The following is a 57,671-nucleotide window of genomic DNA, read 5'->3' as shown; positions in this document are numbered from 1 at the left end:
AGGCACGGGGCTAATCCCCCGGCCGCCGGTTGCGTGCCTTCGGCGGGCGTAAAGGCGAGATCCTGCGAGCCAACGAACTCATCATTGCGCCAGATATCGACCCGATACACCCCAGCGGGTTGCTTGTTACCTTTCTCGAAGCGCGACAAATCCGCCACGCTCGCCGCATCGTCGGACAGGAATGAAGGGTTAAAGTAGCTTTCCGCCTGCACGCCGGACGCAAACGACACGCCGGACAAGGCAAGGGTCAGCAGTTTCAGACGCGGCCAGCGTCTGGAAAGTTCGGCGTGAGGAAAGGCATTCATTACAGATTCACGCGACGAGCCGGAGTAATTGCCCCGTAGTCATTCACGCTCTGCCAGCTCAGCGTGCCCTGCGCACCCTCTGGCAGCGTGACCGTGGCGCGGCTTTTTGGCGTAATCATTACGTTCTCAAGCTTCTTGCCACCCATCTGTAAATTAACCAGAGTGATAAAATACGGCGAAGGGTTGTTGATGCTGATGGCTGAACCGCTGCGGGTAAACACCAGCGTGTCGAGGGCCTGCAACGGCTGCGTCTCGAGTTTGTTTGGTCGAACGAACAGCTTGATACGCGACAGGATAGCCAGCTGTAAAACATTGTTGTTTTCGCCGTTCTTTTTATCCATCGACGGGATCGCTTTAACATTCAGATAAAACAGTGATTCCCGATCCGAGGCCAGGGCTGGCCCGGCATAAATAATACGCAACGTATTTTCGCTGTTGGGCTCGCTAACGAACAGCGGCGGCGTAATGACGAAGGTTTTTTCTTTCTGACCGGTGGCATTTTCAATCCACGCGTTAATCAGATAGCGCTCCTGCTTGTTGCTGTTGCTCAGCGCCAGCGAGGTTTGTTTGGCGTCAGCAGGGTAAATCACTCGAGTCGCACCCAGCGCGATGCCCCCGGCCGCCTGCGCCGGGAGCGCATTCATTAACATCAGAATCGACAAAAAAAATGTTTTTTTAATTAAGTGGATCATAACCCAGTTACCTGTTTTCTTATTTTCTGACAGCGTCTGATTTTTAGGGATAAACGAGAGTAAACCAGACGTCAGTGAGTAAATTCCCTGGTACGAGCGGTAATGAAATAACGCGATAACGCGCGCTAAAATGGAAAGTCATTTCCTCAGCGGTTATCGGTAAATAATTATCGGGCGGTGCGTTTGGAATAATAAGCTGTTGTTGGTTATCAAAGAGCGCCAGCCCTAAGCCGCTTTCTCCTGGCCTGCCGCTGGCCTTTGATGAGGCGACAAAAACCTGCGGATCTTCCGCCGGGCTCAACCCCTGAAAACTAATGCCTACCAGGCTTGCGACATCGCGGCGACACTCCACGAGGCGTAGCGTGAACGGTACAGTAACGGTGGAATAGCGACCCACGTCGCCGAAGGTATTACTGCGGTATTGCCCCATTTCCACGCGCAAATCCTGGCTCTCAGGGGCCACAACGCAGGCGCTGTTCACCAGTTCGCCGCGTAGCTGAACGCGCCCGCCATCGACCACCACCGTGTGCGCGAAGGCCGGAGAAGCCGCGACGAATATCAGTGCCAGCAGTGGCAACGTCCGTATCATGATAGATTCCCGGGAGGTCTGAAAGGGTCCTCATCCTTGAGGCAAGGCTCATCCTGAGCGTGACTGAGGCTTACTCGTATTTCATTACGAAGGTAGCGTCAGCGTTAGCCTGGCCCGGCGCGGTGGTGTCAGCCGTTGCTTTGTAGCGCGCGGTGAAGCGCAGAGTGTTGGTGCCTTCTACCAGGTTCTGCGCGGTAGAGAACGTAGCGCCGTTTGGAGCCAGCGTCGCGGATGCAGTATCCAGGATTTCAATGCCGACACCGGTTGCAGTATCGGAGTTGTCACTGGAGGCTACTGCCAGCAGGGTGTTGTCTTTCGCATCAACCTGACCGGTAAAGGCTACGGCCGCAGTTGCCGCAACGGTTGGGTCGCAATCATTCAGCACGATGCTGAATGGGATTTTGGCAGAGGTATCGCCAGTTTTAGTGAAAGACGCAGTGCGGTACTGGCCCAGTTTCACTTCCTGGTTGGAAGAGTCGGTGCTGACCGCACACGCCGCGTTGACCAGATCACCTTTAAAATGCACGTTACCGCCGTTAACGGTGGTGGTATCGGCATTGGCCGCGCCAACAAACAGACCCAGCGATGCCACCAGAGACGCAGCAATCTTGCTAACTTTCATGATTTTTCCTTGATGATTTATCTAATTATTTACGGCGAAGAAACCATCCGAAAATATGTTTCGTCGTTCCTTCAACACTGACCGGAAATAAGGTTTCCGGCAGTAGTCATAAATTAAACAATTCACCTGATGCAAAATACGTATAAAAGCTGCGATCGCCTTCAGTTACGTCCTATTATTATTTAGGAAATAACCCGGTAAGTAGTGATGCACAAGAAAAGGCCTAAAAACAACAGGGCTTTTGGTCCGCCGGGCATTGAGTACGCCAGAAAAACGCAAACGGTGACTGACATACCGCCCGGCTTCTGACAAAATATGTGTATCCCCCTTGTGACACTGACAGACGGAATCTTCTCTCTGATGGCAGCAAAGATTATTGACGGTAAAACGATTGCGCAGCAGGTACGCTCTGAGGTCGCGGAAAAAGTGAAGGCGAGGATTTCCGCCGGAAAACGCGCCCCTGGATTAGCCGTAGTGCTGGTCGGCAGCAATCCTGCGTCGCAAATTTACGTCGGCAGCAAACGCAAAGCGTGCGAAGAAGTGGGCTTCATTTCCCGCTCTTACGACCTGCCGGAAACCACCCTCGAAGCCGAGCTGCTGGAGCTTATTGATACCCTGAACGCTGACGACTCCATCGACGGCATTCTGGTACAGCTTCCGCTGCCTGCGGGCATTGATAACGTGAAGGTGCTGGAACGCATTGCGCCGGACAAAGACGTGGACGGCTTCCATCCGTATAACGTCGGTCGTCTGTGCCAGCGTGCGCCGTGTCTGCGGCCGTGCACACCACGCGGGATCGTGACGATGCTTGAGCGTTACAATATCGATACCTACGGGCTGAACGCAGTGATCGTGGGCGCATCGAACATTGTGGGTCGTCCAATGAGTATGGAATTACTGCTCGCGGGCTGTACCACTACCGTCACCCACCGCTTTACCAAAAATCTGCGTCAGCACGTTGAGAACGCCGATTTGCTGGTCGTCGCGGTCGGTAAACCGGGCTTTATTCCTGGCGAGTGGATCAAAGAAGGCGCGATTGTGGTCGACGTCGGCATCAACCGTCTGGAAAGCGGAAAAGTGGTCGGTGATGTGATTTTTGACGATGCCGCCGCGCGCGCGTCGTATATCACCCCCGTACCGGGTGGCGTTGGCCCAATGACCGTGGCAACGCTTATCCAGAACACGCTGCAAGCGTGTGAAGAATATCATGATGTAAAGGAAATATAAGAATGGCGACTTTTTCTCTGGGTAAACACCCACATGTTGAATTATGCGACCTGCTGAAACTTGAAGGCTGGTGCGAAAGTGGCGCCCGGGCGAAAGCGGTGATTGCGGAAGGCGTGGTTAAAGTAGACGGTGTTGTTGAAACCCGTAAACGCTGCAAAATTGTTGCTGGCCAGACGGTTGTCTTTGAAGGTCAGAGTATTACTGTTCAAGCGTAATCAGCGTCCATGCGGCCCTACTTGGGCCGTTTTAGACGACTGAATTAGCGTTCTACCAACGTTCCCTCTATTTCTTTGCAAGACTTCTGCAGAATCGAATCACGTAGCACAAACTCCGCGGGCAAAATGCAATTGGCTGGCCGGTTTTCCTGTGTTGCAACCAGCACTCTGGCCACCGCTTCTTTACCTTGCGCGTCCAAATCCAGCCGAACGGTGGTAAGGGATGGGATGAAAAACGCACTTTCATAACTATCATCGTAACCAATCACCGACACCTGCGCCGGCACAGCGATATTTGCTTGATTTAATGCACTCAGTGCACCCAGTGCCATCTGATCGTTACCGGCTAAAATCGCGCTAAACTCGACTTTATTTTCAATAAGTTGCCTTACATCGTCGTAACCACTTTGTGCATCCCACGAACCAAAAATAATCGCCGCAGGCGTCAGACCTAATTCGGCCAGGCTGGTTACCCAACTCGCCAGGCGTAGTTGTGCAGAAATCGAGTGCTGTGGACCAGGCATCAGCGCGACAGAGTGGTGCCCGAGTTCATGCAAGCGCTTAACGCTCTCTTGGGTTCCATTTGCCGGGTCGAAGATGACATGGAACACCCCACTGTCTGGAGCAACGTCGAGAAAAAGGCACATCACATCGTTATTTTGGGCAGCTAAAGCCTGAGCAACGGGTGTTTCCAGCGGGACGTTGATAAGGATTTTGTCGACAAATTGAGATTTAAATTCGTTGATGGATTGCTGGATAGCCAAGGGGTCATGTTCATCAATCATCGAAATCAGCACCTGATAATGGGCTTCACGTGCGTGTTTTTTGACAGAAGCAGCAATTTGCGAAGGAGCATGCAGCGCAAGGGATGTGGTAATCAGCCCTAATGTCAGGGCTCTTTTCCCGACAAGTTGTTGCGCCAGGCGATTGGGTACGTAGCGTAGTTCTTCAATAGCCTGCTCAACGCGAATTCGCGTTTTATCGGCAACATTCACCGATTTATTAAGCACTCTGGACACCGTCTGATAGGAGACACCAGCCCGTTGAGCAACATCTTCAAGCGTCGCATTTCTATTTTTATTCACCCTCAATCCTTTCATTTGCGCGTGGCTAAAGTAGTCCGTTTCATCCTGGCTGCAGCGGTTACTATATCAAAATGTCATACGTTCACATGATCGCATTTTGGGATCTTGTTCACCCTTTATCACTTTTAACCCTGGATTCTGTGATGTTCATTGCAGTTTGACTTACCGACAGTTGTTTGAACTATTTGCTGGGTATTGTATGTAACCCACTGATGTGAACGTCGTACATTTTGTGATTACGTAAATACTCCCGACCCAGACGCGTGAATCTATCCCTAAAAATAGCGCGACTCACTGAGTCTTCAGCGAAGCACCAACTCTGTTCCTTGATGAGGAAGAAAAAATGGTTACCGGTAAAAGGAACTACATTCTTTTAAGCATTTTCGATTTTCTCTACCTGTTTGCCTGGTCGTCGACGATGGCCTTTTTTGTTATCTGGACGACCCAGCATTTAGGGATCAGTGCAACCAAAACGGGTTGGCTTTACGCCATTAACGCGTTTATTGCGCTGACAATGCAGCCGTTCTTTGGCTTTATCTCAGATAAATTTGGTACGAAGAAATCCTTAATCTTTCTGATCATTGCTTTGCTGCTGCCTATCGGGCCATTCTTTATTTATATTTATGCCCCATTATTGGTGAGTTCATTCTGGTTGGGTGCCATATTGGGTGGGGTTTATCTGGGGATTATCTTTAACTCTGGTTGCGGGGTTATCGATTCTTATATCGACAAGATATCCCGCCGTTATTCCTTCGAATATGGTCGCGTGAGAATGTGGGGGTCTTTGGGCTGGGCGGCTGCCGCCTATATTGTCGGGCGTAATATTAATGACAACCCTAACCTTTCTTTTTGGCTGGCCAGCATCGCGATTGTTCTGGCGGCTATCTGCTTTATGTTGACTAAAATTGAAGTCACCATTGAAGAAGAGAAAATGACGTCATCACTAAAAGGCGCACATGTTTTTGAACTAGCGAAAAACAAACAGTTTTGGATGCTGATCATATTCACCCTTTTCGTCTCGCAAATTTATGACACTTACGATCAACAATTTGCACAGTATTTCTCTCTTCAGTTCTCAAGTGTTGATATCGGGAATAAATGGTACGGCACGCTGGCGTCTGTACAGGTCTGTTTTGAAACCCTATTCCTTGGCCTGATGCCCTGGTTTGTCAATCGTGTGGGTGCAAAGCGGGCAATGATTATCGCTGGTACCATTATGTCTATACGCATTCTGGGTTCTGCCGTACCACTTGGGCCTGTGTGGATTGCGGCAGTAAAAATGATGCATGCGATTGAAAAACCCTTAATTCTCATCTCCATCTTTAAATTTATCGCGCAGAATTTTGAGCAGAAATTGTCATCGACTATCTACTTGTTAGTCCTGTTTTCCGCATCCATCGCGACGACGATTTACTCCCCAACGGTTGGATATTTGTACGACACGATTGGTTTTGCTAACACCTATATCATTCTTGGCATTATTTCAGGGATCTTTACGCTGTTCTCAGTGTTCTCTCTAAGTAATAAAAAAGACAACGTCATACCCCTTTCTCAGGAGAGAGAGTCTTTAGCATAACGGAGGTAGTGATGAGTAAATTATTCCCGACATTACATTTTTTACACGGTGCAGATTATAACCCTGACCAGTGGCTAAATCAGCCCGAGATCCTTGCACAAGATATTGCGATGATGAAAGAAACAAAGTGCAATGTGATGTCTGTCGGTATTTTTAGCTGGTCTACGCTGGAACCTGAAGAGGGAAATTTCCAGTTCACCTGGCTGGATAATGTGTTAGATACACTCTATGCCAATGGGATTTATGTTTTCCTGGCAACGCCGAGTGGTGCAAGACCCGCCTGGGTATCTGAAAAATATCCGCAGGTATTACGTACTCATAAAAATCTCACTAAAAGCCTGCATGGTGAACGGCACAACCACTGCTATTCGTCACCCGATTACTTACGTTTAACCGGGACCATTAACCAACAATTGGCAAAACGTTATGCGCACCATCCCGCTGTACTGGCCTGGCATATTTCGAATGAATACGGCGGTGAGTGCCATTGCGATAATTGCCAACAAGCATTTCGAAAATGGCTGAAGAATAAATACCAGACACTGGAAAATTTAAACCAGCGCTGGTGGAGTTCATTCTGGAGCCACGAGTATTCCAGCTGGGAACAACTTCACTCACCAGGGCCATTGGGCGAAGAATCAGTACATGCGTTGAATGTTGACTGGCGGCGTTTTGTGAGCGAACAAGTGGCGCTGTTTTGTCGCCATGAAATCCAGGCGGTTAAACCGTACAACCCGGCACTACCCGCCACGACCAACTTCCACGGCGTGTTTAACGATTACGATTATTGGCGACTCGCACAGGAAGTCGATTTCATTTCTTGGGACAGTTACCCGGAATGGCACCAGACGCGGGATCAGCTGCAATTGGCTTCGTACACAGCCTTCACGTTTGACCTGATGCGTAGTCTGAAACCGGGCCTGCCGTTCTTACTAATGGAATCCACGCCAGGAACCACAAGTTGGCAAGGAGTCAGTAAGCTTAAGAAACCGGGCATGCATATGCTTTCGTCATTACAGGCAGTAGCGCATGGTTCTGATTCGGTTCAGTATTTTCAGTGGCGTAAAAGCCGTGGCTCAATTGAAAAATTCCACGGTGCAGTAGTTGATCACGTCGGGCATATCGGCACGCGTGTCGGGCAGGATGTAAAGCAGGTTGGCATGTCGCTGGAGAAACTGGCAGGTGCTGCGGGCGCGGATTATCACGCGGACGTTGCGCTGATTTATGACTGGGATAACCGCTGGGCAGTGAACGATTCAGCGGGACCACGCAACTGTGGCATTAAATTTGAAGAAACGGTACAGCAGCATTATCAGGCGCTGTGGCAGCAGAATATTGCTGTAGACATCGTCTCACGACACTCTGAACTGAGCGCTTATCGCGTGCTTATTGCCCCCATGCTCTATATGGTGGATGACGCATTTGCCGCGCGTGTAAATCAATTTGTGGCCGCAGGGGGTGTCTTTATTGCTACGTACTGGTCGGGCATCGTCAACCCGGACGATCTCTGTTTTACCAACGGGTTCCCGGGTCCGTTACGCGACGTTTTGGGTATCTGGTCAGAAGAAATTGACAGCCTTTACGATGGCGAAACAAATCAAATCAGCATCACCTCGCCAGGCTGGAATGGTGCGGTAGGTGAATATACGTGCATTGAACTTTGCGATTTAATTCATGCGGAAACGGCAGACGTATTGGCTGTTTATCAACATGATTTCTATCAGGGGAGACCCGCAGTAACCTGTAACCTCTATGGCAAAGGGCAGGCATATTACCTGGCTGCCAGAACCGGCGTTGATTTCTTGTATGACTTTTACCAGACCATTACCGATACACATGGCATTTGCGCCTGCACCGCATTACGCCTGCCAAAAGGTGTGGTTGCAACGAGCCGGCAGCAGGATGACGAGGAATATCTGTTTGTGCAGAACTACAGCGACCAGAACGTCACCCTTGAACTGGCAGAAGAAAGCCGGGCTCTTGAGCCTTTGCTTCATCCCGACTTGCTGAACGGCCACCAATACTCACTTCCGGCCTTTGGAATCGACGTTTTTTTATCTAAAGCTTAACCAGTCAGGCATATTTCTCCCCCCCCCAGGCGAATAGCTCTGGGGGGAATTCACTTCACGCTATTTCCGCAAATCATCCATTAGCCCCTCAAACCATCAGGTTAAAACCTGCGCAACTTCAAATATTCGATAACCGTATGGCAACAATCCAGATTTTTGTTGCCGGGTAAAATAGGTTTTGCCACTATGAGTAGAACGTTCTACTAGAACGTTCTACTCACAAAAAAACAGCACGTAATCGGTGCATCTCAGGGTCTCAGGTCGGGGGAAAGCAGCATGAGTCTGTTCTCAGGGTTTGTTAAATCGTTGTCAAAATTATCAATGATTGGTCGTGCGCTGATGCTGCCAATCTCACTGCTGCCTGCGGCCGGTTTGCTGCTGGCGTTCGGTGATAAATTCCATATGCCGTTAATGATGAACGCCGGTGGGGTTATTTTCGATAACCTGCCAATGCTGTTCGCCATCGGTTCTGCGGTCGGTCTGGCATCCGAATCGGGGATTGCAGCGTTATCCGCGGCGGTATCGGTGTTTGTCACCAACATCACCATCGGCACCGTGCTGAGCATCACCCCAGAAATGGCCTCACAGGGCGGGAAATATGCAATGGTCGTCGGCATTCCGACGCTGCAAATGGGCGTCTTTGGCGGCCTGATTTGCGGCGTGCTGGCGGCGTGGTGCTACAACCGCTTCCACAAGATGCAGCTGCCGGAATTCCTCGGTTTCTTCTCCGGCAAACGCTTCGTGGCAATCGCGACGGCGTTTCTGTCGTTCATCATGGGCCTGCTGCTGCCGTATATCTGGTCGCACATTCAGTCGGGCATCGACGCCCTGTCGGTGGTGGTCAACGGTGATAACCAGGCAGCATCGACCTTTATCTTTGGTTTGGTTGAACGCGCACTGATCCCGCTCGGCCTGCATCACATCTGGTATCCATCGTTCTGGTACTCCTTTGGCGATTACACCACCCAGGCAGGCCAGGTGATTCACGGCGACCAGACCATCTGGTTCAAAATGCTGGAAGAAGGCGTGAAATCCTTCAGCAGCGACAGCTACCAGAATGCCGGTAAATTCATGCAGGGTGAGTTCCCGCTGATGCTTTTCGCACTGCCTGCAGCGTGTCTGGCGATGTACCACGAAGCGCATACCGCCAACAAAAAAATCGCAGCGGGGATCTTGTTCTCTGCGGCCCTGACCTGTTTCCTGACCGGCATCACCGAGCCGGTTGAATTTACCTTCATCTTTGTGGCGCCAATTCTGTACGTCTTTAACGCCATCATGGCCGGTCTGGCCTACATGACGATGTACCTGATGCACGCCCACATCGCCAAATCGTTCTCCGCCGGCTTCATCGACTATCTGTCGTTCGGTATTCTGCCGTCGTTTAACGGCTATCAGACCAACTTCCTCAGCGCTGTGATCATCGGCATCCCGATGGGGCTGATTTACTACTTCACCTTCCGTTTCGTGATTCGTCGCTTTGATGTCAAAACGCCGGGCCGTACCAGCGTGACCGCCAATGCGAACGACAAAACCGATACTGAAATCGCGACTGAAATTATCGGCCTGCTGGGCGGCGCGCAGAACATTGACTCCGTCGGTTCCTGCATCACCCGTCTGCGTCTTGAAGTGGCGAAGAGCGATATCGTGGACAAAGATGGCCTCAACGCCGTCGGCGCTCGCGGAGTGGTCTTCATCGGGGACAATGGTATCCAGGTGATTTTTGGTGCCAGAGCGCAATTTATCGCACAAACCATGTCGACGATGATTGGCAAATAAGCGGAAGATGGTACGCTGTCCACGTCTCCTGCCCGTGCGGGAGACGTTTTTTATCTGTTTGATTGCGGCGAGTTTTTCAGGGAGCAGGTTTGAAAAAAGTCAGCATTATCGATGTGGCGAAACAGTCGGGCGTCTCCGTCTCCACCGTCTCTTTGGTTCTGCGTCAGAAAGGTAAAATTTCCGACGCCACCATTGAGAAAGTTCAGGCCGCCATCGCCCAACTCGGTTACGTGCATAACGTTGCTGCCGCCAACCTGCGTTCCAATACGTCCAATCTGATAGGCCTTATCCTGCGCGATTTCAGCGACAGTTTTTCCATCAAGGTGATGGCCAGCGTGGTTCAGGAACTGGAGAAGCAAGGTTATATGGTGTTTCTCGGTCAGCCGCAGGACGACCACGCCAGCCTCGAGCGTTGCCTGCTATCGTTCAAACAACAGGGCGTAGCGGGCGTGATTTATCTGGCTTCCGACACCAAACGCCCTCACCTGCCGGAGCAAATTCGCGCGTGTCCTTTACCGTTAGTGGTGGTTTCCCAGTCGCTGATGGAAGAGAACTGCAATCTGGTGATGCGCGATAACCGCCAGGCGGCGAGCCTTGCGACCCGCTATCTGATTGAGCGTGGACACCGCAGCATTGGCTATATCGGCGGTCAGGACGAGTGTCTGATTCGCCAGCAACGGCTGCAGGGTTTTCGCAGTGCGCTGGTGCAAAATGGCATGGTATACAAAGAGGATTCAGCCCCGGCATGCAGCGATGATACGCATGCGGCCAGCATCGCCACCCGGCATCTGCTGGAGAAAAACAACACCCTCACCGCCCTGCTGTGCCACTCTCCGGACGCGATGATCGGCTGTATCAACGGTATTCATCAGGTCGGGCGTACTATCGGGAAAGATGTGTTCCTGACCCAGCAAGTAGCGCTGATCGGCTTTGAAGATATGCTGCACATCAATCTCACCTCCCCGTCATTCACTTTTGTCTCCTCCGCCAGTGAAGAAACGGGCCGACAGGCGGCAAGTCTTATCATCCGTAAACTCAAAGAACCCGAGTTACAGACGCAGAAAGTCACGCTGTCAGGCCAGCTGATCGCCCGCGAATCAGCATAAAAAAGCCCGGTGGCGCTACGCTTACACGGGCCTACGTTTTTCATTGTAGGACCGGTCAGCACAGCGCCACCGGGCAGTTAATCCAAATGACGTGTTACTTACGACGCCAGGTTGTCCCCTGTGCACCGTCTTCCAGCACGATACCCATTTCGTTCAAACGGTCACGCGCCGCATCCGCCGCCGCCCAGTCTTTTGACTGACGCGCGTCCAGACGCTGTTTGATCAACGCTTCTATTTCAGCCACTTCGCCGTCATCTGCCTGCGCGCCGCCCTGTAGGAACTCTTCCGGATCCTGCGCCAACAGGCCCAGCACGGCAGAAAGTTTACGCAAATGTGCCGCCATGGCGTTCGCCGCAGCCACATCTTCGCCCTTCAGACGGTTCACTTCACGTGCCATATCAAACAGCACGGAGTAGGCTTCAGGGGTGTTGAAATCGTCATCCATCGCATCACGGAAGCGCGTTTCAAACGCGTCACCGCCCGCCGCCTCTACGCTGGCATCAGTACCGCGCAGCGCGGTATACAGACGTTCAAGCGCAGAACGTGCCTGCTTGAGGTTATCTTCGCTGTAATTTAGCTGGCTGCGATAGTGGCCGGACATCAGGAAATAACGCACGGTTTCCGCGTCGTAATATTTCAGCACCTCACGCACGGAGAAGAAGTTGCCCAGTGATTTGGACATTTTTTCGCGGTCAACCATCACCATCCCGGAGTGCATCCAGGTGTTGACGTACTCACCCTCGTGCGCACAGGTGGACTGCGCGATTTCATTCTCATGGTGCGGGAACATCAGGTCCGAACCACCGCCGTGAATATCGAAATGGGAACCGAGCTGTTTGCAGTTCATGGCGGAACATTCGATGTGCCAGCCTGGACGCCCGTCACCCCACGGTGATGGCCAGCTTGGTTCGTCGGCTTTGGACATTTTCCACAACACGAAGTCCATTGGATTACGCTTCACGTCAACCACCTCAACGCGGGCACCGGCCTGAAGATTGTCGAGATCCTGACGCGACAGCAGGCCGTAGTTTGGATCGCTCGGCACCGAGAACATCACGTCGCCGTTGGCTGCCACGTAGGCATGACCTCGTTCTATCAGGCGTTCGGTTATTTCGACTATTTCATGAATATGGTGCGTAGCACGCGGTTCGTTGTCCGGGCGCAGGATATTCAATGCATCAAAATCGTTGTGCATTTCGACGATCATGCGATCAACCAATGCCACAAAATCCTCACCGTTTTCATTAGCACGCTTGATGATTTTGTCGTCAATATCGGTGATATTACGCACGTATTTCAGCTGGTAGCCAAGAAAACGCAGGTAGCGCGCTACCACGTCAAAGGCCACAAACGTACGGCCGTGGCCGATATGACAGAGATCGTAAACGGTAATACCACACACGTACATGCCGACAACTCCTGCATGAATAGGTTTGAATTCCTCTTTTTGGCGCGTCAGTGTATTAAAGATTTTTAACATTGAAGATTCCATGTAAACGAGTGTGATCGTAAAGCGAATATTCTACCTGTAATTCGATCCGGAAGCAGCACGCAATGCAAGGTGATCGAACCCGGCGGTTATGCTATAACAACCCCCTATACGTGACCCGCCAGCGGGTATTCGCACCACAATATCGGAACAGGATGCAAAAATGGTTACTTTCCACACTAATCACGGCGATATCGTAATCAAAACGTTTGATGATAAAGCGCCTGAAACAGTTAAAAACTTCCTGGACTACTGCCGCGAAGGTTTCTACGACAACACCATTTTCCACCGTGTTATCAACGGTTTTATGATCCAGGGCGGCGGCTTTGAGCCGGGCATGAATCAGAAAGAAACCAAAGATCAGATCAAAAACGAAGCGAACAACGGCCTGAAAAACACCCGTGGTACGCTGGCAATGGCCCGTACTCAGGCGCCACACTCCGCTACCGCACAGTTCTTCATCAACATCGTTGATAACGATTTCCTGAACTTCTCCGGCGAAAACCTGCAAGGCTGGGGTTACTGCGTATTCGCAGAAGTGGCTGAAGGCATGGACGTTGTTGATAAGATTAAAGCCGTGGCAACTGGCCGCAGCGGCATGCACCAGGACGTTCCTAAAGAAGACGTTATTGTGACAAGCGTGACCGTTAGCGAGTAATTCGTGGCGACACTCTTTATTGCAGATTTGCATCTGCACACAGAAGAACCGGCGATCACCGCCGGTTTTCTGCGTTTTTTACGAGGTGTTGCCCGCAGCGCGGACGCGCTGTACATTCTCGGCGATCTATTTGAAGCCTGGATTGGCGATGACAGCCCTGAACCGCTTCATCGTGAGATAGCACAAGAAATCAAAGCACTGGTCGATTCTGGTGTGCCCTGTTTCTTCATCCACGGCAACCGTGACTTTCTGCTTGGCAAGCGTTTTGCCCGTGAGAGTGGCATGACGTTACTGCCCGAAGAGCAGTGTCTGGATCTGTATGGCCGAAAGGTGTTGGTCATACACGGCGACACGCTATGTACAGACGATCCTGGGTATCTGGCCTTCCGCGCCAAAGTTCATCAGCCCTGGCTGCAAAGGCTGTTTCTGGCCCTGCCGCTATTCGTTCGCCGCCGCATCGCCGCCAAAATGCGCGATGACAGCAAGAACGCCAACAGCCATAAATCGATGGAAATCATGGACGTCAACGCCCACGCTGTGGTCGATGTGATGGAAAAGCATCAGGTGCAATGGCTCATTCATGGGCATACCCATCGCCCGGCGATTCACGAGCTCACCGCAAACGGGAAACCCGCTTTTCGTGTGGTGTTAGGCGCGTGGCACAGCGAAGGATCGATGGTCAAAGTGACCACCGATAACGTCGAATTAATCGCCTTCCCTTTCTGAACTGCCTTTCTTAAGCAAAAAACTTAACCGCGATCGTCTTTCGGACCGAGGAAATAGAAGCCAAACGGCAGTGAGCCAATGATGGTGAACATAATGCTGTAGATAGTGGCCCATGCGCCCTGAATGAAGTACATCGACACGCTCCACTGATCCATCGGCAGATTGTATTGATCTTCAACCCCCTGGAACGTGACTTTAGACACCACCGTTACCGCAATAATGAAAACGATAGCAACGGCGGTCAGAAATTTTTTCCCCTCCGGGGTGCGAAGTATTGCCAGCATACCTTCTCCTCATGAAATGCTGCGCTGCGTAATATGTCTGATGACGACGCAGTCGATATTTTCCTACAGGTAAGTCCATGCGTGACTTTACCGTATTTCTCCTCCTTATGGGTCAGATTTACAGGAACAGAAAAACAGGCACCGCATTCACCGCTTTCATGACCGCGCAACCGTTTTCCTTGGCGTTTTTCCGTGCTATTCTCTGTGGCCTTCAAAGCAGTGTGTTCCACACCCACAGGAGTTTTAAGACGCATGTCTTCCCGCAACAATCCGGCGCGAGTCGCCATCGTGATGGGGTCCAAAAGCGACTGGGCTACCATGCAGTTTGCCGCCGAAATCTTTGATTCCCTGAATGTTCCACACCACGTGGAAATCGTCTCTGCCCATCGCACGCCCGATAAACTGTTCAGCTTTGCCGAAACGGCAGAAGACAACGGTTATCAGGTGATTATTGCGGGCGCAGGCGGTGCAGCGCATTTACCAGGTATGATTGCAGCGAAAACTCTGGTTCCCGTGCTCGGCGTACCCGTTCAGAGCGCAGCCCTGAGCGGTGTGGATAGCCTCTACTCTATCGTCCAGATGCCGCGCGGTATTCCGGTGGGAACGCTGGCGATTGGCAAAGCAGGAGCCGCCAACGCCGCCCTGCTGGCCGCACAAATCCTTGCTACACACGACAGCGAATTGCATCAGCGCCTGGCCGACTGGCGTAAAGCGCAAACCGACGAGGTTCTGGAGAATCCGGACCCGCGGGGTGGTGCATGAAACAGGTTTGCGTCCTCGGCAACGGTCAGTTAGGCCGCATGCTGCGCCAGGCCGGTGAACCGTTGGGGATCGACGTCTGGCCGGTCGGCCTCGAAGCTGATCCGGAAGCCGTGCCATTTCAGCAAAGCGTCATTACGGCTGAAATTGAGCGCTGGCCAGAAACCGCGTTAACCCGCGAACTGGCGCGTCATCCGGCGTTCGTTAACCGCGACGTCTTTCCGATAATCGCTGACCGCCTGACGCAAAAACAGTTGTTCGACAAGCTGAGTCTCGCCACCGCGCCGTGGCAGCTGCTGGCAGAGAAAACCGAATGGCCCGGCGTGTTTGATGATCTCGGCGAACTGGCCATCGTTAAGCGCCGCACCGGCGGTTATGACGGGCGTGGTCAGTGGCGCTTGCGCAGCCACGAAACCGAACAACTGCCGGACGACTGCTATGGCGAATGCATCGTTGAGAAAGGCATTAATTTCAGCGGTGAAGTGTCGCTGGTCGGTGCCAGAGCGCATGACGGTACGACGGTGTTCTATCCGCTGACCCACAACCTGCATCAGGATGGTATTCTGCGCGTCAGCGTCGCCTTCCCGCAGGCTAATGCAGAGCAGCAGGCGCAGGCCGAAACCATGCTCACGTCCATTATGAATGAGCTGAACTACGTCGGCGTGATGGCGATGGAGTGCTTTATCACCCCTGCCGGGCTACTGATTAATGAACTGGCCCCACGCGTGCACAACAGCGGGCACTGGACGCAAAACGGTGCGTCCATCAGCCAGTTCGAACTGCATCTGCGCGCTATCACTCAACTACCGCTGCCGCCACCGGTCATCAACAGTCCATCAGTAATGGTCAACCTGATTGGTACAGACCTGAATACGGACTGGCTGAAGCTGCCACTGGTGCATTTGCACTGGTATGCGAAAGAGGTGCGTGCAGGCCGGAAGGTCGGCCATTTAAACCTCAATGACAGCGACACCGATCGTTTAAGCGCCACTCTTGAAGCACTGGTTCCACTGCTGCCGCCGGAATATACCAGCGGAATTACCTGGGCACAGTCTCAGTTGCCGTAGTCCTCTTGCCCGGTGGCGTTGCGCTGCCGGGCACGTTAACGACTGTCTCACTCCAGACTGATACAGGTTCCCGCCTGCCCGGCCAGAGTCTCCTCAATGCGCGACAGGGCGCCAATCCACGCAGGTTTCCCGAGACGGGTCACGTACCCACTAACAGCGGCAACTTTTGGCCCCATCGCACCATCGGCTTTGGCAAACGGGGCCAGCTCCTGCGGCGTCGCCCGGCGTATCGCCCGTTGCTGCGGCGTGCCCCAATGTTGATACACCGCATCCGCATCGGTCAGGATAACCAGCCCGTCGGCCTGAATATGTTCAGCCAACAGCGCCGCCGCCAGGTCTTTGTCAATCACAGCTTCCACCCCTGCCCCGCTTTTCAGCACCGGCACACCGCCACCGCCGCCACAAATCACCACATGTCCGGCCTGTAACAGCAGTTCGATGGCGTTGATATCCATGATCTGCTGCGGGACCGGCGACGGCACCACGCGGCGTATATGCTTGCCATCGCGCTTCATAGTCCAGCCGTGACAGGCTTCCAGCTGCGTTTGCTGCTCAGGCGCATACACCGGGCCGATAAATTTCTCCGGAGCGCTGAATGCTGGGTCATCTTTCGCCACCGCTATGCGTGTCATCACATTGGTCACCGGCGGCATGTCTGCCTCAGTGCTCAGGCGCTGGGCCAGCATATAGCCAATCATGCCCTGACTTTCCGCCACCAGCACATCGAGCGGGTAAGGCGTGACGCTCTCCTGATAGGCGAGATTTTGCAGAGCCAACAACCCAACCTGCGGGCCATTACCGTGCACAATCGCCAGTCGATAATGCTTTGCCAGCCGTGCCAGTGCAGGCACTGCGCTGGCGATATTGCGATACTGATTTTCTACGGTCAGCGCTTCTCCGCGCTGAAGTAATGCGTTGCCGCCGAGGGCAACCACCAGAGTTTTCATTGTGTTCCCTTGATAATCTGTTGTGCAGCCCAGAACCCCAGCAGCGTATCCGCCCCGGAGGTATGGCCGAGCGCCAGCACGGCGTCAATGGCTTCATCCAGGCGTCGTTGATGGCTCAGGGCATGGGCGAAATGCAGCAACGGTGAGGAAAAACAGCCCATCGCCGCATAGTGCAAATAATTGACGCTCACGGCTGTCGTCACCTCGGTCAGTGCACTGGACGCGGCAAAAAATGGCGCGGCGCGTGAAAGGTTCAGCGCGCCAAAGTACCAGGCCGCCAGCAACATCCCGGTCAGCGTATCGTCATGGCTTGGTGTGAGGCCGGGGCCTTTGCCAAGCCACTCCCGCCAGTCAACCGCCTGCCCGTTCAGTGCCACGCCAAAGGCATGCGCAAACTGGCGTAACTCATTGGGCAACGGCAGCATTGACGCCTTCCATAACGGACCAAACAGCCCGGTTTCTGCCGCACGCTGCATCTCGCTGGCCGCTAAACGATACGGTGTAGAGGGTGGCACGAGGCGCAGCGAACAACGCCGTTGCGGCGCGCAAATGGTATAACCGCCCAGCGTCAGCGAATGCGCATCTGACCCCACCCGGCTAGTCGGGCCGAGAGCCTGACGCAGCTGATCAAAATCATGGCCGCGTAGCACCCATCCGGCAGGGCTAATCCCGCTCCCGATGCGATGCAGCGTCAGCATCGCATCGGCGCCACTCTGCAGATTGATACTGCGCCGCCAGATGCCTGCCAGCTGCCAGCGCTGATCGGAGTGCGTGGCCTGCAGGCTACCGATCAACGGCGCAATAAGGCGCATTTAGTTCACGCCCAGCTCATCGGCCAGCGCCAGCAGCGCCTGTTCGAAGCAGCCCAGCGGCGCCCTGACCGTACCCGCACCAATCTGGCCAATCCCGGCCTCCTGGTGAGCAATCCCGGTATTGATCAACGGTGTGATCCCGGTTTCCACCACTCTCCGGATGTCCAGCCCCAGACAGGCGCCCTGGAAATCCCAGCCGGGGATTTGCAACTGCATGTTGCGCTCGACGAAGATTTCCGCCATTTCCTCAGAAACCGATTTCGCCGCTTCCATGCCCCCGGCCCCGACAAAACGGGTCACCCCCGGGGCCGCAATCATCGCCGCGCCGCCGATACCAAAAGTTTCGGTAATGGCGCTGTCCCCCATATCTGGGTTGGCCTGCTGCTGGCTGAAACCGGTGAAGAACAATCCCTGCGGCGTGTTGACCGGCGCGGTAAACCAACGCTCACCCAGACCGCTAACGCGAATGCCGAACTGATTACCGTTGCGGGTCATGGCGGTCACGATGCTGCCTGCCCGCACCTGCGCCCCGGCGTCCATCGCCGCTTTGCAGTAAGCCATCGCCACGTTGAGGAAGAACTGATCGGTGAGGCTAAGGAAATCGAGGACTTCGGCAATCTGCTGCTTATCATGATTCAGACGGGCAATCTGTGGGGCCAGCACGCGCATCAACAGCGCTGAGGTGGCGATATTGCGCTGATGGAATTCATCTCCCATGGTGATGCCCTGCGCCATCATAGCGGTCAGATCGATGCCACGATCAAAGGTGTCCAGCGCCGCACTCAGCACCGGCCCCAGCACGTCACGCATCCAACGCAGCCGCTGTTGAACGTCTTCGCCATACGCGCCAAAGCGCATCACTTTGCCGATCCCTTCATTTAGATTGCAAAAAGCGCGGTTGCCGTCAGTAATGTTCTCCACCACCAGCATCGGCATACTGGCGGAGGTAATACCGCCCATCGGCCCCACTGCGTTAACGTGATGACAAGGAATAAACGTGACCTGCCCGCTTTCAAGCAACGCCAGCGCACTGTGCTCATTGGCAGCCCAACCTTCAAACAGGCAGGCCCCAATGCAGGCCCCTTTCATCGGGCCGGTCATCTCCTGCCAGCGCATTGGCGGCCCGGCGTGCAGCAACGTTTTTCCCTGATTAAGCACAGAGATAAGCGAGGCGGCGGGTTTGACATCTAGCCAGTGAGGACGCGCCTGACGAATACGTTCGATTACTGCGACATTGGCTTGCGCCACGGATGTAAACATTGGAACCCCTTATTGCAAACGTTCTAATAAACGCGCCAGTTGTTGATTGCCGCCCGCCACGGGCATCCATGAGTAATGCACCACTGGGGTGTCGACAGCCTGTAAATCCAGAGCAAAACTGCGCAACCCGGCATTGATCACCGCCACACCTTCCAGCAGCGCCGCTGTGCTTTTTGCGATGTGAACCGGACGTGGGTGCAGTAATTCCACCGCCAGCAGGGTCGCTTCTGGCAGAGAATTGACTACCGCTATCCCGGCATCTTCCAGAATGGCAATTTGCATCGAACGCACCTGCGGATCGCGCTCAGTACCGGTGACAGTGGCGATAACCTGAAGTGGATGTGTCGTGCTTCGTCCCGCCTGTGCTTTGGCGATGGCCTCCACCAGAGGCCCGGCAGGATCGTCGGTCGCGCCATAGCCGAGTACCACATCGAGCAGCAGAACGCTGACGTCAGGCTGCTGCGCCAGCCCGGCAACCAGCTGGTTGCGCAGGGACGGGTCGATCATCGGATGTGGGCGGCCCACGGTGTAAAAATCATCGCCCAGATCGATAACCTGATGTCCTTGCGCATCCAGCATTATGCCGTGATGATGCTGTGGGTCAGGTTCGATCCCGAGGTGGCTGGCCAGCAGCATCGAGGCTTCTGCCGCCAGGGTGCCGCCAGTGTACAGCCCGCGCAAAACACCTCCGGCAGCCGGCGCGCAGGTATCTACCCGGCTCGCGACTCGACTCGCAACGCGTGAAAGCAAGCAGGCCAGCCGGGCTGCCTCATCCAGGGTGGCGGCAAACCAGACGTTTTCATCGTGGGTAACCGGAGAGACATAGCCGAGGAACAGCGCCACCACAGGTTTCCCGCTGGCTTTCATCGCCTGAATGACCCGATGGCGTACAGTTTCTGCGGGAGGTTTGGACACAAAGACCAGTACCTGGCTTGGCGCATCGCTCGCCAGCATCTCCAGCGCGGTCAGCGCGCTGATGCCTCCCACTTGCTCGCTAAGATCACGCCCACCCAGCCCAATGGCGTGAGTTATCCCTTCTCCGGCGAGGGCGATTTGTGAAGTGAGCTCCTGGATACCGGTCCCGGAGGCGCCGATAACGCCGATATTTCCCTTGGGCATGACGTTGGCGAAAGCCAGCGGCGTCCCGGCCAAAATCGAGGTGCCACAGTCTGGCCCCATTACGAGCAGACCGCATTCACGGGCACGAGTTTTGAGTGCAATTTCATCATCGAGCGTGACGTTATCGGAAAATATCATCACGTTTTTGCCGCTTTCCAGCGCCTGATGCGCCAGCCCGGCGGCATACTCTCCGGCAATGGAGATCAGCAGTAAATTGGCTTGGGGCAGCTTTTGACAGGCGCTTTCCCAGCGTTTCACCTGGACCAGCGACTGACCGTTACCCGTCCCCTGTGCCAGGGCTACCAACGCGGCATCGAGTTGCTCAACAATCTGCTGAGTAACCGTTGCGTCATCAGCCAGAGTGCGAATCGCCACGCAGATATCATTCGGCGTCGCCTGCTGAAAATCGTCATGCCAAAAACCGGTGGTTTCCAGCAAGGCTTTATTGGCGGGCGTGCCCATCATTACCGACACGTCCTCTACGCTTTCAGATTCGCTTAATTTACGAGAAATAATCATTAAGCTGACCGAGTCCTGAAAGCATCCTTTTTTTATAAAGGCATGGTTCATAACCCCTCCCCAATAATTACACCGTGCATAAATACACTGGCGCTGTTAATTTGGCTCAAGGCTATACAGCAAAAGCGTGATTAAGGGTGACAGGCATCACACCCCATTTATTACACGAATTATTCGAACAGTCCCTTTGGCATTACTCGTATAATTTTAAATACCCGACTCATTAAAAGCTTCTACAAAAATAAACTGGATTATCAAATTAATTCTAACTATCTGACTTTATCAATCCGGATCACATATTCAATTTATTTTCACGGTATGTTGACGCTCATTCAGCTCTCCACCGTTGTAAAAAGGAAGACCGATGAAAGTCAGCCGGGAAACACTCTTTCAACTTATTCAGAAGAAGTTGACCAAAGCAGGGCTTAATAGCGACCACGCCGCCACCGTTGCCGAAGTACTGGTGTTTGCGGATGCGCGGGGTATCCATTCTCATGGCGCCGTCCGCGTGGAGTATTACGCAGAGCGCATTTCCAAAGGCGGTACTAACCGCAAACCGGTCTTCCAGATGGAACAAACCGGCCCCTGTTCTGCCGTGCTTCATGCGGATAACGCTGCCGGTCAGGTTGCAGCCAAACGGGGAATGATGCACGCCATTGAACTGGCCCAGGAAAAAGGTGTGGCGGTGGTCGGCATCAGCCGGATGGGTCACAGCGGCGCTATCTCCTATTTCGTGCAGCAGGCTGCCCGGGCGGGTCTGATCGGCATTTCACTGTGCCAGTCCGATCCAATGGTAGTACCGTTTGGTGGGGCAGAGATTTACTATGGTACCAACCCGCTGGCCTTCGCCGCGCCGGGTGAAAACGGCGATATCATGACCTTTGACATGGCGACCACCGTGCAGGCATGGGGCAAAATTCTTGATGCCCGCTCGCGTCAGGAACCCATCCCCGCGACCTGGGCCGTCGATAGCCATGGCGCCCCAACCACCGATCCGTTTGCCGTCCACGCGCTGCTGCCCGCCGCTGGGCCAAAAGGTTACGGACTGATGATGATGATTGACGTACTGTCCGGTATTTTGCTCGGATTACCGTTCGGCAAACAAGTTAGTTCAATGTATGACGACTTAAGCCACGGACGTAATCTCGGCCAATTGCATATTGTCATAAACCCGGCCTTTTTCTCTTCCAGCGAAGTGTTCCGCCAGCATTTAAGTCAAACCATGCGTGAATTAAATGGCATTCAGCCTGCACCAGGATTTAACCAGGTGTATTACCCTGGTCAAAATTTAGATCTTTATGAAAAGGAATCAACAACCCATGGCATAGAGATTGTTGATGATATTTATGACTATCTGGTTTCAGACGCGATATACACCCGTTCGTATGAGACGAAAAATCCGTTTGCCCAGTAATAACAGGTTTTAATATATGGATAATGTATTTCGCAAAGCGATAGAAGACACACTGCCATGGCTTTCAACTTTCGGTGCCGACCCGAGTGGCGGAATAACCCGCTTGCTTTATTCGCCGCAGTGGCTGGAGACCCAGCAACAATTCCAGCAGCGGATGGCCGACGACGGCCTGGAAACCCGGTTTGACGCAGTCGGAAATCTTTTCGCCCGCCTGCCTGGCACCCGCTATCCCGATGAGGTGATCCTCAGCGGGTCGCATATCGACAGCGTGGTCAACGGCGGCAATCTCGATGGTCAGTTTGGCGCGCTGGCCGCCTGGCTGGCTATTATCTGGTTGAAAGAGACCTACGGTCCACCGCTACGCAGCCTGGAAATGGTGGCGATGGCAGAGGAAGAAGGCAGCCGTTTCCCGTATGTGTTCTGGGGCAGCAAAAACATCATGGGCGAGGCCAACCCTGCCGACGTGCGTGATATCAGCGACGCGCAAGGCATTGGCTTTGTCGAGGCAATGCACGCCTGTGGTTTTACCCTGCCTGCCACAACTCTCCCGGCACGCAAGGACATCAAAGCCTTTGTCGAGCTGCATATCGAGCAGGGGCGAGTCCTCGAAACGCACCAGCAGGCGATTGGCGTAGTACATGCGATTGTCGGCCAGCGCCGTTATACGGTCACGCTCAGCGGTGAGTCTAACCATGCGGGCAGCACGCCGATGAGCTATCGCCGCGATACGGTGCACGCCTTTAGCCGCATTTGCAGTGAATCTGTCGCCAAAGCGCGGGCGGAGGGCGATCCGCTGGTACTGACCTTCGGCAAGGTCGAGCCGCAGCCCAATACCGTGAACGTCGTGCCGGGTAAAACGCTGTTTACCATCGACTGTCGCCACACCGACGCCCAGGCCCTACAGCAATTTACCGAGCGCCTTGAAGTGGATATGCGCCAGATTTGCCTGCAGGAAAATGTCGACATCGATATCGACTTGTGGATGGACGAAGCCCCGGTACCGATGGACGCCGACCTGGTAGCGCAGCTTACCACCCAGTGTAAATCGGAAAACCTCAACTACCGCGTCATGCACAGCGGTGCAGGCCATGATGCGCAAATTTTTGCCCCGCATGTCCCGACCTGCATGATTTTTATCCCCAGCATCGGAGGCATCAGCCATAACCCGGCAGAACGTACTCACATGACCGATCTGGCGGAGGGCGTCAAAACGTTGGCGCTGATGCTTTATCAATTGGCTTATAAGGAACTGTAACTATGGGATATCTGAATAACGTTATCGGCTACCGGGATGATTTACTGGCCAGCCGTTCCATCGTCCGCCATGGTAACTATGCCCTGCTGACGCCAGATGGTCTGGTGAAAAACATCATTCCTGGCTTTGAAGGTTGTGACGTCACGATCCTTTCTACGCCAAAGCTGGGGGCAACCTTCGTTGATTACCTTGTCACCCTGCATCAGGACGGCGGCAACACGACAGGCTTTGGTGGCGAAGGTATCGAAACGTTCCTCTACGTTATCGGCGGCAGAATTAGCGTCGAAGCCGGTGGCGAGCGTTTTGCGCTGACAGAGGGTGGCTATCTGTACTGCCCGCCAGATATGCTGATGACCTTTAAGAATCAGCAGGCTGCCGACAGTCAGTTATTCCTCTATAAGCGCCGCTATATACCGGCTGCGGGTCACGCGCCGTATCGGGTATGCGGCCATGCCAGCCAGCTGGAGCAAATCCATTACGAAGGTATGGATGACGTCATCCTGCTCGATTTCCTGCCCAAAGAGCTGGGTTTTGACATGAACATGCACATTCTTTCGTTTGCGCCAGGTGCCAGCCACGGCTATATCGAAACGCACGTGCAGGAGCACGGAGCCTATATTCTTTCCGGCCAGGGGGTTTATAACCTCGATAACAACTGGGTGCCGGTGAAAAAAGGCGATTACATCTTTATGGGCGCGTACTCGCTGCAGGCAGGCTATGGCGTTGGACGCGGGGAAGCCTTCAGCTATATCTATTCGAAGGACTGCAACCGCGACGTGGAAATTTAGTTTAGCTATGTTGGCTTGAGTTTGTTCTGTTTAGCCACGGCAACCGCCGTGGCTTTTTTTTACGCCATCAACTGACCGATCCTGATGGCACAGGCAATGTTTCGCGCACAGTGATACAAATTGTTTTGGCCCTCGGCCAATACCTCAGGCAGCGGTGCAAGGCGCGGCAAAATGCTGAACACTGCGTCGATACCGTGCTGATGAACCACTTCCACTCCCTCACCTAACACGCCCGCAATGCCGATCACCGGCACGTTAAACTGCTTCGCCACCCGGGCCACCCCCATCGGGGCTTTACCGCCGATGGTTTGTGAGTCGATACGCCCTTCCCCGGTTACCACCAGCGTCGCCCCATCAATCGCCTGCGCCAGACCTACCGCCTCAATCACGATATCAATCCCCGGTTTGAGCTGCGCATTAAGGAACACCACGGCCGCAATGCCCATCCCACCCGCGGCACCGCCGCCCGGGAGCGTGCTTACCTCGATATCGGTCAACGTTTGCAGCACCCCGGCATAGCGGGTTAAACCGCTCTCAAGCGCCTCAACCATACCCGGTGTTGCACCTTTTTGTGGGCCAAACACCGTTGCCGCGCCGCGCGGGCCAATCAGCGGATTATCCACATCGCAGGCCACCTCTATCCGACACTTTTTCAGCAGCGGATCTACCCCCTGCAGATCGATCCGCACCACGTGCAACAGGGTTCCGCCGCTGGCTGCCAGTTCCTCGCCCTGAGCGTCAAGAAAACGTGCACCCAGCGCCTGCGCCATGCCCATGCCGCCGTCTATGGTGGCGCTGCCGCCGATACCCAAAATGATATGCCCGATCCCGGCCCGCAACGCGTGGCGGATAAGCTCTCCGGTGCCATAGCTGGTCGCCCGCAGCGGGTTTCGCGCATCAGGCGCCACCAGCATCAACCCACTGGCCGCGGCCATCTCAATCACCGCCGTTGCACCATCCCCGGTCACGCCGTAGAACGCCTCAACCGGCGTTCCCTGTGGACCAGTCACCGTCACCGGGACAATCTGTCCCGAGGTGGCAGCGACCATCGCCTCAACGGTGCCTTCGCCGCCATCAGCAATCGGTAAACACAGATATTCCGCGTCGGGAAAAATAGCGGAGAAACCCGCCTGGATTGCCTGTGCGCATTTTTGCGCACTGAGGCTCTCTTTGAATGAATCAGGGGCAATCACAATTTTCATGCTACATCCTTACGATAGGGAGATTATTTCAGCCGTTGCCACGGAATGAGGTTGTCCATCGCCAGAGCCATCAAAATACCGACCAGCAAACCGTTACTCAGTAACGGCCGCACGATCAGCGGTACCGCCTGTAAATAGAGCGGCGGCAAGCCCATCAGGAAAATACCGGCGAACAGCGGCAGCGCCAGACGGTAGCAATTGCGCGGGGTCAGGGTCAGTTGTTGACTGAAAGCCAAACTTGAATAGAGCAGCGGCAGATAGGACACCAGCATGACCGCACTGCTGACCGCCAGAGGTAAAGTGCAAAACAGTCGCGTCAGCGGGGGAAACACTGCAACCGCCAGACAACACAGGCTACCGATGACAAAAGCGCGCCGCGTGCTGTCTCCGGTCTGGGTAATCAGCCCAATGGAAGAAACAAACGGAGAGAACGGCACCACGCCAAGCGGAACGGTGAACACGGTCATCACCCCAGAAACGATAAAACTGCGGGAATACGGCGAAGTGCCTGCTGTTTTCTGCGGATAAAAAACGTCCGTACCGCGTAACGCCCCGTAGGTATTAGAGACGTTAACGATGCCAGCCAACAGCGCGGTCAGGATAATGCCGGGCTTCAATTCACCGCCATGGCCCAGCGGGAAGAACTGCCAGTGTGCGCCCGGGTCGCTGATTGACGGCGCGGGATAGCACAAACGCCAGGCGAGCCAGCCTACCAGCGTTCCCACCAACAGTGCGTAGCGGGACACCCGAGTCGGCAGCAAAATAATCATCCCGATCACCAGCAACATCACCGCCAGCGCCAGCAGAAAAGGCAGCATCTGCACGCCCTGTGCCACGTGGGCTGCGCCGAACGGCAGGCCAAGCATGCCTTTGAAAAAGATACTGGTGAGCTGCGCACCGAGCAGCAGCATAAACACAACCATCACCGCCGGGCTGAACCAGCCTGCCAGCCGTTGGCCAAGCCCACTTGCGCCCAACAGCAGCGTGAGGATCCCGGAGCAGCCAATCCCCACCGCCAGGCTCCAGGCAATGCTGTCGACCGGTGTGCCGCGTGCGGTTTCCGCGAGGGTGACGGTTAAAATAGTGCCCCACCACAACCCGGTTGGCCCTTCCATGATTGCCCGTCGATGCCCCAAAAAAGCCTGTGCCAGGCAGGCCAGCGCGGTGCTGAGAAAAGCGAACTGGATCAGGGTAAACAGGGCGGCATCGGGAAGCTGAAAGGCCGATTGCAGCGTCGGTGGAACCACGACGGTATTGCAGAAAATAAAGAAAAACCACTGGAAACCGGACAGCGCGCTATCGCGGCTTAAAGACACATTCATCATCACATTACCCAGAAAAAAGCATGCCCATCCGAGGATGGGCATGCATGACCGCGTTATTGCTGGTGTTTAAGAATGAACTGGCCTTTCGGCGCGATTGGGAAGCCCGCTTCGATGTCGTAAATCACATCGCCGCGCAGCAGCGTTTTGGTAATGCGCGCCCCGATGGTACGACCCACGTATGGGCTGACTTTATGACGGTATTCCAGGTCCTCGTTTTTCAGCACGTAGCTGCTGTTCGGCTGGATAAAGACCAGATCGGCATCTTTGCCTGGGGCAATTCGGCCTTTGTTCTGCAAGCCGAAAATGTCAGCCGCGTTGGTGGCCATCAGCTTGCCGAACATCGCCAGCGACATGCCGCGCTTTTGCACCGCTTCGTCAAACATCACGTCCATACAGCTTTGCAGACCGGCGATGCCGCCCCACGCCTGCATGATGTTGCCTGCTTTCATATCCGGTGGGCACGGCGAGTGGTCAGAAACCAGGCAGTCGATTTCACCCTTGAACAGTTTGTCCCACATCCCTTTCTGGTTTTCCGCATCGCGGATCGGCGGCGAGCATTTTGCCAGAGTACCAATGGCTTCAAACTGATCGGTATCCAGCACGAAGTAATGCGGGCACGATTCGCAGGTCACGTCTTGTCCTTCCTGACGGGCACGCGTGACTTCTGCCACACCTTCCGGGCTGCTGACGTGGCACACATGCAGGCGACAACCGGCAGATTTCGCCAGATACAGCACGCGACGAATGGCTTCCACTTCGGTAAACACCGGACGCGATGCCACATAATCATGGGCGGTCACGCGGCCTTCTTTTTTGGCTTCGTCACCCAACTCGTCACAAATCAGGGCGTTTTCGCAATGCACCAGCACCGGCTGGCCGAGCTTCGCCAGCGTCTGCGCGCCTTTATAAAATTGCCAGTCGTTCACATCACGGAAATCGTTGTCGATACCACGATCGCCGCAGGTGGCGACAAAGCATTTGAAGCCAACCACGCCGACTTCATCGAGTTCGTGCAGACGGTCGAGGTTGTAGGACACCAGTCCACCAAGCTGCGCGGCATCAATGGTGAGCTTGCCTGCAGCGGCGTCGAATTTCAGTTCAATACTGGCGCGATCGACGGTGGCTGGCAGCTGGTTGAGGGGCATTTCAATCATGGTAGTGATCCCGCCCTTCGCCGCCGCACGCGTTCCGGTGGCATAGCCTTCCCAGTGGGAGCGACCCGGCTCAGAAATGTGGGTATGGGCATCCACCATTCCGGGTGAAACCACTAATCCACTGGCGTCCATCACCTCTTTGGCCTCGCCCAGATCTTCGCCCAGAGCAACGATTTTGCCGTCTCGGACAGCGATATCAATCACTCGGGCTTCATTTTCCAGAATAACAGTGCCGTTCTTAATAATCAGATCGTAAGACATAATATTCTCCGTGTAGGTACAGTTGTTTTTATTTACGCATTACCTGGTGCTAGCTTGCTACATGTTGTTTAGGAGCCGGTTCATTCACCGCACGTTTTTTCAATAAGGCGTAAGCGACAAACGCAAATATGACGCCGACAAACCACGAAACGCGGGATAACGGTTCCAGCAGAGGGATAAATTTTCCACCGAGGGATAAAATAACGGCGGCAACGGTGACGGAAAACGCCGTCAGGTTAAAACCGTTATCGTAATATTGATAATCACCTGCGGCGGTATACAGTTCATCAAGATTAATATTCCCACGCATGACCACAAAATAATGGGCCATCATGACACCAATCACCGGACCTAACATGCCGCCGATAATATCGAGGAATAAATAGATGCTGTTCTGATTTTCCATAAGCTTCCACGGGCAAATCAGCAGACTAATAATACTGGCAATCAGTACGCCGTTTTTATACGTCAGTTTGGTCGGGGCAATCGCGGCAATTTGATAGCCTGCCGGAATAATATTCCCGGTGGCGTTAGTCGAAATAGTCGTCATCAGAATAACCAGCACCGCAAAGAATGAGGCAAACAGGCTGTCCCATTTCTGCACAATGTCCAGCACGTTCCAGGTGTCCATACCGTAATGGATACTGGCTCCGGCAATAATGCACACGCCCGCCACCGCAAACAGCACATAGGCCACAATCAACCCCAGCGTTTGTCCCAGCGCATGGGCGCGAAACGAGGACGCATTTTGCGTAAAATCAGAGGCGCTAACCGCAGGTGCCGCCCAAACCGCCACTACCGCGTTGATCACCACCAGAAACAGGAAGCCGCTGTGCTCAGCTTTTTGCACCCCGGCCGGTAAATAGTCCAGAATCGGGCCGATACCGGTTAATGAAATTGCCCAGATAGCCATGCCGCCAAACACGATATAGATGCAGGGATTAAGGATCGCGGTGAACTTATTCAGCACTTTCCCGCCACCAAAACCGATGCCAACGTTAACCAGCCAGAAAAGCAGGAACGCAATCAGCCCCGGTAGAGACAGCCCCAGCAATGTAAAATCGCCGCCCAGCGTCAGGAAAGCGGGCCAGATTTTGCCGAGCAGAATAAGAAATGCCAGCGACCCGGCGTAGCACTGCAAACCGAACCACATAATGGCCGCGATACCACCTCTTAAAATGCCAGGAAATAACGCACCACGAATGCCGTAAGACGCACGCAGGATCATCGCAAACGGCACGCCGTATTTACTGCCTGCGGCACCGTTCATTACCATTACTGCAGCAATAAAAAAGGCGCTAATAATAATTGCCAGCATAATATTCAGCGTCGACAAACCGAGAATAAAAAACCCACCGACCATTACATAATTAGGGACGTTATGAACCGACCCCATCCATAAGGTAAAATAATTAAAGCTTTTCCAGTTGCGTTGACTTTCTAGTTTGGGTAAGAGATCGTCGCTGTAACCGCGTTGTTGGTAAAGACTTCTTTGCTGTTCCATAATGCCCTCTTTTCACGTATCGGAATAACGCTTTCACGGGTTTAGCTATGCGGAACAAAACGATGAAACTTCCCGCCGTCATAGCGGCGGGTTTAATTTTTATGCAATTTTATGGTTGGCCATTAATTCCAGTGCCTGCACCAGAGCCGAATGATCCAGCTGGCTGCCACCGTTGGCAGCGCAGGTATTAAACAATTCCTGACAGGTCGCGGTGTTTGGTAAATTTACGCCCAGCGCCCTGGCACTTTGTAGCGCAAGGTTAAGGTCTTTCTGATGTAAGGCGATTTTGAAGCCCGGGCTAAAGGTGCGCTTGATCATACGCTCACCGTGTACTTCGAGGATACGTGAAGCGGCAAAACCGCCCATCAACGCCTGGCGTACACGAACCGGATCGGCCCCGGCCTTCGAGGCAAACAGCAACGCTTCCGATACGGCTTCAATGTTCAGCGCCACGATAATCTGGTTCGCCACTTTACAGGTCTGACCGTCACCGTTACCGCCTACCAGGGTGATATTTTTCCCCATAATCTCAAAGAGCGGTTTCACCTGATCAAACACATCCTGATCGCCGCCGACCATAATTGAAAGTGTGCCTTCACGAGCACCTATTTCGCCCCCGGACACTGGCGCATCGAGATACTCACCGCCAAGTTCATTGATCTGCTTTGCAAAGCGCTTGGTTTCAATCGGTGAAATGGAGCTCATATCGACGAGGATTTTGCCCTTCAGGGACGTTTTCGCACAGCCGTGCTCACCAAACAGCACCTCGTCAACCTGAGGGGTATCAGGCACCATAATAAAGATAATGTCTGATGCTTCCGTCACCTGGCGCGCCGTCTCGACATTTTTCGCACCGGTGGCCAACAGTGCCTCAGCCACCGGACCGATAGTGGTCACGTGGAGCGAATGACCGGCTTGTGCCAGACGCAGCGCCATCGGCGTGCCCATAATGCCCAATCCAATAAATCCCAGTTTCATGCTATTTCCCTCTTCGTTTTCTGAATTCAGGCAACAGTTATCCCGCCGGATTTACGGTGAAATAAACGCTGCCTGACAAAAGACTTATTTTAAATAACGACTCATCCAGCCTATTCCGGCTTCGGTGGTAGTGACGGGTTTATATTCGCACCCGACCCAGCCGTCGTAATCTGATTGCGCAATCACTTCAAACAGGTAGTCGTAATTAATTTCCCCGGTTCCCGGCTCACCACGATGTGGGTTATCAGCAATTTGCAAATGACCAATATACTCAGCCTGCTTTTGCATCGTCAGCGTTAATTCCCCTTCCATGCGCTGCATATGATAAATGTCATACTGAATTTTGACGTTGCGACAACCGATATCCTCAATCAGCGCCAGCGCCTGCTGCGTGCCGGTCAGATGGAAACCCGGGATATCGAAGGGGTTAATTGGCTCGAGCAGCAACAGCAGGTCTTCTTTTGCCAGTGCGTTTGCGGCAAAACGCAGATTATCCACCAGCGTTGTATGAACCTGTTCCGGGCTGAACTGCGTCGGGGTTTTGCCTACCAGGCAGTTAATTTTGCGGTTGCCTAACGCTTTGGCATAACGCACGGCCGCCAGCACTCCTTCTCGAAACTCCGCTTCGCGCCCGGGAATACAGGCTATTCCGCGTTCCCCGGCGGCCCAGTCACCCGCCGGAAGGTTGTGCAGCGTATGTTCCAGAGAGTTCTGCTTCAGGACCTGCTGGAGCACATCGATGTCGTAGTCATACGGGAACATAAACTCGACGCCGCGAAATCCGCAGGCCGCCGCTTTGGCAAAGCGGTCGAGAAAGTCATATTCCGTAAACAGCATCGAGATATTGGCAGAAAAACGTAACATGGTGCGCCTTCCTTAGTGATATTGCATAAAGCAGGTTTCAGTCGGTGCGTCGGCGGCGCTGTCAGCCGTGGCTTCAAACTCCGTAACGTTATCCAGTTCACTGCCCATCGAAATATTGGTTACGCGCTCAAGGATAACTTCCACCACTACCGGCACGCGGTATTGCGCCATCAGGGCCTTAGCCTGCTCAAACGCCGGGGCCAGATCCTGCGGATTAAACACACGAATGGCTTTACAGCCTAAACCTTCGGCCACCTTCACGTGGTCAACGCCATAGCCGTTCACTTCGCTGGAGTTGATATTTTCGAACGCCAGCTGGACGCAGTAATCCATATCAAAGGCGCGCTGTGATTGGCGGATAAGGCCCAGATAGGCGTTATTCACCAGCACGTGGATATACGGAATGTTGAACTGCGCGCCGACGGCAAGTTCTTCAATCATGAACTGGAAATCGAAGTCGCCAGAGATCGCCACCACTTCACGTTTAGGATCCGCGATGCAAACGCCGAGGGCCGCCGGAAGCGTCCAGCCTAATGGACCCGCCTGGCCACAGTTGATCCAGTGGCGGTCTTTAAACACATGCAGCATTTGCGCTGCGGCGATTTGCGACAGGCCAATGGTGGTGACGTAGCATACGTCGCGGCTGAAGGCCTTGTTCATCTCTTCGTAGACGCGCTGCGGTTTGACCGGCACGTTGTCAAAGTGCGTTTTGCGCAGCAGGGTGCGTTTACGCTGCTGGCAGTCGGCCACCCATGCGTCGCGACACGGCAACCGCCCGGCTTTTTGCCGCGCTTCCGCCACCTCAACCAGCTGAGTCAGCGCTACTTTCGCATCGGAGACAATGCCTAAGTCCGGGCATAGCACGCGTCCAATCTGCGTCGGCTCGATGTCGATATGGATGATTTTGCGCCCTTCGGTGTATTTCTCTACCGAACCGGTATGGCGATTGGCAAAACGGTTGCCAATGCCCAACACCAGATCGGAGGCCAACAGCGTGGCATTCCCATAGCGGTGCGCCGTTTGCAACCCGACCATTCCGGCCATCAGTTCATGATCGTCTGGAATGCAGCCCCATCCCATCAGGGTTGGGATCACCGGCACCTGCGTCAGCTCGGCAAAACGTTGTAACAGCGCAGCCGCATCAGCATTAATTACCCCGCCCCCAGCGACAATCACCGGATGCTCGGCTTGCATCAGCATGTCGATGGCTCTTTCAATTTGCGTGCGGGAAGCCGCAGGTTTGTAGACCGCTAGCGGTTCGTACATGTCAGGATCAAACTCAATTTCTGCCACCTGCACGTCGTAAGGCAGATCGACCAACACCGGCCCAGGGCGGCCTGAGCGCATCAAGTGAAATGCCTGTTGCAGTACGCGCGGCACCAACGCCGCTTCGCGCACGGTCACAGCCCATTTGCTCACTGGCTTGGCAATGGATTCGATATCCACTGCCTGAAAATCTTCTTTATGCAAGCGGGCACGCGGGGCCTGGCCGGTAATGCACAGAATAGGAATTGAATCTGCCGAAGCTGAATACAGCGCGGTTATCATATCTGTCCCTGCCGGGCCAGACGTCCCCAGACAGACGCCGATATTCCCGGCCGTTGCACGGGTGTAACCCTCCGCCATGTGGGAAGCGCCTTCCACGTGGCGCGCCAGCACGTGACGGATGCCGCCATGTTGACGCATTGCAGAATAAAAAGGATTAATCGCCGCACCCGGCACACCAAATGCGGTGTTCACACCTTCTTTTTCCAGGACATACATTGCCGCATCCACGGCTCGCATTCTTGCCATTTCCGTTCCACCTTAATTTTTGGAAAAATATTCCAACACTGTAAATTCACCAAAAAAACCCGCTCCGTCGAGCGGGATTCGGCGCTTATGCTCTGGCTGTTTTCAGGCCAAGCGCAGTACTGATATCCATAGCCGTCTGATATACCAACTCGCCTTGGCTGGCAAAGCGATCCGGCGTTAAGCGTGAGGCTGGTCCAGAGATAGAGATGGCGGCCACCACGCTGCCTACATCATCGTAAATGGCTGAGGCGATACAGTTCAGCCCAATAACGTGTTCTTCCTGATCGATGCAATAGCCCCGCTGACGCGCGCCCTCCAGGTCTTTTTGCAACACCGGCAGGTCGATCAGGGTCGTCGGCGTAAAGCGCTGCAAACCCGTTTTCAAAATCGCGTCCATCAGCGCCTCTTCACCTATCGGATAGAGTAACGCTTTCCCCGCACCGGATGCGTGAAGCGGCAGACGGCTACCCAGCGGGGCACACATTCTGACCATCGCCTTACACTCCTGCTGCCCTATCAACACAGCTTCGTTACCGTTGCGGATAGCCACATTCACCGTTTCCCCTGACATCAGCATCAGACGGCGCATAAACGGCCCAGCGACCGACAGGACGTCACGGTTGTGGATGTAGGCCGTGCCGACGTTAAACACGCCCAGCCCAATATGCCACCAACCTAACTGATTGTCCTGGTAGACAAAATCTGCGCTTTCCAGCACCTTCAGCAAGCGAAAGGCGGTGGTCAGAGGCAAGTCGAGATTCACCGAAATATCGCTAACCGAAGAACTGCCGCCGCTTTTGGCCAGATACTGCATAATCGCGATGCCTCGCTCCAGGGCCTGCGCCCCTTTTTGCGCGGTCGGTTCTGCCAGGCCTGGCCTGCCGCGCCGTCGTACTTCTGTCATTTTTTCCGTCTTCTCCGCCAGCTTACGTTAAGCATAAGTTCGATATCTTATGCAAGATAACCGGCAGCGTCACGGGATACCTCAACAAATTACCAGCTCGTGCGACGGGACAGAAACCACGTCGCAGTTATCATTTCCACCGCGATCGATGGTCAGAAATTGGGTTTGTTTTTGCCAGGCAAACAGTGGGTGATGCCAGACGTTACGGTGATAATTTACCCCCTGCTGCCCGTTAGTGATAAACGCGCGCAAAGTCGTTAAATCAACGTCATCGCCCCCCAGCGCCACGACAATGACGAAGGGTTCGCCGTGCAGAGGTACAAATGCTTGTGTGCCAAGCGGATGCCGCTCCAGCTCCGTAACGATGATGGGAAGCGCGACAGGCTGCGCCTGATTAATGCTGATCAGCGTCCGGTCCTGCTCAAGGATCTCGACGTGTGCCAGATCGTGAAAGCGCTGCACCTGGCCGTTATTGATAAAGAAAAAATCCTGGCCTTCGGTTTCAATTACGTCACCATACTCCGCAAACTCCGCACGATTCAGCGGCTTTACCTCAAGTTTCATCTTGTTTTCCCTTGTGATCCCGATCCCTTTCGGCCCTGAACTTCTCTCTGTGGCTAATCTAGAACCTTCTCAAATTAACAGCAACCTAAAAGTTGGAATATTTTTCCAAAACAAGATAAAGACCACAATTTACCAATGGTAATTATGAGAAAGTGCTTATAAATCAGCTCACTATTGGAATGTACTATGTTTGATATTGAAACGCTGCGCACCTTTCTGTGCATTGCTGAAACCGGTAGCTTCTCCAGAGCCGCTGAGCGTTTGTGCAAAACAACAGCCACGATCAGCTATCGTATTAAGTTGCTCGAAGAGAACACCGGCGTCGCCCTCTTTTGCCGGACAACACGCAGTGTTTCGCTGACGCCTGCCGGAGATCACCTCCTGGCTCAGGCACGAGAGTGGCTGGGTTGGATAGACGGCATGTCCGGTGAACTCCGGCAAATTAACGACGGCATTGAGCGCCAGGTGAATATCGTGGTCAATAACCTGATGTATAGCCCGCTCGCCGTCTCGCAGCTGTTGGCGTGGCTGGTCGGGCGTTATCCCTTTACCCAGTTTCATTTTTCTCGCCAGATTTACATGGGCGTCTGGGACACGCTGCTGCACGATGATTTTTCACTGGCGATTGGCGTGACCGGCACTGAGGCCCTGTCAGATACCATCGCTATTGAACCCCTCGGCGAGGTTCAGTGGCTGTTTGTGATGTCTCCCACTCACCCACTTAACCAGTCCGAAGCCCCGCTCACTGAGGCCCTGCTCCGCCGCTATCCGGCGGTCAACATTGCCGACAGCGCGCGCCGGTTGACCAAGCGAGTGGCCTGGCGGCTGCCGGGACAAAAAGAAATTTTGGTGCCCGATATCGAGACGAAAGTCGCCGCGCATATTGCCGGTGTGGGGATCGGTTTTTTACCGTTACCGCTTTGCCAGCCGCTGATTGCACAAGGTCAGCTGGTTAGTCGAGCTATTCCTGCCATGAGAGCAGCCTCGCCACTGAGTCTTGCCTGGCATACCGCCCACAGCGGCAAAGTTGTTGAGGATATCGTTGGCCTGTTTCAACAGCGGCGGCCAGAAATCCGCGGGTTTATGACACCTTTTTGCTAAACGAATGGCGAATATCAAGCTATCACCCCTCACGTGGCGTAAAATGCCGGGGTGTATCGCTCCAGAGTCTTTAACCATGCCACATACCACCCGACCCGCAGTAAACTTCCGACAAATTCTCGCAGGCAACACGCCCATCATCGACGTACGCGCCCCGATAGAGTTTCAACAAGGGGCAATGCCAACAGGTATTAACCTCCCGCTGATGAATGACGACGAACGCGCCGCCGTTGGGACTTGCTACAAACGCCACGGGGCGGATGCCGCGCTGAAACTCGGCCACACACTGGTCGCCGGTGAAAAGCGCCAACAACGTTTAGACGCTTGGTTCGACGCGATTCACCGCCACCCGGATGCCCTGCTGTGCTGTGCGCGTGGCGGTCAGCGCTCGCACATTACCCAGCACTGGCTGCACGAGGCCGGAGTGGATCTGCCGCTGATCGCAGGCGGCTATAAATCCTTGCGTCAGACCGCCATCACCGTGACCGCAGAATATGTCGAGCGACCAATGGTGCTGATTGGCGGTTGCACCGGTAACGGAAAAACCCAGCTGGTACAGTCTCAGGCATCAGGTATCGATCTCGAAGGGCTCGCCCATCACCGCGGTTCGTCCTTTGGCCGTACGCTTCAGCCGCAGCTTTCACAGGCAAGTTTTGAAAATGAACTGGCCATAGCGCTGTTGCAAAAAGACGCCGCGCGTTGGGTTATCGAAGATGAAGGTCACATGATTGGGGCTAACCACTTGCCAGAATGCCTGCGTAATAGGATGGCGCAGTCATCCATTGCGGTGGTAGAGGATCCGTTTGAGGTGCGGCTGGAGCGCCTTCGAGATGAGTATTTCACCCGCATGCACCATGATTTTTTGCAAGCGTTCGGCGAAGAGCAAGGCTGGCAGGAATACAGCGACTATCTGCATCAGGGTCTGTTCGCCATCCGCCGCCGTTTAGGATTGCAGCGCTTTGCCGAACTGACGGCAAGCCTCGACGAAGCCTTGCTTCAGCAGCAACGCGGCGCATCCACTGAGGTACATTTCAGCTGGCTTAAACCGTTATTGGTGGAATATTACGATCCAATGTACCGCTATCAGCTCAGTAAAAAAGCGGGAATGATTGTGTTCCGAGGTAGCTATGAGGACGTTGCCGCCTGGCTGGCGGCATAACCCATTTTCCCCGGTGGCACTGCACTTATCGGGCCTACAAAACCAGTAGGCCCGTGTAAGCATAGCGCCGCCAGGCGGAGTTACACGTTGAACTGACGGAACAGCGCTTTGCCTTTCAGCAGCCGCAGTCCTAACCAGCCGCCGCACAGCGAGAGCATTACCCCACCACTTAGCGGCAGCGTGACCCACAGTCGCCAGTCAGGCTCCCATGGGAAATCGAAGACTTTCGTCTGCAACACCGCCAGCGCGGTTTCTGCGCCAATAGCCGCCACCAACCCGGATACCAGCCCCAGTAAGGCAAACTCAGCCCACAACGTGGTGCGTAGCAATGATTTTCCTGCGCCCAGCGTGCGCCAGACCACCAGCTCCTGATGACGTTGTCGCATCCCCACCTGAACCTGCGCTAACAGCAATAGCACGCCACAGGCGGTCACCAGCACCACCATCACTTCCAGCGCCCGGCTGACCTGCTCCAGCACCTGCCCGATCTGCTTGAGAATAGCGCCGATGTCCAACAGACTGACGGTCGGGAATTCGCGATTCAGCTGAGTCAGCAGCGCGTTGCCGTTGTCCCAGCGGAAACTGGTGAGCCAGCTTTGCGGCTGCCCGTCCAGCGCCCCGGTTGGGAAGATAAAGAAGAAGTTTGGCCGCAGGCTTTCCCAGTCCACTTTACGCAGGCTGGTGACTTTCGCGCTGAACGCTTGGGTATCGCCGGTAAAGGTTACGCTGTCGCCGAGCCCAATGTTCAGACGCTTCGCCAGGCCTTCCTCAATCGACACTTCTCCCGCTTTCGGCGGCCAGCTGCCATCGGTTACCGCATTGTGTTCCAGCGGCTGGCTTTGCCAGGTCAGGTTCAGCTCGCGGTTTAGCGCTTCGTCTTTATTGCCGTCCGTCGTCTGACCGTTAATGTCCGTCAGACGCGCACGCACGATCGGGTAGAACGTCGACGGGATCACCTGATGTTCGGCCAGGAAGGCCTTCATCGGCCCGACCTGCTCTGGCGCAATGTTGATCAGGAAGTAGTTCGGGCTTTCAGGCGGAAGCTGCTGCTGCCAGCGGTCAAGTAAATCGCCGCGAAGCACCAGCAGCAATGCCAGCAGCATGAAGGAGAGCGAGAATGCCGCCAGCTGGCTGAGTGTGGACCACGGCTGACGCAGCAAGCGGCTTACCGCCAGACGCAGCGCCAGCGATTTCAGCGTTACGCGTCGGAGTACGTTCAGGAGTACCCAGCCCACCAGCCCGCACAGCACAGCCAGCACGACTGCGCCCGCCAGCACCGACCACAGGAGCATTGATCCGCCCATCAACCAGGCCAGCAACAGCACAATCACTACCGTAATGACCGGAATGTAAAATTTCAGCGGCCAGACGTTCGCCACCGCATCTCGGCGCAATACGCGCAATGGCTGGGTCGCCAGCAGAAGACGCCATGGTCGCATTCCCACCAGCAGTGAAATCACCACCATCGCGCCAATAGCCCACAGCCACGGCCACAGGCTTGCAGGCGGCAACGCGGCAGGCAGCACCGGTTTGAGTAGCACCATCAACACACGTTCAAACAGCAACCCCATCGCGCCGCCGGTGACCAACGACAACAGCAGGAGCATCGCCCACTGACCGAGGATCAGCTTACGCAGCTGCGCCCGCCCTGCCCCCAGGGTTTTAAGCACCGCCACCAGATCGTAACGGCTACGGCAATAATGCCCCATCGCCACCGCAACCGCCGCGACCGCCAGCAGCAGTGTCAGCAGCGCGGACAGCAGTAAAAATTGCTGCGAGCGTTCAAGAGATTTACCGAGTGCGCCCTCATCCTGCTCAAGGCCAATCCAGCGCTGATCAGGCTTCAGTTGCGGTAACAACCATTTCTCGTAGGCTTCAATCTGCTGCGCCGTGCCACCAAATTTGTAACGCCAACTGACACGACTCCCCGGCTGTACAGCCCCGGTTTTTGCCACGTCGGCGATGTTCATCATCAGTCGCGGTGCCATCTGGAACGGGTTGAAGCCGGAATCCGGCTCCTGCAGGATTTCGCCGGCAATACGAAGCGTCGCATCGCCGACGTCGATTGTGTCCCCCGTTTTCAGGTTCAGCAGTGCCATCAACCGGGCGGCTAACAGCACGCTGCCCGCCTGCGGCTTCAGCCCCGGCGGTTGGGTGTCCAGCTGGCCATACATCGGATAAACGTCATCCACCGCTTTCACACTCGCCAATTGCGGGGTATCACCGGCGAAAGTCATGGTGGCAAAACTGAGCTGCTCGCCGACCTTTAGCCTCATTTCGCGGGCTTTATTCAGCCATTCCTCCGGCGCGGCACGCGCACTGCGCAGCGTTCTGTCACCCGCCATAAATTCACGGCTTTGCTGACTCAGCCCTTTGTCCATGCGGTCGCTGATATTACCGAGCGCCAGCACACAGGCCACCGCCAGGCTCAGCGCCAGCCAGACAATCAGCAGTGATGGCGAACGCCATTCGCGCCAAAACCAACGGGCAATCATGATTCCTCCTGCAACTGACCATTCACCAGCCGCAGGCGTCGATCACAGCGCGCCGCCAGCGCCGGATCGTGCGTCACCAGAACCAGCGTGGTGCCATGCTCCTGGTTAAGCGAAAACAGCAAATCGGCAATGCGATCGCCAGTTTGCCGGTCAAGATTGCCCGTGGGTTCATCGGCGAACAGCAAGTCTGGCCGACCGTTAAACGCGCGGGCCAGCGCCACACGCTGTTGTTCGCCACCGGAAAGCTGTGCAGGAAGATGATGCAGACGTTTGCCGAGCCCTAATTGTTCCAGCAGCGACTTCGCGTGGCTGCGCCCCTGACTGTCGGTTTCACCGCGCAGCAGGGCCGGGAGTTCGACGTTTTCCAGCGCGTTGAGCGTCGGGATCAGCATGAAAGATTGAAACACAAAGCCGACATGGCGGGCCCGTAGGCCGGCGCGCGCCTCTTCGTCCATCGCGTGCAGAGGTTGGCCAATCAACTTCACTTCCCCGCTGCTACCATCGTCCAGCCCGGCGAGGATCGCCAGCAGCGTCGACTTGCCGGAACCGGATTCCCCCACTAACGCAATGCTCTGGCCTCGTTTGACAACCAGCTCAACTCCGGTGAGGATGGATAGCTCCTGCTCCCCCTGACCGACGGATTTCTTAAGATGATGAACTTCAAGTATGTTTTCCGCTGGCATGTGCCGTTCCTGTTTCTTTTGCTGTTAACCTGCCGCGCCGCATTTGCCGACACGCTGTTAATTCTGGGTGACAGTCTGAGCGCCGGGTATCGCATGGCGGCAACGGCCGCATGGCCCGCGCTCCTTAATGAAAAGTGGCAGCCGAAGACCGAGGTTGTCAACGCCAGTATTAGCGGTGATACATCGCAGCAGGGGCTGGCGCGCCTGCCAGCGCTGCTCAAGCAGCACCAGCCGCGCTGGGTGTTAGTCGAACTGGGCGGTAACGATGGCCTTCGCGGGTTTCAGCCTCAACAAACCGAGCAAACCTTGCGAACGGTTATCAGACAAATTAAAGCTGCCAACGCCGAACCGCTTTTGATGCAAATTCGTCTGCCTGCGAACTATGGCCGTCGGTATAATGAGGCCTTTAGCGCGATGTATCCGCAGCTTGCCAAAGAGTTCGATATTCCTCTGCTGCCATTTTTCATGGAAGAGGTCTATCTGAAACCGCAATGGATGCAGGATGATGGTATTCACCCCAATCGTGACGCGCAGCCGTTTATAGCGGACTGGATGGCGACACGCCTGGCTCCCTTAGTTAAACACGACTCCTGAATATCAGGGGTTGTCTTCAGGTAAAGTTATGCAAAAAACGGTCTTAATAACAGGATGTTCCAGCGGTATTGGGCTGGAAAGTGCGCTTGAGCTGAAACGCCAGGGCTTTCGCGTACTGGCCGCTTGCCGCAAGCCAGAAGACGTGGCCCGCATGTCAGATCAGGGGCTGACGGGAATTATTCTTGATTTGGATTCGCCTGACAGCGTGGATCGCGCCGCCGACGAAATTCTCACTCTTACTGAAAACCGCCTGTACGGCATTTTTAATAACGCCGGTTTTGGCGTATATGGTCCACTGAATACCCTGAGCCGCACGCAGTTGGAGCAGCAATTTTCCACTAACGTCTTCGGGGCGCATCAGCTGACTATGCGCCTGCTGCCGGCTATGGTGCCGCACGGCGAAGGCCGGATTGTGATGACATCTTCAGTCATGGGCCTGATTTCCACGCCGGGCCGTGGGGCGTATGCCGCCAGTAAATATGCACTGGAAGCCTGGTCCGACGCGCTGCGTATGGAACTGCGCCACAGCGGAATTAAAGTCTGCCTGATTGAGCCCGGCCCGATCCGCACCCGCTTCACGGAAAACGTCAACCAGACCCAGGCCGACAAACCCGTCGAAAATCCAGGTATCGCCGCCCGTTTTACTCTCGGGCCGGAGGCGGTGGTGGCAAAAGTGCGCCATGCTTTCACCAGCGAAAAGCCGAAAATACGCTATCCGGTGACGCTGGTGACCCACGCGGTGATGCTGCTCAAGCGTCTGTTGCCGGGCCGAATGATGGACAAAATTTTGCAGGGTTGAGTTGAAGCATCGTCCTCCGCCCCCATCTCAATGAGATATCGACTCATATCGAATAAAGAGAATGCCTTATGTCTGCACAGTATATCGTTAACATTACCGAAGCTAACCTGCACCAGACCCTGGAGCAGTCCGCCACTCTTCCGGTGTTGTTCTACTTCTGGTCACCGCGTAGCCAGCACTGCGAGCAGTTAACCCCGCTACTGGAAAGCCTCGCTAACCAATACAACGGTCAGTTCATTCTGGCGAAACTCGACTGCGACGCCGAGCAGATGATTGCCTCTCAGTTTGGCCTGCGCGCTATTCCGACCGTGTATCTGTTCCAGAACGGTCAGCCGGTCGACGGTTTCCAGGGCCCACAGCCGGAAGACGTTATTCGTACGCTGCTCGATAAATTCCTGCCGCGTGAAGAAGAGCTGAAAGCCCAGCAGGCAATGCTGCTGATGCAGGAAGGTAATCACGCCGATGCGCTGCCGCTGCTGAAAGACGCGTGGCAGTTGTCGAATCAGGACAGCCAGATAGGCCTTTTGCTGGCGGAAACACAGATTGCCCTTAACCGTTCGGAAGAGGCAGCAGCGACGCTGAAAACCGTGCCAATGCAGGATCAGGACACCCGTTATCAGGGCCTGGTGGCGCAGATTGAGCTGCTGAAACAGGCGGCTGATACCCCGGAAATCCAGCAGCTGCAACAGCAGGTGGCGGAATATCCAGAAGATGCGGCTCTCGCGTCGCAGCTGGCGCTGCAGCTGCATCAGGTTGGGCGCAATGAAGAAGCGCTGGAACTGCTGTTCAGCCATTTGAGGAAAGACCTGGGCGCGGCGGATGGTCAGGCGCGCAAAATGCTGCAGGAAATTCTCGCGGCACTCGGCACCGGCGATGCATTGGCCTCGAAATACCGCCGTCTGCTGTACTCCCTGCTCTACTAATTACGTAGCCTGCTGGCGCTTCGCATAGCAAGCCAGTGACCGTGTCTTGACGACAAAAGCCGGAAGCTCATTCCGGCTTTTTTATTTGCTTCACCACCAGCTGATGCCGCGAATTATAGAACTTCCGATAGGTCAGGTAGCAGGTAATAATAGTCGACAGACTGGCGGTCGAAAGCAGCATAAACGTGACAATAACCTAATACTTAATCGCTTTTACCGGGTCGGCAGCGGCGAAAATCAAGCCTGACATCATGCCAGGTAGACTCACCTGCCCGACGGTTTTGGCCGAATCTACAGTCGGAATTAGTGAGGCGCGAATGCTTTCGCGGGTCAGGCGCTCTGACGCCACTTTCGGCGTGGCACCGAGGATCAATTTTTCCTGAATTTGCTGCTGTTCACTGCTAAAACGCTGCCCGAGGTTGTTGTAGCACAGTCCTACAGCACACAAACCCGCTGCTCTTTGACGTAGCGGTGAATACTCTCGTTCACAGTCTGCTTATTATGCTCATCCAGCAATAATACTTTCGGTAAAAATTGCAGATTGCGAATCAGCGCAATTCTCTGCATTTCCCACGGCCAGACGGCCCGGTAATCAGCGTAAATTGTCCTTCATTCAACGTCAGATTGATATTGTGCAAAAGCGGCGTGCCGCCTGGCTGATATCCCAGCGGATTAACCTGCAATAATTCCTTCATTTTTTTCCCGTTTTACGCGCCTGTTCCTCGTTATTGTATGCACCCGGCCTTCGCGCTGAGAAGGATAAAAGTTATACTTTCAGGTATCGGGCTGACGAAGGTAGTCGGCTATCAGGCAAAAACAGGAGGTTTTAAATGCTCGTCTTTATTCCCGTACTGATCTTCGTCGCGCTGGTGATTGTGGGCGCAGGCGTCAAGATCGTTCCTCAGGGTTATCAATGGACGGTCGAGCGTTTTGGCCGTTATACCAACACCCTTAATCCTGGCTTGAGTCTGGTGGTGCCATTCATGGACCGGATTGGCCGCAAAATCAATATGATGGAACAGGTTCTGGACATTCCATCCCAGGAAGTCATCTCCAAGGATAACGCCAACGTTTCCATTGATGCGGTGTGTTTTATTCAGGTGATTGATGCCCCGAAAGCGGCGTATGAAGTCAGCAACCTGGAACTGGCGATCATCAACCTGACGATGACCAACATCCGTACCGTACTGGGCTCGATGGAGCTCGACGAAATGCTCTCCCAGCGTGACAACATCAACACCCGCCTGCTGCATATCGTGGATGAAGCCACCAATCCGTGGGGCATTAAAATCACCCGTATCGAAATTCGCGACGTTCGTCCACCGGCTGAACTTATCGACGCCATGAATGCGCAGATGAAAGCCGAACGAACCAAGCGAGCTTACATCCTGGAGGCTGAAGGGATCCGCCAGGCGCAGATCGTCAAAGCCGAAGGTGAGAAGCAGTCGAAAATTCTCAAAGCGGAAGGTGAGCGTCAGTCTACGTTCCTGCAGGCAGAAGCGCGTGAACGTTCAGCCGAAGCGGAAGCCCGCGCGACGCAAATGGTATCCGAAGCGATTGCCGCCGGGGATATCCAGGCCGTGAACTACTTCATCGCGCAGAAATACACCGATGCGTTACAGCAGATTGGCTCAGCGAATAACAGCAAAGTGGTGATGATGCCGCTGGATGCCAGCAGCCTGATGGGTTCGATTGCTGGGATTGCTGAACTGGTGAAAGACAGCGCTGGTGAGCGGAAAAAACCATGATTGATGCCCTTCTCGTCCACCCGCACATTTTCTGGCTGAGCCTCGGCGGCGTGCTGCTGGCGGCAGAAATGCTAGGCGGGAATGGCTATCTTCTGTGGAGCGGCGTAGCGGCGATTGTCACCGGCCTGCTGGTGTGGCTGCTGCCGTTTGGCTGGGAGTGGCAAGGGGTGGTGTTTGCGGTACTGACGCTGCTCGCCGCCTGGCTATGGTGGCGTTGGCTGTCGAATCGTGTTCGCCAACAGCCGCGCGCAGATAGCCAGCTCAATCAGCGCGGTCAGCAACTGGTCGGTAAAATCTTCACGCTGGATACGACACTCATCAACGGGCGTGGTCACATGCGCGTTGGCGACAGTTCATGGCCGGTTCTTGCCGAAGACGATCTTCCGGCAGGGACCCGTGTAGAAGTGTTCGCAGTGGAAGGCATTACCTTAAAGGTGCGCCCACACTAGTTACTTTTGCGATGACAGCAGCCGGACAGATTATCAATAATCGGGCAGTCGGCGCTGTCATCTCCAGGACAGGCATCCGCCAGCGCCAGAAGTTGTTCACGCATGCTCTGCAATTCCGTGATGTGCCTTTCTATGTCAGCCACTTTTTGCAACGTACGCGCCTTCACATCAGCACTGTGACGCCCAGGATCGTTGAACAGATTCACCAGCTCGCCACACTCTTCCAGATTGAACCCCACCTGGCGTGCCTGACGCAGTAGCGTCAACTCTTCCAGATGTTTTTGCGTGTAGCTGCGGTAGCCGTTATCGCTGCGCAATGGCGGTGTGACCAACCCCTTCTCTTCGTAAAAACGAATCGCTTTGCTGGTTAAACCGGTTCTTTTCGCTACGTCGCTGATATTCACGCTCGCCTCCACTTATAGGTTGTGGGAATCACTTAACTGCGCCAGAAGGTCCGCGACAAGAGGATTAACACCGGATAAATCTCCAGACGACCCAGTAGCATTGCCCCGCACAACAAATATTTTGCCGCGTCGTTGAGCGTACCGAAGCCCGTCGCAGTCGCGCCAAATCCTAAGCCCATATTATTAATGCAGGCGGCAACGGAGGCAAACGATGTAAGCAAATCGTACCCCAGCAGATTCAACGCCCAGATGAATGAACAGGTGCAGAAAATGTACAAAAAGAAGAAACTCCAGACCGATCGCATCACCCTGTCATTAATCACCGTGTTGCCCACACGCACGCTCATAATCGCGCGTGGATGCGCCAGTTGGTGCACTTCGTGGCGGCTCTGGCGGAACAGGATCAGGAATCGCAGCGCCTTAATCCCGCCGCAGGTTGACCCCACGCAGCCGCCGAAGAAACTCGCAGACAACAGCAAAACGACCACGTGCGTGGGCCATGAGGCGTAATCCGCCGTGGCCAGCCCGTTATCGGTAATCATCGAGCTGACAAGGAAGAAGGAGTGCACGAACGACGCAGGCAGGGCGTACATGCCAGCCCGCCAGACTTCGAAGGTGATTATCGCGACCACCAGCATCACCACACAAAGGAAAAAGCGCAGCTCGCTGTTGCGACGGAAAGGCTTAAGACTGCGGCGCGAAAGTGCGACGAAATAGAGCGTAAAGTTCACCGCCGACAGCAGCGAAAACCCGCCCGCCACCAATTCGATGGCGTAGCTGTTGTAGTAGCCAATACTCTCGCTTTGGGTGGAAAAACCACCCAGTGAAACGGTCGATAAACCATGGCACAGCGCGTCGAAAAACGGCATTCCGGCAAGGTAAAACGCCAGTGTGCAGGTCATGCCCAGCAGCATGTAGGTAAACCACAGGCTTTTCGAGGTGTCCGCCAGACGCGGCGTCAGGCGCTCTTCTTTAAACGGCCCCGGCATTTCTGACTGATACAGCTTCATGCCCCCGATACCCAGCAGCGGCAGCACCGCAACTGCCAGGACGATAACGCCTAACCCGCCAATAAAGTTCAGCTGTGAGCGGTAATAGAGAATCGATCGAGGCAGATGCGTCACGTCGCTGAAAATAGACGCGCCAGTGGTGGTTATCCCGGACACGCCCTCAAACATCGCGTCGGCCAGGGAGACATTCAGCGAGTCATCCAGCCACAGCGGCATGGCGCTTATCAACGAAAACAGTAGCCAGAACAGGACGATGATGATAAATCCGTCCCGGGTTTCGAGCTGAATTTTCGACTGGCGCGTTAACCCCCAGCCAATTAGCCCGGCGGGAAAGAAAATGGCAAACGTCGACAAGAACGCAAACAGGCTGCGCTCCTTATCCACCAACGCCAGCAGCATAGGCGGAAGCATCGTCAGGCTATACAGCACAACGAGGAATGCGCAGAGATGGATAACCACTTTAATGCGTGTCGAAATATACATACCAGCGAGATGACTTCGATTGATCTATTTGTCGGCAGTATAAGTGATTTGCACAGCAGCATTTTGTTTTACTGGGGTAAATCAGAGATACCCTGCGATTTGGCAGGAGATCAGTCCCCTTTCTGCGCGTTCTCGAGCTGTGCATAACGGGTAACCAGCTGTTTCAGGCGCTGCTCGGTTTGCAGTTTCTGCTCGCCAGAAATGCGCTGCGAATTATCCTGCGCCGCCATTTGTCGCAACAATTCCTCTGTCGGTACCGAGCGATTAAAAGCCTGGGTTGCAGCAAACACCTGCGACTTCAGCTCGCTGACGGTGAGGTATTTTCCCTTTTGCCCATCGAGCGCATTCAACTGGTCAGCTAGCCGTTGCAGCGTCACCATACCGTCATGCCAGCCATTAAGCGTCTCGTCCGTCATCCGGTTCAACGCCATTTTTTGCTGCCACAGATCACGCATAACGACTACCTGTGGCTTTTCCGGCCACAGGGTTTGCGCCTGATCCAGCAGCGCATTGCCCTGCCGTTGCGCCCATAGCGGCGACAATGATGCAAGCGCATCCAGCCGGGAGGCGGCTTGTTTCAGCCACCCATCAGCATTCAACTTGCCTATGCCGCCTTCGCGTAGCCGCTCGATTTCGGCATTGCTTAACGGTTGTGGCAATGGCGCGACCGATGCGCTCAGTGCCTGAGCGGGGGCATCGACCTGCGACAAGGCATTCCAGCCCCACAGCGCCACAGCTCCCACCAGCAATGCTGAACACGCACCAGCGGCGAACGCAGGCCAACGAGGCTGCGCAGGCAATACCGGGGAATGTTCGTGTACCACGTCGAGTGTCACTTCTGGTTCGGTCCGGATCACGTACACCAGACGGTTGTCCGTTACTCGCTCGCTCTCGACAACGGATTCCGGTAATGCCTGAACCGGCAATGTAATCACCGGGGCTAGCGGTTCCTGAGGGGCGCTGTTTTCAAGCCGGGTCACCGCACTGGATATCTGGACCAACAGCGGAGAGAGTTGGCAGACCTGCTTCAGTCCCTGACGCGTCAGGATATCCTCCAGCGCACGAAGCTGCTTTTCCGCTTCATACAACGCAGGCTGGTCTTCGTGGGTTAGCGTAAAAGTGCGGAACACTTTCTGTAAACGTTGGCTAAGTCCGCTGAGAATTTCCACTCTGGAAGCGGTTTGCAGCGGCCAGACTTGCGCCCACTGATGCGCCAGTAGCGCGTTAAGGATTGCCGCGCCTTCATTCAACCCGTTGATTCGTGCTAAATGACTGCGGGCCAGGGTGTACCAGGCAGCGGTTTGCAGCTCAACGCCATTTTGTTCAAACAGCGAAAGGGAAAGGCTTTCGACCCGCGCCCAGTTCACGTCCGGGCGAGCCGGGTGCGTCAGTTTGTTCATCTCGTCACGCAGGGTGGTGAAGTCCGCAAGGGCCCGCGGATCGCCGCCGGTTCTTACCGGACGAGGTTTTGCGTCGTACATAGTGATTTAATCCCTAAATGGCATGTTATCAGGCCAGAAGCCCGGTAATCATTTCGAAGAATGCATCCTCACTGAACGCTCTTCTGCGCGCACCGGGGATGGCTGCCGGGCTACAGGTCCAGTTGATGCTTTCGCTGCATCGCATAAATAAGCGGTACTGTGGAGTAACACGCCCTTCGATCCAGAGGCTGACTTCAACGCAGCCGGTAACGCCCTGTCCGTACAAATATACCGGCGTGAATTTTATCTCCCGGTTGTCGTAGTGCAGTTTCAGCGCCGTTACGCTGAACGTTTTGCGCCCTGCCAGCAAATCGCTGAGCACGACATCGTAGGATTCAATACAGATCCCGGTACCCGCGAGCCACGCGTCCATCATTTCTTGAAGCTCGTCCATCCGCAGACGCAGCTCTGCGATATCGGCTTCACTTTTGCTGTCAAAATCGCGACGGCCAGGCTGCTGGTCCTGAAGTTTTTTAAGAAATTGCGCTTTGGCTGACATGCTTTCCCTGCCATTGAATGCCCAAATAAGGCTTACTTAGATTCGGGCTTTATTATCAAAATAGTTCTGCTGCTTAAGGTGACGAATCAACACCCGGCCTTCGGGCATAAACTCGGTGCCATAGCGCACCAGGCCAACACCTTTGAGTTCGGCATCAATCGCATAGCGCAACTCGCCGGGGATCGTCTGGTCTTGCATCACCACGTTGATGCTGTTCAACCGCGGCTCGTATTTGAGCAGCACTGCAGACAGCGTGTTCATTAGCTGATGCGCGGTACCCGGCAGGCCTTGCAGAATAGTCGTCATGTCCGGCAGGCCGTAATCCGGAATGTGCGCCAGCGTCCCGGCGCGACAATTCAGGATCCGCTGCATGTTGTCCAGCACCGACAAAATCACCTGGTTCTGTTCGCTGACCTGATGGAGATCGAGGCCGCCGGTGAAATTGCCATACAGGAGTTCGTAGAGCGACGGAGTTAAGTGGCTGTCAGGCATTAGTCATCCTTAACGGGTAACAGGATTAACGTTTGCTGGTTAAGCTCCATGTGTCGGGCATCATCAGGATCCAAATCCTCACGGCTCATGACCACACGCCAGGTATTTTTCTCCTGATCCGGCTCGAGAAACATGGCTGCGACTGCGACGAACTGGGCACTCTCTTCCATCGGCATATCCACGCTCACCGCTTCGCCAGGACGAACGCGCAGGTCCTTTTCAGCGACCAGGTCGGACTTTATCGCCTCGCTGTCGGAGGCGAATAAAGAGGGATAGTCGCTGCTGTCAAACGCCTTGCGGTCCTTTAGCTGGTAGATGCGGACCACGGTTGCCAGCGCGTTGCCATGGGCATTGTTGTTGATGGCATCACGGGCGCGAATATCGAGGTGCAGCGTTTTTATCTGCTTATAAAAAATAGATTTTGTCATCGCCACGGTGCCGTCGCTGACTTTCTGGGTTAACCCGCAACCGCTCAGTAATAAGCACCCCAGCACCATGGTGGAAATCCCTTTATTCATGATAATTGCCTTCATCATCTGCTTCCCTTCTGTGGGGCTGTTCCAGCAAGCGCTGGTAACGTCCCAGATTAATTGTAATGGTGTTCTGCCCGGCCTCCGGGGGTGTTTGAGCCTGTCTCCGCATCACTGCGGTTCTTCCCAACAGCACGCCATTCCCCCCGGTTTTACAGGACAGTGCCGCATCCGGGAGCAGCTCGCGCGCCAGTGTCAGTGTGATGCGCAAATCAAGCCGGGCACCAAGATAAACCTGCAGCAGCGCGAGAAAATCACGATGCAGTGCGCCATCCGGCAGCCAGGAGATCGCTTCATCGGGATTATCCGTGCTGAGCCGCAGGTGCGCCTGATGGTTCACATCAATTGCATGGCTGCCCATCACCGGGCGATTGGCGAGCGATACCGGACGGCTGGCGCTCATGCGCAACGTGGAATTTAGCGCCACACGGGCAGGATCGTGCGGCACGATGTCCGCCAAGGTGTCGGGTGCCAGTAATTGCACGATAGCCACTACCCCCTCGCGGGTTCGAGTAGGCAGGCGCATCAAACCCGGCAGCGCCAGAAACCGTGAAATAGGTGTAGCAATATTCTCCGCGCACCCTTTTATTCCCAGCCCTGCCAGGCTCAACAGGTACTGGGACGTCTTATCTGTCCCGCCCGGCTGAAATGACGCTGGCCACGAGTATTTGCGCCAGATTCGGTAATACTGGGTGATCAAGCGGTGGTTAAAAATATCCAGAAAATCGCTGACTGCTTCGTGGCCTTCACGACGCTGGGTAATGTCATCAATACAGGCCGTAGGCAGTGGAGATTCCACGCCATATAGCCCCATAAAGGTGACCAGGGCACTGGCGGTTTTTTCAGGTTCATCCGGAATATCCAGACGTTTAAACTCTCCGGAGGGAAACCCCATTCCGGGATGCGGGCGAAAACGAATGGGATCATTACTCATTTGCCAGGTGCTGCCGAGTGCTGGCGCATCAGGCTGGCTTTGCTCAAGCAACTGGCAAAAACGGTAAAAATTGGTCCGGCTGATATCGCCCTGCAACTGCGCCGTTAGCCGGGCAGTCGCTGATTGTGATTCTCTTTCCATCTGATGCATTTATTTTCCGGCTGAACGATAAGAGTGAGCTGATTGAACAAGTGAATATCGCTGTAGAGCGCAAGAAAACGATTGAGCATTTCCCCAAAAAGGTAGATGTCGCCTTCGCCGCTAAAGCCATTACTATCGAGGGTCACCTCGATATCGACCCCTCTGAGCAGATGGCCTTTTTCGAAGCGTTGAACCAGATGATGCCGGACGTCGAGAATGGCATCCAGCCGACGCAGATTCATCTCATCGTGATGCCAGTTGTAAAGCTCAAGCGTGCTGCGCAACACCTCTGCGCTGCTCATTATATTGAGGAAGCTGGAACCCAAATGGCTCAGGACGCGCCAGTGGAAGCTGTCCTCCGCAGGCGGATAGGCGGGCAGCGTCGGCTTACACAGGTTTCTGACATTGAGGCGGGTTTGCGTCACCTGCTCGCAGCGGTCCAACAGCGTACTGGTCAGTGCCTTACGCGGCAGTTGGCCGTTGGTGCCTGTTACTTTCAGCGACAGCGTTTCACCGCTAATTATCCGATCGGCTTCCCACAGATCGCCCCCCAGGATCAGCCACGTATCATGCAGCCCGCCCGGACCTCGACGCACACGGGTGTGGTAATAGCGCGATGGTGCTTCACGGCGCATCATGCCGCCACGGTGACGGAAACTGGTAAACGGCACATATTGCGCATCGCTGGTACGCTTCGACCCCAGGACAGAGTCCACGGAGTAGATTTCCGTATGCCCATCCTGCAAGCGCCGTGGGCGCAGCATATATTCGCTTTCGAGCCCATTGACTCGCAGCGGATCGGCCTGAAGCGTGAACAGGTTAATCACTGGGACACAATGCAGATGCAGTGCGTCTTCCATCACCGGTAACTCGCTGTTCCACTGGGTACTGAACACCACTTCGATATCAAAATACGTGATGCCCGCAGGAAACGTAATGTCCTCTAGGCCATGCAGGTGCACAAAGCGGAATTTGTCGCGGAAGGTAAAGTATTCCAGCAGCAGTTGATAACCGCTAAACGCGCTTTCGCCTTTCGGCCAGAGACGGTCTTCCTCACGAAAACCACCGGGTGAGAACCCGCCGTCAATCGCAATTCTGTCGGTCTGACCGGGCATACGCAAATACAGCCCCGCCTGCCGACGGGTCAACGCCAGATGCAGGGCGTTACTGACCGGTGGTTCAGCCGCAAGGTAAAACGCCAGACGGCGTAAATCGCACTGCTTCCAGTCGGCCTGTGGGTTACAGCCAAGCCGCAGGCGCAGCAGTGACCTTCCATCTGGCTCGGTCTCCATCGACACACGCGTCAGCTTCAGCGGATTAAGTGGCATATCGCGTGTGGTCCGATACTGGCAAACGGTCTGTCTGGCACCCACCGGGCGCGAATAAACCTCCAGCCCCGCGTCTACGGTCTCGCCGATCTTCATCGCCGCGATATCAGGATCCAGTGACACCACGGACATTGACGGGATCGTTTTGAGATAGTGTGGCCAGAGCTGGCTCACCAGCCCTTCCGTCAATTCCGGCAGGTCATCATCAATTTTCTCGCGCAGGCGGCCCATCGAAAAAGCGAAGCCTTCGAACAGGCGCTCCACGTATGGATCGGGCGTTCCCGCTTTATCCAGATCGAGCAATGCTGCCCGATCGGGATGCGCGCGGGAAAACTCTTTTGCGGCATCACGTAAATAACGCATTTCTGCGTCGAAATAACGCAGGGTTAAATCGTCCATCAAATAGCCCTAATGAAGATAAGTAAATGGGGTAGCTCGAAGATTAACCACACAGCACCGCGGCGCGAACGGGGTCGAGCAAAATCAGTCCGGACAACAGGGCGTCCATGGCGGGAGTGAGGCGCAGTCTGTCGCTGTCACTGCGGTTGGCTTTCATGCGTAGCAGACGCAGGGAACGGGCTTTAACTTCAAATAACAGTTCTGGCTCCCAGTCGCTTAACGTCAAGGAAGTGGCCTGGAGATCCAGATCGCTGAGGAGATGCGTCGCCAGTTCGTTTTTGCCATATTGTTCGGCGAGGCGGGCCATCAGCAAGCGCAATAGCCAGCGGTTGCGGGACGTGTCGCCACCAGGGCGGGTATTCAGCCAGCCGAGTGCCGCATCAATGCCATCTTTATCCGCTATGGCGACCGCCTCTGTCTCCAGCAGCAGGATGTCATCCTGTGCAGATGCCGTCGCACTTTCCGTTTCATGACCCCAGCCGTCGACGCTGTCGAGCACGTGCTGATTAATCCAGATAAGCGTCACCTCATCGGCAAAAGCAGTGCCGTCGCTGTAGGCCAGCCCTTCCAGGCCAGGTATGCGATTGAGGAAACAACGCAGATCGTTGCGCACGATATCTGCCCAGCTTTCCCAAGGAGCACCCGCCTTCAGCAAGGCCTGATGCAGATACCACTGCAAATCGAGCCACAGGTGATTCACGCTTTGGGCAAACATACGATCGACCTGCTCTATCAACTCAACCCAACTTTGCTGCAAATACAATCGCTTAAGCTGCGCGCGATAGTCCACTTTCGGCGGCGTCAGGCGCGTGGAACGTCCTGCATCCAGCCCGGGCAACTGATGCAATGTATCCCAGCGAATGCTTTTCATCAGGCGATGGCCAGAGAGCCAGCCATCAGGTTGATCGCGCAAATAATTCGCCAGCAGTTTTGCCTGGTCGATTAATTCACGCCCGGAATGAATAACAGAGTTAGTCGAGGTAAAAGTGGATGAGTTTTGTGTTGGCGGTTCTTCTCCGCTGCTGCTGGCTTGCGGCACAATCGTATCCACGCCACCCGATTGAGCCAACCGGTTTTCCAGCGCACCGTACAGCGCACCCAGTTCAGGCTGTGCATCAGGGGCCCAGCTATCGGTCACCTGCGCAATAACCGCCAGCGCTCCCACCGCTTGCTGAAAATCGCGCGCGTTAACTTCAGGGTATAACGACAGTGTATCGAGTACTTTATTGCCCGCCAGCCATTCCAGAGCGGCTTTACGTGGACGCTCGCGGCAAGGATGAACCTGATTGTTATAGCGTTCCAACAAGGCAGCAAGTAACGTCAGGCCCTGTGCCAGGCCGGATTCACCTTCCTGCTGAAGACGCGCCCAAACGTAGAACGCCACCACGCGAATATCTTTACTGCCGTGGATCAACAGCTTTTCAGCCAAGGTGCCGATAAGCTCGGTATTAAAGCCTGAGAGCTTATTAACCTCTTCACGGATCAGCTGAAAATCGTCGTCATAGCTGATGTCTTCCCCGGCAGGGAGGTCAGTACTAATGGGTGCCAGCCAGTTATCCCAAAGGCTCAGCGATGCACGGGTGTGTTCCATCATCGCCTGCGGTTCTTGCGAACAGGCGCTAAAAAGCGTACTCAGAGTTGCCATGAAAATTCCTGTGGCGTGAATAAGTTAGTTGAGGTCAGTATCCGACAGCCGGGCTGTCGCATCCGGTGCAATCGTGGCGCTACCGGAGGTGATGAAAATCGAATCGGGTAAAACAAAATGACGCAGTTTCAGCAGTGCCAGCGGCCCTTCTGCAGCTTCAGTGCGCAGCACATAATTGAGGGAATGCCCATCTTTCGCTTTCCAGGTCAGTTGCCAGCTGCTGTTCAGCCCCTGATAAGGTGCAATTTCTGCCGTATCCAGCAGGCGGATCCAGCCCCAGGCACCGGGAATATCCGCCAACTGACGGGTCCCTGCCTGCGTGCTTATCCAGCTCAGGTTGGCACCAGGTGCCTCAGTATCCGCAGGCCATGTGAAGCGCTTCCACACCGGCAGCTGGTTAACGTAGGTCAGTTTCTGGCTGTCGATAATCATGTCAGTCTGCATCACGCCGGCGGCGGTCCCCGGACGCAGCTCAAAGTTCATGCCGGCGTTGCCTTCGGTGAAGGCCACATCCGAGATATGGCTCAGAGTGTTGATGGCATTGAGGAAGACCGGGTTAAAGGTCAGTCCTTGCGAATTGATGCTGTCCGGCATCCAGTGATTGCCTTCACGGTGCAGCACACCTTTGAGACGGGTCTGCAGAAACTGCGCGATACGTCCGGAATCCGCATTAAGATATTTGGCCAGCAGCGGCAGGGACACATCACTGCTGCTGTTGCTGAACGGATAGCGCCCGCCAAACGCACTGTTCCACTCGCTGACTACCGCCTGCTGCCACTGCGTATTAAGACTATCGGCCGCCGGCGTCAGCACCTGCTGCCAGGCCTGCTCCATCGGATTCACAAAGACTGTCTGACCAAAGCCACTCCACTCCTGGCCGAGACCGGCGGCAATCAGGCTGCCATAGTCGCGGGTTTCGGTCAGGTCAACGGCCTTCCCCTGGAATACCGTCTGGGCAAGGGTCTGGGTCATGGCCTGTGGGTCAGCCGCGTTAGTCACTTGCTGCAGACGCAGGCGCACCTGCGTGACACGGGTCAGGAAGGACTGCAGGCTTTGCGCGTCGGTTCCGCTGCGACTCTTGTCCATCAGCGCCAGGAGCGGGCCAAAGGTTGCATCCAGTGGCCCGTGAATGCCAGCACTCTGGTCAATCGCATCCTTGTCGTCACCACCCAGCAGATTCTTCGCCGACTTCACCAGTGAATCAGAAATCGCTTCGCCTGTCTGTCCGGTGCGCCCCTGCGCGTTCAGGGTGTTCATAAGGGCCACCAGAGGTGACTGGCGTATGTCAGCCATCAGGGTCAACTGGTCAATCGAGTCGGACAGTGTGGCCGCCTGCTCCCAGCGCAGGCTGTTGAGGAATTCCAGCCAGGCCCCGCCAAAGTCCGCAAAGTAGCGGTCCGTCAGACGCTTATTCAGCGCTTCCGGGGAGGCTTGATCCTGTGAGGCCGCCTGGCGTTTGCTGTCCGTCAGCACCCAGTCGAGTTCGTCCCGGCGCGCCTTCACCACTTTCCCGATGGCAGGCTGCACCGCCTGCTCCCAGGCCTGACGGGTGAACATCCCCGGCACCACCTCATCAGTACTGAACAGGCGCGCCGCATCCGTATCGCCGGTCATGTCATCCAGGCGCATATCGACATACAGGTGTGCGACCTGTGAGAGCATCTTCTGGTACAGAGTGGACTCGCTGTTGCGCACGCCCATCAGGCGAACCAGCAGCGAACGTGCCTGGCTAACCATGCTCTCATCTGCGGGCAGACGCCACTGTGGATGGGCTGGCAACTGCGCACCGTAAAACGCAAGCAGTGACGGGCCCACGCCCTGCCAGATGCCGTCTTTTACGCCATTACGCTTTGGCCAGTCATGCAATAATGCAGTACTGAACCAAGCTGCATCCATATGTTTCGGGCGAGCCAGCATCAGGTAGAGCCTGAGCTGGTCATAGGTGATTTTGGCCATCTGCTCACGCAGCGGGCTGCCCGGCGGCAGCGCGTTAAAGGCACTAACCTGCTTTTGAAGATGGTCTGCGGCCGCATCCCGCAACAGCGGCAGCGCGCTGGCCTGGTAACGTGGCCAGAGGGCAGTCAGAAGCGCGTTATTCTGACTCAGCCCGGCCTGTTCATACCAGGGCACACCATACTCTGAACGGTACTGCAGACGGGCCAGGGTTTTCTGCAGTTCCGACAGCGCGTGCAGGCGCTGTTCCAGCGGCTGGTGTGTCTGCCCGGCCAGAGTCGCCTGTGCACTGGCGCTGTCAATCTGGCTGCGGTTACTGACATAGGCAATCCCCATCCAGGCCGCCCAGCCCACCATCGCCAGTGCGACAACGGCAACCATTACCTTACGCCACGGAATACCCAGTTTGCGCGGCCGCAGTGCGGCTGGCAGCGTACGAACAGAATCAGGCAGGACATCCCAGCGCTTATCCATCCCCCAGTGATGCTTCACGGCGCGCTCAGCACCGGCAGACGGCTGGCTGAACACCACCCCGGCCAGCGGCAGCGGGCGGTACGGATTGAGCATCACCGACAGCGGTACAGTCATGCTGTCGGGTTCGCGGACCAACTGGTCTGCCAGGGCCAGCAGGAAGTTGTGCTTCACGTCTCCGCAGGTCTGCTGCAGACCCTGAACAGTTAGTTCTGGCGTCAGGGCGGCGAGCTGCTCTGCGAGCCCCTCCGCCCGACACCCTGCAGGCAGCAGACAACCGGTCGCCTGCACAATGCGTCCTTCCGGTTGACCGGCGCGCGGATGCAGGGACCAGACATACAGAGGGAGTGTCCAGCCCAGCACATCCATACGGTCGCTGATGGCATGGGAAAGGGAATCCATGGTGCTTTCAGAGGGAACCGATAGCGGGCGTTCCAGCCCGGGAGCAGGGAGCTGGTCAAAGACGGACGTCACCCACACCAGGCCGTCCACCGGACGACGGCGTAGTTTACGCAGCGCGGTCAACCAGGCATTGTCTGCCGGCGTATTGAGGTCCCCGCCCCACAACAGCAATGTGCCACGGTCCTCTTGCCAGAGCTGAGCCGTAAGCCCTGGGGTCAGCTGTTCCACTTCCGCTACGGTGCCGGTTATCAGTAGGATGCGGACTTTGCGGCCCCACAAAAAACCATATGTAGATCTGAGTAGCTGACGTAAATCCCCGAGTGGCGTAAAGCCTGAGGAAGCAACCTTTTCATTGACAGGTGGATTATCTTTACGAGTATTAATATTCGTAGGGCTATAAATACACTGGATTTTCCTCAGATTTCTCTGCACCCAGAATGGTGAAGCAATGACACACAGCAATAATACTGAAAATAAGCACCCCCATATAAACCAAGCTTTGCGTACTGCGAGGCTTTGTTGAATAAATCGAACTTTTGCTGAGTTAAAGGATCAGATCACGCATCATCCGGCAACACGGGTCGTCCCATGGCAAAACAGAAGTTTAAAGTCACTAACTGGCGCAATTACAACAAAGCC

Annotated in this window: 53 protein-coding genes and 3 pseudogenes (1 of these 56 running past the window's edge); 21 read left to right on the top strand and 35 right to left on the bottom strand. The window is 54.9% G+C overall.

Annotation, left to right across the window (positions count from 1 at the left end):
* The 4 genes from MUU46_RS16215 to fimA all read right to left on the bottom strand — a co-directional run.
* On the bottom strand, positions 1-305 hold the 5' end (the start) of the coding sequence (locus MUU46_RS16215; RefSeq protein ID WP_258966056.1) for a fimbrial biogenesis usher protein. It extends 2,287 nt beyond the left edge of the window; 305 of the gene's 2,592 nt are visible here — the first part of the coding sequence; it begins with the start codon at positions 303-305; its stop codon lies off the left edge, out of view.
* Complete coding sequence (gene fimC, locus MUU46_RS16210; RefSeq protein WP_258966055.1) at positions 305-997, bottom strand: type 1 fimbria chaperone FimC; 693 nt, start codon at positions 995-997, stop codon at positions 305-307. Before fimC ends, MUU46_RS16215 begins: the two co-directional genes overlap by 1 nt.
* A gap of 43 nt (positions 998-1,040) precedes the next feature.
* Positions 1,041-1,586: a type 1 fimbrial protein subunit FimI gene (gene fimI / locus MUU46_RS16205; RefSeq protein WP_258966054.1), complete on the bottom strand. Its 546-nt coding sequence runs from the start codon at positions 1,584-1,586 to the stop codon at positions 1,041-1,043.
* 70 nt (positions 1,587-1,656) lie between these two features.
* Positions 1,657-2,208 (bottom strand): type 1 fimbrial major subunit FimA, encoded by a 552-nt coding sequence (gene fimA / locus MUU46_RS16200; RefSeq protein ID WP_159752617.1) that lies wholly within the window; start codon positions 2,206-2,208, stop codon positions 1,657-1,659.
* A gap of 360 nt (positions 2,209-2,568) precedes the next feature.
* On the opposite strand from fimA, the gene folD reads away from it, so the two are divergent.
* Together folD and ybcJ are read left to right on the top strand one after the other, a co-directional pair.
* Complete coding sequence (gene folD, locus MUU46_RS16195; protein ID WP_159752615.1) at positions 2,569-3,435, top strand: bifunctional methylenetetrahydrofolate dehydrogenase/methenyltetrahydrofolate cyclohydrolase FolD; 867 nt, start codon at positions 2,569-2,571, stop codon at positions 3,433-3,435.
* 2 nt (positions 3,436-3,437) lie between these two features.
* Positions 3,438-3,650 (top strand): ribosome-associated protein YbcJ, encoded by a 213-nt coding sequence (gene ybcJ / locus MUU46_RS16190; protein WP_159752613.1) that lies wholly within the window; start codon positions 3,438-3,440, stop codon positions 3,648-3,650.
* A 44-nt stretch (positions 3,651-3,694) separates the two neighbouring features.
* Here the strand turns inward: ybcJ and MUU46_RS16185 are convergent, their stop codons facing one another.
* Entirely contained in the window at positions 3,695-4,735 is a 1,041-nt protein-coding gene (locus MUU46_RS16185) for a LacI family DNA-binding transcriptional regulator (RefSeq protein ID WP_258966053.1), read from the bottom strand.
* Positions 4,736-5,078: 343 nt separating this feature from the next.
* On the opposite strand from MUU46_RS16185, the gene MUU46_RS16180 reads away from it, so the two are divergent.
* From MUU46_RS16180 to malI, 4 genes are all read left to right on the top strand, one after another.
* On the top strand, positions 5,079-6,311 hold the full coding sequence (locus tag MUU46_RS16180; RefSeq protein ID WP_159752609.1) for an oligosaccharide MFS transporter: 1,233 nt from the start codon (positions 5,079-5,081) through the stop codon (positions 6,309-6,311).
* An 11-nt stretch (positions 6,312-6,322) separates the two neighbouring features.
* Positions 6,323-8,380: a beta-galactosidase gene (locus MUU46_RS16175; protein WP_258966052.1), complete on the top strand. Its 2,058-nt coding sequence runs from the start codon at positions 6,323-6,325 to the stop codon at positions 8,378-8,380.
* A gap of 276 nt (positions 8,381-8,656) precedes the next feature.
* On the top strand, positions 8,657-10,156 hold the full coding sequence (locus tag MUU46_RS16170) for a PTS transporter subunit EIIC (RefSeq protein ID WP_258966051.1): 1,500 nt from the start codon (positions 8,657-8,659) through the stop codon (positions 10,154-10,156).
* Positions 10,157-10,245: 89 nt separating this feature from the next.
* Positions 10,246-11,262: a Mal regulon transcriptional regulator MalI gene (malI, locus tag MUU46_RS16165; protein ID WP_159752603.1), complete on the top strand. Its 1,017-nt coding sequence runs from the start codon at positions 10,246-10,248 to the stop codon at positions 11,260-11,262.
* Between the two features lie 94 nt (positions 11,263-11,356).
* Here malI and cysS read toward each other — a convergent pair whose 3' ends face one another.
* A complete protein-coding gene (gene cysS / locus MUU46_RS16160) occupies positions 11,357-12,742 on the bottom strand; it encodes a cysteine--tRNA ligase (RefSeq protein ID WP_258966050.1) in 1,386 nt (461 codons plus the stop codon).
* 172 nt (positions 12,743-12,914) lie between these two features.
* Here cysS and ppiB point away from each other — a divergent pair, with 172 nt between their 5' ends.
* On the top strand, positions 12,915-13,409 hold the full coding sequence (ppiB, locus tag MUU46_RS16155; RefSeq protein ID WP_159752599.1) for a peptidylprolyl isomerase B: 495 nt from the start codon (positions 12,915-12,917) through the stop codon (positions 13,407-13,409).
* 3 nt (positions 13,410-13,412) lie between these two features.
* Complete coding sequence (gene lpxH, locus MUU46_RS16150; protein WP_159752597.1) at positions 13,413-14,135, top strand: UDP-2,3-diacylglucosamine diphosphatase; 723 nt, start codon at positions 13,413-13,415, stop codon at positions 14,133-14,135.
* A gap of 23 nt (positions 14,136-14,158) precedes the next feature.
* Here the strand turns inward: lpxH and MUU46_RS16145 are convergent, their stop codons facing one another.
* Positions 14,159-14,419, bottom strand: coding sequence for a DUF2534 family protein (locus tag MUU46_RS16145; RefSeq protein WP_159752595.1), 261 nt, complete (start codon positions 14,417-14,419; stop codon positions 14,159-14,161).
* Positions 14,420-14,671: 252 nt separating this feature from the next.
* Between MUU46_RS16145 and purE the strand changes: the two genes are divergently transcribed.
* Positions 14,672-15,181, top strand: coding sequence for a 5-(carboxyamino)imidazole ribonucleotide mutase (gene purE / locus MUU46_RS16140; protein ID WP_258966049.1), 510 nt, complete (start codon positions 14,672-14,674; stop codon positions 15,179-15,181).
* On the top strand, positions 15,178-16,245 hold the full coding sequence (gene purK, locus MUU46_RS16135; protein WP_159752591.1) for a 5-(carboxyamino)imidazole ribonucleotide synthase: 1,068 nt from the start codon (positions 15,178-15,180) through the stop codon (positions 16,243-16,245). The genes purE and purK overlap by 4 nt, the downstream gene beginning before the upstream one ends.
* A gap of 47 nt (positions 16,246-16,292) precedes the next feature.
* Here the strand turns inward: purK and MUU46_RS16130 are convergent, their stop codons facing one another.
* From MUU46_RS16130 to MUU46_RS16115, 4 genes are read right to left on the bottom strand one after another with little or no spacing between them, the layout of a single operon-like run.
* Positions 16,293-17,192, bottom strand: a complete 900-nt coding sequence (locus MUU46_RS16130; RefSeq protein ID WP_258966048.1) for a carbamate kinase — start codon at positions 17,190-17,192, stop codon at positions 16,293-16,295.
* Complete coding sequence (locus MUU46_RS16125; RefSeq protein WP_258966047.1) at positions 17,189-18,004, bottom strand: oxamate carbamoyltransferase subunit AllH family protein; 816 nt, start codon at positions 18,002-18,004, stop codon at positions 17,189-17,191. Before MUU46_RS16125 ends, MUU46_RS16130 begins: the two co-directional genes overlap by 4 nt.
* Positions 18,005-19,264: a YlbE family protein gene (locus tag MUU46_RS16120; RefSeq protein ID WP_258966046.1), complete on the bottom strand. Its 1,260-nt coding sequence runs from the start codon at positions 19,262-19,264 to the stop codon at positions 18,005-18,007.
* A gap of 9 nt (positions 19,265-19,273) precedes the next feature.
* Positions 19,274-20,953 carry an acyl-CoA synthetase FdrA gene (locus MUU46_RS16115; protein ID WP_258966045.1) on the bottom strand — a complete coding sequence of 560 codons (1,680 nt, stop codon included), beginning with the start codon at positions 20,951-20,953 and terminating at the stop codon, positions 19,274-19,276.
* A 313-nt stretch (positions 20,954-21,266) separates the two neighbouring features.
* Between MUU46_RS16115 and allD the strand changes: the two genes are divergently transcribed.
* From allD to allE, 3 genes are read left to right on the top strand one after another with little or no spacing between them, the layout of a single operon-like run.
* A complete protein-coding gene (allD, locus tag MUU46_RS16110) occupies positions 21,267-22,316 on the top strand; it encodes an ureidoglycolate dehydrogenase (protein ID WP_159752581.1) in 1,050 nt (349 codons plus the stop codon).
* A gap of 16 nt (positions 22,317-22,332) precedes the next feature.
* A complete protein-coding gene (gene allC, locus MUU46_RS16105) occupies positions 22,333-23,571 on the top strand; it encodes an allantoate deiminase (protein WP_258966044.1) in 1,239 nt (412 codons plus the stop codon).
* 2 nt (positions 23,572-23,573) lie between these two features.
* Complete coding sequence (gene allE / locus MUU46_RS16100) at positions 23,574-24,359, top strand: (S)-ureidoglycine aminohydrolase (protein WP_258966043.1); 786 nt, start codon at positions 23,574-23,576, stop codon at positions 24,357-24,359.
* Between the two features lie 59 nt (positions 24,360-24,418).
* Here allE and glxK read toward each other — a convergent pair whose 3' ends face one another.
* The 9 genes from glxK to allA form a co-directional block, all read right to left on the bottom strand.
* Positions 24,419-25,561, bottom strand: coding sequence for a glycerate 3-kinase (glxK, locus tag MUU46_RS16095; RefSeq protein ID WP_258966042.1), 1,143 nt, complete (start codon positions 25,559-25,561; stop codon positions 24,419-24,421).
* 23 nt (positions 25,562-25,584) lie between these two features.
* Positions 25,585-26,886, bottom strand: coding sequence for a uracil/xanthine transporter (locus MUU46_RS16090; RefSeq protein WP_258966041.1), 1,302 nt, complete (start codon positions 26,884-26,886; stop codon positions 25,585-25,587).
* A 53-nt stretch (positions 26,887-26,939) separates the two neighbouring features.
* Positions 26,940-28,301, bottom strand: a complete 1,362-nt coding sequence (gene allB, locus MUU46_RS16085; protein ID WP_159752571.1) for an allantoinase AllB — start codon at positions 28,299-28,301, stop codon at positions 26,940-26,942.
* 49 nt (positions 28,302-28,350) lie between these two features.
* Positions 28,351-29,805: an allantoin transporter gene (locus MUU46_RS16080; RefSeq protein WP_159752569.1), complete on the bottom strand. Its 1,455-nt coding sequence runs from the start codon at positions 29,803-29,805 to the stop codon at positions 28,351-28,353.
* A gap of 99 nt (positions 29,806-29,904) precedes the next feature.
* Positions 29,905-30,783 carry a 2-hydroxy-3-oxopropionate reductase gene (gene glxR, locus MUU46_RS16075; RefSeq protein WP_159752567.1) on the bottom strand — a complete coding sequence of 293 codons (879 nt, stop codon included), beginning with the start codon at positions 30,781-30,783 and terminating at the stop codon, positions 29,905-29,907.
* Between the two features lie 84 nt (positions 30,784-30,867).
* Positions 30,868-31,647: a hydroxypyruvate isomerase gene (gene hyi / locus MUU46_RS16070; RefSeq protein WP_258966040.1), complete on the bottom strand. Its 780-nt coding sequence runs from the start codon at positions 31,645-31,647 to the stop codon at positions 30,868-30,870.
* A gap of 12 nt (positions 31,648-31,659) precedes the next feature.
* The gene (gene gcl / locus MUU46_RS16065; protein WP_258966039.1) at positions 31,660-33,441 is read right to left on the bottom strand and encodes a glyoxylate carboligase; all 1,782 of its coding nucleotides are present in this window, start codon (positions 33,439-33,441) and stop codon (positions 31,660-31,662) included.
* Between the two features lie 85 nt (positions 33,442-33,526).
* A complete protein-coding gene (gene allR, locus MUU46_RS16060; RefSeq protein ID WP_159752561.1) occupies positions 33,527-34,345 on the bottom strand; it encodes an HTH-type transcriptional repressor AllR in 819 nt (272 codons plus the stop codon).
* A gap of 81 nt (positions 34,346-34,426) precedes the next feature.
* Positions 34,427-34,909, bottom strand: a complete 483-nt coding sequence (gene allA / locus MUU46_RS16055) for an ureidoglycolate lyase (RefSeq protein WP_258966038.1) — start codon at positions 34,907-34,909, stop codon at positions 34,427-34,429.
* A 186-nt stretch (positions 34,910-35,095) separates the two neighbouring features.
* Here allA and allS point away from each other — a divergent pair, with 186 nt between their 5' ends.
* Entirely contained in the window at positions 35,096-36,010 is a 915-nt protein-coding gene (gene allS, locus MUU46_RS16050; RefSeq protein ID WP_258966037.1) for an HTH-type transcriptional activator AllS, read from the top strand.
* A gap of 76 nt (positions 36,011-36,086) precedes the next feature.
* Positions 36,087-37,169, top strand: coding sequence for a tRNA 2-selenouridine(34) synthase MnmH (gene mnmH / locus MUU46_RS16045; protein ID WP_258966036.1), 1,083 nt, complete (start codon positions 36,087-36,089; stop codon positions 37,167-37,169).
* An 80-nt stretch (positions 37,170-37,249) separates the two neighbouring features.
* Here mnmH and ybbP read toward each other — a convergent pair whose 3' ends face one another.
* Both ybbP and ybbA read right to left on the bottom strand, forming a co-directional pair.
* Complete coding sequence (gene ybbP / locus MUU46_RS16040; RefSeq protein ID WP_258966035.1) at positions 37,250-39,664, bottom strand: putative ABC transporter permease subunit YbbP; 2,415 nt, start codon at positions 39,662-39,664, stop codon at positions 37,250-37,252.
* The gene (ybbA, locus tag MUU46_RS16035; RefSeq protein WP_258966034.1) at positions 39,661-40,347 is read right to left on the bottom strand and encodes a putative ABC transporter ATP-binding protein YbbA; all 687 of its coding nucleotides are present in this window, start codon (positions 40,345-40,347) and stop codon (positions 39,661-39,663) included. The genes ybbP and ybbA overlap by 4 nt, the downstream gene beginning before the upstream one ends.
* On the opposite strand from ybbA, the gene tesA reads away from it, so the two are divergent.
* The 3 genes from tesA to MUU46_RS16020 all read left to right on the top strand — a co-directional run bounded on the left by tesA (position 40,318) and on the right by MUU46_RS16020 (position 42,663).
* On the top strand, positions 40,318-40,941 hold the full coding sequence (gene tesA, locus MUU46_RS16030) for a multifunctional acyl-CoA thioesterase I/protease I/lysophospholipase L1 (protein ID WP_509908883.1): 624 nt from the start codon (positions 40,318-40,320) through the stop codon (positions 40,939-40,941). The genes ybbA and tesA overlap by 30 nt on opposite strands.
* Positions 40,942-40,969: 28 nt before the next feature.
* Positions 40,970-41,740 carry an SDR family oxidoreductase gene (locus MUU46_RS16025; RefSeq protein WP_159752547.1) on the top strand — a complete coding sequence of 257 codons (771 nt, stop codon included), beginning with the start codon at positions 40,970-40,972 and terminating at the stop codon, positions 41,738-41,740.
* A 68-nt stretch (positions 41,741-41,808) separates the two neighbouring features.
* Positions 41,809-42,663, top strand: a complete 855-nt coding sequence (locus MUU46_RS16020) for a co-chaperone YbbN (protein WP_159752545.1) — start codon at positions 41,809-41,811, stop codon at positions 42,661-42,663.
* Between the two features lie 67 nt (positions 42,664-42,730).
* On the opposite strand, the pseudogene MUU46_RS16015 reads toward MUU46_RS16020, so the two are convergent.
* The 3 genes and pseudogenes from MUU46_RS16015 to MUU46_RS22990 form a co-directional block, all read right to left on the bottom strand.
* Positions 42,731-43,111, bottom strand: a pseudogene (locus MUU46_RS16015) (ABC transporter permease); the annotation flags it as partial.
* Positions 43,102-43,233 (bottom strand): annotated as a pseudogene (locus MUU46_RS22995) (iron efflux ABC transporter ATP-binding subunit FetA); the annotation flags it as partial. The pseudogenes MUU46_RS22995 and MUU46_RS16015, both read right to left, overlap by 10 nt.
* On the bottom strand, positions 43,212-43,358 hold the full coding sequence (locus MUU46_RS22990; protein WP_159752543.1) for an ATP-binding cassette domain-containing protein: 147 nt from the start codon (positions 43,356-43,358) through the stop codon (positions 43,212-43,214). The pseudogene MUU46_RS22995 and the gene MUU46_RS22990, both read right to left, overlap by 22 nt.
* A 135-nt stretch (positions 43,359-43,493) precedes the next feature.
* Here MUU46_RS22990 and MUU46_RS16005 point away from each other — a divergent pair, with 135 nt between their 5' ends.
* Positions 43,494-44,411, top strand: a complete 918-nt coding sequence (locus MUU46_RS16005; RefSeq protein WP_125353500.1) for an SPFH domain-containing protein — start codon at positions 43,494-43,496, stop codon at positions 44,409-44,411.
* A complete protein-coding gene (locus MUU46_RS16000) occupies positions 44,408-44,860 on the top strand; it encodes an NfeD family protein (protein WP_110511296.1) in 453 nt (150 codons plus the stop codon). Before MUU46_RS16005 ends, MUU46_RS16000 begins: the two co-directional genes overlap by 4 nt.
* On the opposite strand, the gene cueR is transcribed toward MUU46_RS16000, so the two are convergent.
* The 10 genes from cueR to MUU46_RS15950 all read right to left on the bottom strand — a co-directional run bounded on the left by cueR (position 44,857) and on the right by MUU46_RS15950 (position 57,557).
* Positions 44,857-45,264 carry a Cu(I)-responsive transcriptional regulator gene (gene cueR, locus MUU46_RS15995; protein ID WP_159752541.1) on the bottom strand — a complete coding sequence of 136 codons (408 nt, stop codon included), beginning with the start codon at positions 45,262-45,264 and terminating at the stop codon, positions 44,857-44,859. The genes MUU46_RS16000 and cueR overlap by 4 nt on opposite strands.
* A gap of 32 nt (positions 45,265-45,296) precedes the next feature.
* Positions 45,297-46,757, bottom strand: coding sequence for a TrkH family potassium uptake protein (locus tag MUU46_RS15990; protein WP_258966033.1), 1,461 nt, complete (start codon positions 46,755-46,757; stop codon positions 45,297-45,299).
* Positions 46,758-46,867: 110 nt separating this feature from the next.
* Positions 46,868-48,238, bottom strand: a complete 1,371-nt coding sequence (locus MUU46_RS15985) for a VasL domain-containing protein (RefSeq protein WP_258966032.1) — start codon at positions 48,236-48,238, stop codon at positions 46,868-46,870.
* Between the two features lie 28 nt (positions 48,239-48,266).
* A complete protein-coding gene (locus MUU46_RS15980) occupies positions 48,267-48,737 on the bottom strand; it encodes a hypothetical protein (protein WP_258966031.1) in 471 nt (156 codons plus the stop codon).
* A gap of 36 nt (positions 48,738-48,773) precedes the next feature.
* Entirely contained in the window at positions 48,774-49,229 is a 456-nt protein-coding gene (gene tssE / locus MUU46_RS15975; protein WP_258966030.1) for a type VI secretion system baseplate subunit TssE, read from the bottom strand.
* Positions 49,229-49,762 carry a type VI secretion system lipoprotein TssJ gene (gene tssJ, locus MUU46_RS15970; RefSeq protein WP_374685018.1) on the bottom strand — a complete coding sequence of 178 codons (534 nt, stop codon included), beginning with the start codon at positions 49,760-49,762 and terminating at the stop codon, positions 49,229-49,231. The genes tssE and tssJ overlap by 1 nt, the downstream gene beginning before the upstream one ends.
* Positions 49,740-50,843 (bottom strand): type VI secretion system baseplate subunit TssG, encoded by a 1,104-nt coding sequence (tssG, locus tag MUU46_RS15965; protein ID WP_258966028.1) that lies wholly within the window; start codon positions 50,841-50,843, stop codon positions 49,740-49,742. The genes tssJ and tssG overlap by 23 nt, the downstream gene beginning before the upstream one ends.
* Positions 50,798-52,561, bottom strand: coding sequence for a type VI secretion system baseplate subunit TssF (gene tssF / locus MUU46_RS15960; RefSeq protein ID WP_258966027.1), 1,764 nt, complete (start codon positions 52,559-52,561; stop codon positions 50,798-50,800). Before tssF ends, tssG begins: the two co-directional genes overlap by 46 nt.
* 43 nt (positions 52,562-52,604) lie before the next feature.
* Positions 52,605-54,206: a type VI secretion system protein TssA gene (gene tssA, locus MUU46_RS15955; RefSeq protein WP_258966026.1), complete on the bottom strand. Its 1,602-nt coding sequence runs from the start codon at positions 54,204-54,206 to the stop codon at positions 52,605-52,607.
* A 24-nt stretch (positions 54,207-54,230) separates the two neighbouring features.
* Positions 54,231-57,557, bottom strand: a complete 3,327-nt coding sequence (locus MUU46_RS15950; RefSeq protein ID WP_374685017.1) for an ImcF-related family protein — start codon at positions 57,555-57,557, stop codon at positions 54,231-54,233.
* Between MUU46_RS15950 and MUU46_RS23115 the strand changes: the two are divergent.
* A pseudogene (locus MUU46_RS23115) lies at positions 57,556-57,671 on the top strand (hypothetical protein); the annotation flags it as partial. The gene MUU46_RS15950 and the pseudogene MUU46_RS23115 overlap by 2 nt on opposite strands.

Source organism: Scandinavium tedordense, from assembly GCF_024764965.1.
GTDB lineage: Bacteria > Pseudomonadota > Gammaproteobacteria > Enterobacterales > Enterobacteriaceae > Scandinavium > Scandinavium tedordense.
This window is presented reverse-complemented; position numbering and strand designations above follow the sequence as displayed.

What these genes read in the sequence shown, in the direction of transcription:
- fimC (WP_258966055.1), bottom strand. Translation starts at nt 997, where the DNA reads ATGATCCACTTAATTAAAAAAACATTTTTTTTGTCGATTCTGATGTTA.
- fimI (WP_258966054.1), bottom strand. Translation starts at nt 1,586, where the DNA reads ATGATACGGACGTTGCCACTGCTGGCACTGATATTCGTCGCGGCTTCT.
- fimA (WP_159752617.1), bottom strand. Translation starts at nt 2,208, where the DNA reads ATGAAAGTTAGCAAGATTGCTGCGTCTCTGGTGGCATCGCTGGGTCTG.
- folD (WP_159752615.1), top strand. Translation starts at nt 2,569, where the DNA reads ATGGCAGCAAAGATTATTGACGGTAAAACGATTGCGCAGCAGGTACGC.
- ybcJ (WP_159752613.1), top strand. Translation starts at nt 3,438, where the DNA reads ATGGCGACTTTTTCTCTGGGTAAACACCCACATGTTGAATTATGCGAC.
- MUU46_RS16180 (WP_159752609.1), top strand. Translation starts at nt 5,079, where the DNA reads ATGGTTACCGGTAAAAGGAACTACATTCTTTTAAGCATTTTCGATTTT.
- MUU46_RS16175 (WP_258966052.1), top strand. Translation starts at nt 6,323, where the DNA reads ATGAGTAAATTATTCCCGACATTACATTTTTTACACGGTGCAGATTAT.
- MUU46_RS16170 (WP_258966051.1), top strand. Translation starts at nt 8,657, where the DNA reads ATGAGTCTGTTCTCAGGGTTTGTTAAATCGTTGTCAAAATTATCAATG.
- cysS (WP_258966050.1), bottom strand. Translation starts at nt 12,742, where the DNA reads ATGTTAAAAATCTTTAATACACTGACGCGCCAAAAAGAGGAATTCAAA.
- ppiB (WP_159752599.1), top strand. Translation starts at nt 12,915, where the DNA reads ATGGTTACTTTCCACACTAATCACGGCGATATCGTAATCAAAACGTTT.
- MUU46_RS16145 (WP_159752595.1), bottom strand. Translation starts at nt 14,419, where the DNA reads ATGCTGGCAATACTTCGCACCCCGGAGGGGAAAAAATTTCTGACCGCC.
- purE (WP_258966049.1), top strand. Translation starts at nt 14,672, where the DNA reads ATGTCTTCCCGCAACAATCCGGCGCGAGTCGCCATCGTGATGGGGTCC.
- purK (WP_159752591.1), top strand. Translation starts at nt 15,178, where the DNA reads ATGAAACAGGTTTGCGTCCTCGGCAACGGTCAGTTAGGCCGCATGCTG.
- MUU46_RS16130 (WP_258966048.1), bottom strand. Translation starts at nt 17,192, where the DNA reads ATGAAAACTCTGGTGGTTGCCCTCGGCGGCAACGCATTACTTCAGCGC.
- MUU46_RS16125 (WP_258966047.1), bottom strand. Translation starts at nt 18,004, where the DNA reads ATGCGCCTTATTGCGCCGTTGATCGGTAGCCTGCAGGCCACGCACTCC.
- MUU46_RS16120 (WP_258966046.1), bottom strand. Translation starts at nt 19,264, where the DNA reads ATGTTTACATCCGTGGCGCAAGCCAATGTCGCAGTAATCGAACGTATT.
- MUU46_RS16115 (WP_258966045.1), bottom strand. Translation starts at nt 20,953, where the DNA reads ATGAACCATGCCTTTATAAAAAAAGGATGCTTTCAGGACTCGGTCAGC.
- allD (WP_159752581.1), top strand. Translation starts at nt 21,267, where the DNA reads ATGAAAGTCAGCCGGGAAACACTCTTTCAACTTATTCAGAAGAAGTTG.
- allC (WP_258966044.1), top strand. Translation starts at nt 22,333, where the DNA reads ATGGATAATGTATTTCGCAAAGCGATAGAAGACACACTGCCATGGCTT.
- allE (WP_258966043.1), top strand. Translation starts at nt 23,574, where the DNA reads ATGGGATATCTGAATAACGTTATCGGCTACCGGGATGATTTACTGGCC.
- glxK (WP_258966042.1), bottom strand. Translation starts at nt 25,561, where the DNA reads ATGAAAATTGTGATTGCCCCTGATTCATTCAAAGAGAGCCTCAGTGCG.
- MUU46_RS16090 (WP_258966041.1), bottom strand. Translation starts at nt 26,886, where the DNA reads ATGATGAATGTGTCTTTAAGCCGCGATAGCGCGCTGTCCGGTTTCCAG.
- allB (WP_159752571.1), bottom strand. Translation starts at nt 28,301, where the DNA reads ATGTCTTACGATCTGATTATTAAGAACGGCACTGTTATTCTGGAAAAT.
- MUU46_RS16080 (WP_159752569.1), bottom strand. Translation starts at nt 29,805, where the DNA reads ATGGAACAGCAAAGAAGTCTTTACCAACAACGCGGTTACAGCGACGAT.
- glxR (WP_159752567.1), bottom strand. Translation starts at nt 30,783, where the DNA reads ATGAAACTGGGATTTATTGGATTGGGCATTATGGGCACGCCGATGGCG.
- hyi (WP_258966040.1), bottom strand. Translation starts at nt 31,647, where the DNA reads ATGTTACGTTTTTCTGCCAATATCTCGATGCTGTTTACGGAATATGAC.
- gcl (WP_258966039.1), bottom strand. Translation starts at nt 33,441, where the DNA reads ATGGCAAGAATGCGAGCCGTGGATGCGGCAATGTATGTCCTGGAAAAA.
- allR (WP_159752561.1), bottom strand. Translation starts at nt 34,345, where the DNA reads ATGACAGAAGTACGACGGCGCGGCAGGCCAGGCCTGGCAGAACCGACC.
- allA (WP_258966038.1), bottom strand. Translation starts at nt 34,909, where the DNA reads ATGAAACTTGAGGTAAAGCCGCTGAATCGTGCGGAGTTTGCGGAGTAT.
- allS (WP_258966037.1), top strand. Translation starts at nt 35,096, where the DNA reads ATGTTTGATATTGAAACGCTGCGCACCTTTCTGTGCATTGCTGAAACC.
- mnmH (WP_258966036.1), top strand. Translation starts at nt 36,087, where the DNA reads ATGCCACATACCACCCGACCCGCAGTAAACTTCCGACAAATTCTCGCA.
- ybbP (WP_258966035.1), bottom strand. Translation starts at nt 39,664, where the DNA reads ATGATTGCCCGTTGGTTTTGGCGCGAATGGCGTTCGCCATCACTGCTG.
- tesA (WP_509908883.1), top strand. Translation starts at nt 40,318, where the DNA reads ATGAACTTCAAGTATGTTTTCCGCTGGCATGTGCCGTTCCTGTTTCTT.
- ybbA (WP_258966034.1), bottom strand. Translation starts at nt 40,347, where the DNA reads ATGCCAGCGGAAAACATACTTGAAGTTCATCATCTTAAGAAATCCGTC.
- MUU46_RS16025 (WP_159752547.1), top strand. Translation starts at nt 40,970, where the DNA reads ATGCAAAAAACGGTCTTAATAACAGGATGTTCCAGCGGTATTGGGCTG.
- MUU46_RS16020 (WP_159752545.1), top strand. Translation starts at nt 41,809, where the DNA reads ATGTCTGCACAGTATATCGTTAACATTACCGAAGCTAACCTGCACCAG.
- MUU46_RS22990 (WP_159752543.1), bottom strand. Translation starts at nt 43,358, where the DNA reads ATGAAGGAATTATTGCAGGTTAATCCGCTGGGATATCAGCCAGGCGGC.
- MUU46_RS16005 (WP_125353500.1), top strand. Translation starts at nt 43,494, where the DNA reads ATGCTCGTCTTTATTCCCGTACTGATCTTCGTCGCGCTGGTGATTGTG.
- MUU46_RS16000 (WP_110511296.1), top strand. Translation starts at nt 44,408, where the DNA reads ATGATTGATGCCCTTCTCGTCCACCCGCACATTTTCTGGCTGAGCCTC.
- MUU46_RS15990 (WP_258966033.1), bottom strand. Translation starts at nt 46,757, where the DNA reads ATGTATATTTCGACACGCATTAAAGTGGTTATCCATCTCTGCGCATTC.
- MUU46_RS15985 (WP_258966032.1), bottom strand. Translation starts at nt 48,238, where the DNA reads ATGTACGACGCAAAACCTCGTCCGGTAAGAACCGGCGGCGATCCGCGG.
- MUU46_RS15980 (WP_258966031.1), bottom strand. Translation starts at nt 48,737, where the DNA reads ATGTCAGCCAAAGCGCAATTTCTTAAAAAACTTCAGGACCAGCAGCCT.
- tssE (WP_258966030.1), bottom strand. Translation starts at nt 49,229, where the DNA reads ATGCCTGACAGCCACTTAACTCCGTCGCTCTACGAACTCCTGTATGGC.
- tssJ (WP_374685018.1), bottom strand. Translation starts at nt 49,762, where the DNA reads ATGAAGGCAATTATCATGAATAAAGGGATTTCCACCATGGTGCTGGGG.
- tssG (WP_258966028.1), bottom strand. Translation starts at nt 50,843, where the DNA reads ATGCATCAGATGGAAAGAGAATCACAATCAGCGACTGCCCGGCTAACG.
- tssF (WP_258966027.1), bottom strand. Translation starts at nt 52,561, where the DNA reads ATGGACGATTTAACCCTGCGTTATTTCGACGCAGAAATGCGTTATTTA.
- tssA (WP_258966026.1), bottom strand. Translation starts at nt 54,206, where the DNA reads ATGGCAACTCTGAGTACGCTTTTTAGCGCCTGTTCGCAAGAACCGCAG.